The organism is Kribbella rubisoli, assembly GCF_004217145.1.
Classification (GTDB): Bacteria; Actinomycetota; Actinomycetes; order Propionibacteriales; family Kribbellaceae; genus Kribbella; species Kribbella rubisoli.
Window position 1 is genome coordinate 1580621 of the sequence record NZ_SHKR01000011.1, and the last position, 57671, is coordinate 1638291.

The window sequence follows — 57671 nt, forward strand, 5'->3', positions numbered from 1 at the left end:
CGGCCAGCAGGTCGAGCGGGACCTTGTTCGCCCGGGTCAGACCGCTGCCGTCGTAGATGCGGGCCTTGCTGACATCCAGACCGAGCTTGGTGAGCGTGGCGCGCACGCCCTTCACGCCACCGACGTACGAGCCGCCGTTGCGGGTCGCGATGCCGACCTGCCGCAGCAGCACCTCGGCGCCGTCGTTGTCGCTGTGCTGGTTGATGTACTCGACGATCTGCCCGAGTGTCGGCGACTTCACCAGCGCCAGCGGGGCGACCTTGGCCTGGGCTGTCGCAGCCTTGACGGTCGGGGCCACAGTGATCCCGTAAGTGGCCAGCAGCTTCCCGAACGACGTGGCCGCGGCCTGGGCCGGCAAGGGTGCCCGCTTCGCCATCCCGGGCGAGAGGCGGCCCTCGTTCACCCAGAGGGCCGTCGTCGGCGCGGCGATCCCCTCTGGGACGTAGTTGGCTTCCCAGTTCGCATTGACCGCCGGACCGGTGAACAGCGAGGCGTCGTACCCGAGGGTGACCCTGGTGACGCCCTGCGCCTTCAAAGCCTTCGCAGTACTTGCTGCGAGCGTTTGGAGGGTTGCGCGAGCCGGGTAGTCCGACGCCTGCTTCACAGCGAGCAGCGGGTCACCGCCGCCGACCAGAACGATCGAGCCCTTGCCGGCGCTTACGACCTTGGTGGTGAACGTGTGGTCCGGCCCGAGCGTCGCCAGCGCCGAGACCGTGGTCAGGAGCTTCAGAGTCGAGGCAGGTGTGTACGGCGTCGCCGCACCGACCGAGAACAGCGGCTTGCCGCGCGATGCGTCGTACACGTAGACACCGTGGTGCGGGCCGAGCGACGGGTCCTTGAGAACCGCAGCGAGCGCCTTGCCGACACCGGCCGCCGTCGGTGCGACGCCCTCGGTGGTCAGGGGTGCCAGGACGGGCGGTGCCTGCTGGGTGGTCCGGACTGATCCGGGTACGGCGTCTGCGCTACTCACCAGGCCGGCGCACATGCTCGCGCACAGCGCCGTGGTGAGCAGCGTGACGAATGCCGCACGGGCAGGTCGTGCCACCTGGCTGCTCCTGTCATTCGGTCGGTCGGAACCGTGACAGTATCTGCCGTATGGAGTTCGACGTCTTCATCGAGATCCCCAAGGGCACTCGCAACAAGTACGAGCTGGACCACAAGACCGGTCGGCTCCGGCTGGACCGGACACTGTTCACGGCCACCCAGTATCCGTCCGACTACGGGTTCATCGAGGACACCCTCGGTCAGGACGGCGACCCGCTGGACGCGCTGGTCCTGCTGACCGAGCCGACCTTTCCCGGCTGCCTGATCAAGGCCAGGGCGATCGGCATGTTCCGGATGACCGACGAGAAGGGCCCGGACGACAAGGTGCTCTGCGTCCCGGCCGGTGACCCGCGCCAGGAACACCTGCGCGACATCCACCACGTGCCGGAGTTCGACCGGCTCGAGATCCAGCACTTCTTCGAGGTCTACAAGGACCTCGAGCCCGGCAAGTCCGTCGAAGGCGCCACCTGGGTCGGCCGCTCCGACGCCGAGGCCGAGATCACCGCCTCCTTCCAGCGCCTGAAGACCGAAGGCCACTAGCCCGCGCACCCCCGTCCGTCTCAGGGGTCAACCCCTCAGGTGGTCGCTTGCCCCCTCGGATGCCTGGGGGGCAACCGGCAACCTCGGGGGTTGACCCCTGAGACGGACGAGGCGGGTGGGGGTCAGTCGGCGGACAGGCGGCGGAGGAGGGCGAGGAGGGTTTTGCGCTCGGAGGCCGTGAGGGGCTCCAGCAGGTCTTTCTCGGCGGCGTAGATGAGTTGGTCCATCGCGTCCAGCTGCTTCTCGCCGGCCGGGGTGATGGCGACGATCTTGCGGCGCCGGTCGGCCGGGTCGACCCGGCGCGCCAGCAGCTGCAGCTCCTCGAGCTCGTCGAGCAGCGTGACCAGATCGCTGCGGTCGAAGCCGATGCGGTCGGCAAGCGTCGCCTGAGCGGCCTCGCCGTCGTCGGCCAGGCTCGCGAGGACGTGATAGTGCTGCGTCCGGACACCGGCCTGCGTCATGTGCTCCCGGACCAGTCGCTGGGCGTGCTGGCTCGACCGCCCCAGCGCCCACAGCACCTGGTCGGCCAACCGATGCGTCGGCGCCTTCTTCACCCCCCAACTCTATTGGCATCGTTCACTCCTGGCGTTATCGTGGGTATCTCCCATTATTTATGGCTCCCACGATATGGAGATCCCACCATGCGCGCAGTGCGCTTCCACCGCCACGGCGGACCCGACGTCCTCCAGCTCGAGGAGGTCGCCGTACCCGAACCCACCGCCGGTCAGGTCCTGATCGAGGCCGAAGCGATCGGTGCGAACGCCATCGACGCCGTACTCCGTCGCGGCGGCTCACCCTGGGACCGCCCACTCCCCGGCGCCCTGACCGGAGACGTCGTCGGCCGCATCGTCAAGCTCGGCCCGGACACCCCGCCCGGCGTCGCCGTCGGTCAGCGCGTCTCGGCGCTCACCGTGGATGCCTTCGCCGACTACGCCGTCGCCGACGCCGCCTTCCTCGCCTCGATCCCCGACGAAGCCGACGCGGCCGAAGCCTCGATGATGTCGCTGACCGCCCCGCTCGCCCTTCGCGTACTCGAGTCGGGTCACATCCCGGCCGGCGGCACGGTTCTGATCCAGTCCGCCGCCGGCACGATCGGCCACCTCGCCACCCAGTTGGCCCGCTTCTACGACCCGAAGACGATCATCGGTACGGCGTCCAGCGCGAAGAAGCTCGACTTCATCCGCGAACTCGGCGCCGAGCCTGTCGATATCAGCAACCCCGACTGGCCGGACAAGGTTCGCGCCCTCGCCCCGGCCGGCGTCGACGCCGTCCTCGACGCGGTCGGCGGCACGGTCTTCGACCAGGGCCTCGAACTGGTGAAGCCGCTCGGCCGGATGGTCTCGTACGGCGCCATCACGACCGAGGTCCCGGCCGTCCCGGTGCTCGGACTCCAGCTCCGGATCCTCACGGGCGTCTCGCTGTACGGCTGGCAGCAGGCCCGCCCCGACGAGGCCCGCGCCGACATCGCCGAGGTCGTCCGCCGCTGGCAGTCCGGCGACCTCCGCCCGATCGTGCACGCCACCCACCCGCTGACCGACGTCGCCCGCATCCACGAGACCCTCGACGCCCGCGAGAACCTCGGCCGCCTCGTCGCCGTCCCGTGAGAAGCATCGACCGATAATGTTGTCGGGTGGAGCTTCGGCAGATGCGGTACTTCGTCGGCGTCGCCGAGGAACTCCATTTCGGCAAGGCCGCCGAGCGTCTCTACATCTCCACACCGACCCTGAGCCAGCAGATCAAGCAGCTCGAACGCGAGGTCGGCACCACGCTGCTGATCCGGCACAGCCGCGGCGTCGAGCTCACCCCGGCCGGCCGGGTGTTCCTGGCCCGCGCCCGCGAAACCATCCAGGCGGCCGGCCTGGCGCTGAAGGACACGCGCCGGGCCGCCGGCCTGGACGAACCGGTCCTGCGGCTCGGCCTGCTGAACGGCATCCCGGGCTGGCTCCCCGCCGCCCTCGAACAGCTCGCCACCGAACGCTTCCCGAACAGCACGGTCACCCTCGAGGCCGGCACGACCACCGATCAGCTCCGGATGCTGACCGCCGGCGAGATCGATCTCGGCCTGGTCCGTACGCCGCTGACGTTGCCTCCAGCAATTACTTCCGAACACCTGGCCGCCGAGGAGCTCGGCGTACTGCTGACCGCGACCCACCCGCTCGCCGTACGCCCGGCGCTCACGCTCGATGACCTCACCGGCCTTGAGCTGATCTGGATCCCACGAGCCGCCGCCCCGGAGTTCTACGACGAGACGATCCGCCGGCTCGGTCCCGGCGTACGGCTCAGCGATATCAGCATGAGTCACTCGCAGCTCCGCTCGGCGCTGCTCGTCCGCAGGTCCGCGATCAGCCTCGGATCCCGCCGGGCCGCGACCCCGGACGTCGTCTGGCGACCCATCGAAGGCCGCCCGCTGATCGCCCGGTACGCCGCGGTCTGGCGCACCGATTCACGCAACCCGGTACTCCAGGCAATGATCGTTAGCCCCGGCCTAACGATCGTTAGCCAGCACGTCGTGGTCGACTGACGCGTCCGGTGGTTGGCTCGAAACGTCAACCACCGAAGGAGTCTCAGTGCAGGAACACGTAGTGATCGTCGGCGGCAGCTCCGGCATGGGCCGCGCTCTCGCCGCCGAGCTCGTTGCCCAAGGCAGCGAAGTCACCATTGCCGGCCGCTCACCCGGCAAGCTCGACGCGGTACGCCGGGAGCTCGGCGTACACACCGTTGCCATGGACCTCGGAATCGAGCGGGACATCGAACGGCTCTTCGCCACCACCGGCAAGGTGAACCACATCGTCACCACCGCCGCGGACGTCGGCGGGGCTTACCAGCCGATCAGCGAGTACGACGTGGACGCGGCCCGGGCCGCGGTCGATTCCAAGCTGCTCGGACCGTTGCTGCTCGCCAAGCACGGCGCGTCAGTGCTCGAACCCGGCGGCTCGATCGTGTTCACCTCGGGTATCGCGGCGTACCGTCCCGGGCCGCGGGCATCGTTGCTCGCGGCACTCAATGGCGCGCTGGCGTCACTGGCCGCGGCGCTCGCGGTCGAGCTCGCGCCGATCCGGGTCAACGTGGTGTCCCCCGGCTGGGTCGCCACCCCGATCTGGCACGACGTCGCCGGCGACGCGGCGCCTGCCACCTTGGCCGCGATGGCGGACCGCCTCCCGGTCGGCCGCATCGGCCGGACCCAGGACATCGCGGCCGCCATCATCGCCCTGCTGCGCAATGGTTTCATCACCGGCACCGTTCTACACGCCGACGGCGGACACCGGCTGGTCTAGGGAGATACAGGTCAGGGACGGCCGAAGAAGTTCGGCGGGATCCAGTAGTACACGCTGTCGATCTGCACCGGCTTCCCGGTTCGCGGCGCGTGGATCATCTGCCCGTTGCCGAGGTACATGGCGACGTGGTGGATGGTCCCCGGGTCGCTCGGGTTCGTCGCCCAGAAGATCAGGTCGCCCGGGCGCAGCTCGTCCTCGTCGATGTGCTGGATCTGCTCGTACTGCGCAACGCTGTAGTGCGGGAGCTGGACACCCGCCCGCTCCCAGGCGCCCTGGGTCAGACCCGAGCAGTCCCACCGCGACGGACCGGTCGCGCCCCACAGGTACATGTCGCCGAGCTGCCTCAGCGCGAACTTGATCGCGTCCCGCGCGCTGCCGCCCGAGCTGTGCCCGCCGCCGTTGCCGCCACCGTTGCCGCCACCGTTGTCGTCGTCGTTACGCCCCGGCGAGGACGGCTTGTGCTTCGGCGGCTTCTTGCCGTGGTTCTTCTTCGCCTCTTCCCGCGCTTCCTTCTCCTCGCGGGCCCGCTCGGCCGCCTCCGCGCGGCGTTCCGCGGCCTCGCGGGCTGCGATCCGGCGCTTCAGTTCGGCGGCCTTCTTCGCGGCGAGAGCGGCGGCTCGTTGTCGCGCAAGCTCCTCGAGCCCCCGCTGCCGCTGGGCAGCAACCTGCACCGAGGTGTTCTGCAGTACGGCGAGCTGCGCGATCGACTTCGTGCGCTGCACCCCGATCGCAGTCACGGCGGCAGATTGAGCAGCCTCCGCGTCCTCGGCTGCCTTCTTCGCGGCGGCCGCCTCGTCGGTCGCCTTCTTCACCTTCACGACCGCCTGGTCGGCCTGCACCTTGAACAGGTTGGTCATCACCTGGGTCGCCGAGAACCGCAGGTACGAACCCTGCATCGCGGCCGACACCGAGCGGGCCGCGCCGGCAGAGTCGAGCAGGTCCTGCGGACCGTTCGCGGTGAACAGCGGCGCGATCTTCGCGACGTCGCCGCCACCCTGGTACGACGCGGCGGCGAACCGGCCGATCTGCGCCCGCTGGGTGGCGAGCGTCTTCTCCGCCTCGGTCGCCCTGGCCGCGGCGGCAGCCGCATCGGCCTTGGCCTGCTGCAGCCGGTAGACGGCGCCGTTGTACGCCTCGTCGGCGATGCCGGACTGGATGCCGAGCTGCTCGAGCCGCGCGTTCGCCGCCGCCAACTGGCGCTCGATCGTCGCGACCTGGCCGGCCTTCGAGGCTGCGGCCTGCTTGGCCCGCTCGACCGCGGCTTTGGACGGGATCACCGGGGGCTTCGGCTTGGCAGCCTCGGCCGGGAGCGTAGGCATTGCCATCGAGCCGGCCAAGCAGATCGCGAGCACCCCGGACAGCAGGGCCTTACCTGCCCGACCGGTCTTCCCAGTGCTCCCGACCCGCCCGCCGGACGTGGCCCTGAGGGGCGTCCGCATCGGGATCGTTCCTTCCGCCGGTCACGAACCCCTTCCCCAGGGTTCGTGAACTTTTGGTCCTCCTGGACCACATACGTGACACTAGTTGCCTACAGCCCCATTGGGAACAGCTTTCACACAAGTAACTTTGTTTCACCCGTGTGTCGACTTGACAAACTACAAGCTTGTAATTCCGCGAAGTCCCAGGTCGGCGCACGAAAACGCCCTCCGGCGGAGCCGGAGGGCGTTCAGGTGACGCGTCAGGGGTTCAGCGGAGGGCGAACGAGGCGACCACCGGGAGGTGGTCCGAAGCCGGCGTCACAGGTACGTCGGCCTTCACCGCGCGCAGGCCCGCGCTGTGCAACTGGAAGTCGATCCGCTTGGTCGGGTTGCCCGCCTCGATCGTGTAGCCGGGGCCGACACCGACCTCGGTCCACGTGTCGTCGTACACGGCAGTCAGGGTCTTGATCTCCGGCGCCTCGGGCGTCGCATTCAGGTCGCCGACGAGCAGCGTCGGGGTCTTCGACTTGCCGAGCAGCTCAACCACCTTCTGCGCCTGCTCCAGCCGTTCGGCGTTGTTGTTGCTGGTCAGGTGCGTGTTCGCGAACCGTAGGTCGGCCCCACGAACCTTGATCTTCGCCACCGCGAGACCGCGCTGCTCTCCGGTCGGATACAGCGGCAGCAGCGTGTTCTTGAAGTCCTTGATCGGGTACTTCGACAGGATCGCGGTCCCGTACTGGCGGCGCGGCTCGCCCGGGTTCACCGGCGGGAGGTCGAGGTTGGCGGCGTACGCGTAGTGCATCTTGAGCCGCTGGGCGAACCAGGCCGGCTGGTCGACCCAGTTGCTCCGCACGTCCCAGTGCTTGTCGACCTCCTGGAGCCCGATCACGTCGGCCCCGGACTTCTCGATCAGTACGGCGATCCGCTCGAGATCGAGCACACCGTCGATCCCCGCACCGTGATGGATGTTGTACGTCATCACCGTCAGCGGCCGCTCCGGCCGCCCGGCATCCGGCTTCGCAGCGGCAACGGTCGGCACCGCAATCAGGAACCCCACCAGGACCGTTAGCAATTTACGCATGCACCCATCCTTCCGGAAAACCGGCGACACCCGCACAACGAGCGAGTGTCGCCGGTCTGAACGCGAGGGGGCTCAGACGCCCTCTTAGTGCATCAAGCGGCCGACCGCACCCTTCGCGCCGGAGGCCCAGCAGCCGGCCTGGGAGCCGTGGCCGGCGCATTCGACGCTGTCGAAGCTGCCGTCGTAGAACTGCTTCCAGCTGCGCCCGCCGTCGAAGCTCACGTCGCTCCCGGACGGCCCGACCGCGACGACGGTCGACGGCGACCACGGCACGAAGTGGGAACCGCTGCGGTACCCCTTCGGCGCCTTGTCCGCGGGCACGAGCTTCCAGGTGCGGCCACCGTCGTACGTGATCGAGGCCGCCTTCACCGCCTCGTCCGGCTTCTCGAAGTCACCGCCGACCGCGACGCCGAACAGCGGGTTGCGGAAGGCGAGGCTGAAGATGCCGGCCGCCGTACCGCTGGCCATCGGCGAGTCCGAGACCCGCCAGTGCCGGCCGCCGTCGTTCGTCCGGAACACTCGCGGCCGATCGCCGCCGCCGGTCGCGAACCACGCGGTCCGGCCGGGTCCCGCGACCAGGCAAGTCCCGCTTGCCGCGAAGGCGAACTCGCCGGGCAGCGCGGCCGGCATACCCGCGTTCGACTGCACCTTCCACGACTTCCCGCCGTCCGACGTCGCCGCGATCCGGAACTTCCCGTCGACCGGGTCGCTCATCGCCAGCCCGTGCTTGTCGTCGTTGAAGGCAAAGCAGTCGTAGAACGCGTTCTCGTCGGTGTTCCGGAACGTCTCGGTCCAGGTCTTGCCGCCGTCGGCGGTGCGATAGACCCGGGAGTCCTCGCCGACCCCGATCGACAACGCGACCGCACGCTTCGCGTCGAACGCCTCGACGTCGCGGAACTGCAGCGCCTCAGCACCCTTCGGGCTGACGTTCTGCCAGTGCCGCCCGCCGTCGACGGTCCGCAGTACCGTCCCCTCGGTCCCACCCACCCAGGCGACGTCCTTGCTGACCGCCGCAAGCCCGCGGAACTGCGCCGTACTTCCGGTCGGCGTCAGCTCCCAGCGGTACGACGGCCCGCCGTGCGCCTGGGCGGGGATGACCTGGGACGACATCAACAACAAACCTCCTGCCGCGAGAGCGGCCACACGCAGGATTCTCATGCGCCGCAATCTAACCGCAGGTCATGTCAGCTTGAAGGACTGCGACGCACTCGAGTTGCAGGTGAGTTGGACCAGTTGGGTGCTGTCGGCGGTGGAGCCGTTCGGAACCGTGAGGCATTTGCTGCTGAAGCGGCTGACGAAGTGGAAGTAGCCGCTGCCTTCGGAGACGGCCTGCCATTGCTGGTTGTTCCCGTTGCTGTACGTCCACAACTGGAGGCCGGCGTTGTCGGCGGCGGACACGCCGGTCACGTCGATCACCTTGGTTGCGTCGTTGTGGTTGTTGACCCGCGTGAATCCGCCGGACGTCGGCTGGAACTGGAACTGCTGCGCCTGCGTGCCGTTGCAGGTGTACTGCTGGATCACGGTCCCGTTGGCGACTCCGGCCGCGCGGGCATCGACGCACTTTCCGTTGCCCTTGTTGGCGAGCTGGTACCACGCGGTCGGCGACGGCTGGTCGACCGGCGGCGTCGTACCGCCACCACCGAGCCACTTCAGCGCATCCATCATGAACTGGTTCTGCGCCGGGCTGTCGAACGTCGACGAAAGCCGGGTGTTGGTCTCGTAGTTCATCGCGTTGTGGCCGAAGTTCGCGTAGATCAGCTTGTAGTTCTTGTTGGTCCAGATAATCGGGTAGTAGCCCGAGGTCCAGATGTTGCCCTGCTGGTTGCCGACCGGGAAGCTCGACGGGTCGATCGACGCGAGGACCTGGATGTCGGGGTTGTTCCGCAGGTCGTTCTGCCAGCTGTACCACTCGCTCACCGAGGAGCGGAACGTCGCTCCCGTGTTCACCAGCGACGGGTGCGAGCGGTTCTCGGTCCGCAGCGTGACCGCGCTCGGTCCCCAGGTGTTCGACTCGAACCGGCCGGTGCCGAGCAGCGTGTTGTTGAACCACGGCCAGCCGCCGCTCGCGTCGTTGTACGCAGACACATGGAAGCCGAAGAATGCGCCGCCGTGGTCCATGTAGTTCTTGAACCCGTTGCGCTGCGCATCGGAGTGCGGCGAGTCGTCCAGGAACATGACGACCTGGTACTGCGACGCGCTCAGGTTGTTGAGCTGGTCCCAGTTGGTGGTCGCGGTGTACGAGAACCCGTTCTGCGCACCGAACTGCGGGAAGCGCTGATTCGCTTCCTTCTCGAAGTCGATGTGCGCGGCGTCGTAGGTGCCGCTGTAGAACGCGAGCACGCTGAAGGTCGCCTCGACCTTGGCGACCGCGGTGGAGGTGAGCCCGCTGATCAGCACGACCAGTGCGAGCAGGAGGGCGGGCAGGCGAAATCGATCGGAAAGCATGGGGGCGGACCTTTCCGTCAGAACTTTATGAAATTTCAGAGCTTAAATTAACTCCCGATCAAAGCCCTGTCCAGAGTTCATCGCCTGACTGCCCAGAACACTCAGCAACTGCAGCTTCTCCGCGGACTCGCTACCGGGCTCCGCGGTGAACACGATCAGCGTCTGCTGCCCGTCCCGGTTGTCGATCAGCTCGCAGTACAGCTCGAGGTCGCCGACCACCGGATGCTTGAACCGCTTGGTCTGGCTGTGCGCCACGACCACCTCGTGCGCATCCCAGATCTCGACGAACTCCGGGCTCAGCTTCTGCAGCGCCTTCACGAGCGAGGCGGAGTAAGACTTCGGGCCGTCGATGGTCGCGGTCGTGCGCAGCATCGAGACGAGCAGCTTGCTGTGCGTGGTCAGCTCGGGCTCGGCGTACAGCGTCCGGGTCTCCGGGTGCACGAACCAGCGATAGACCTCGCTGCGCTCCATGCCCTGGAAGTTGGTCAGCTCGCCGGCGAAGGCGACGTGCGCCGGCGTCTGCGCGAGGACCTCGCCGCAGCGGTTGAGCAGCATCGCCGGGGTGTCGTGCAAGCGGTCGAGGATCCGCAGCATGCCGGGGTCCACGTGGCACGCCCGCGTCGTGCGCGGCGGCGTACCGTGGCCGGCCAGCAGGAACAGGTGGTCGCGCTCCTCGAGCGTCAGCCGGAGCGCCCGGGCGATCGCGCCGAGCATGTCGACCGACGGCTGCGGGCCGCGTCCGCCCTCGAGCCGGCTGTAGTAGTCGGCCGACATCGACGCCAGCGCGGCGACCTCCTCGCGTCGCAGGCCGGGGGTACGGCGCCTGCGCCCGCGGGGCATGCCCACATCTTCGGGTTGCAGGGCCTCCCGGCGTTTGCGCAGGAAGTCGGACAGGTCGGCGTACTCCATGACTCCAGTGTCCACGCTGCTCAGGCGTTATCCACTGCTTGCGGAGCAGTGGCTGAGCGCGGCCTGGTTGCCATCGGCATCCGGCGGCAGGCTGGAGACATGAAAACCACAGGGAACACGATCTTCATGACCGGCGGTACGTCGGGTATCGGCCTCGAGCTCGCCCGCCGGTTCCGCGATCTCGGCAACACCGTGATCATCAGCGGCCGCCGCCAGGAGCTGCTCGACACGATCGCCGCCGAGGACGGGATCGAGGGTATCTACCTCGACGTCGCCGACCCGGCCTCGATCACGGCCGCCTTCGAGAAGGTGACCGGCTCCCACGACGTCAACGTGCTCGTCACGATGGCCGGCATCATGCAGATCGAGGACCTTCGCGACCCCGGACACCTCCCGACCGCGGAGCAGACGATCGAGATCAACCTGCTCGGCACGATCCGCACGATCGCCACGTTCACGCCGTACCTGCTGCAGCAGACCGATCCGGTGATCCTGACCGTCTCGTCCGGTCTCGCCTCGGTGCCGTTGACGGTCACGCCGACATACAGCGCCACAAAGGCCGCGATCCACAGCTACACCCAAAGCCTGCGCATCCAGCTCGCCGACACCGGCATCCAGGTCATCGAGATCGTCCCGCCCGCCGTCCAGACCACCCTGATGAACCAGGAGAACGACGACCACGCGATGCCCCTGGACGACTACATCAACGAGACGATGACCCTCCTCCAGCAGCACCCCGACGCCGACGAAATCCTCGTCAACCGAGTCCACTTCCTCCGCCACGCCGAACGCGAAAACCGGTACGCCTCCGTCGTCGCAGCCCTCAACCGCCCGCACTAGCCCCCGCGCCGCGGCGGCTGTTTCAGGGGTTAACCCCCGAGCTGGTCGGTTGACACCCCGCCAACAGCAAGGACAACCGACAATCTCAGGGGTCAACCCCTCAAACGCGCCGACCTGAATGCCGTCATTGCTGGTCCAACACGGCTTCCAACCGTTCGACCTTGGCGGTGAGTTGGCCGGTGTAGCCGGGGCGGATGTCGGCTTTGAGGACGAGGCTTACGCGGGGTGAGACGGCGGCGACCGCGTCGACGGCCTGTTTCACGACGGTCATCACCTCGTCCCACTCGCCTTCGATGTTGGTGAACATCGCGTTGGTTTCGTTGGGAAGACCGGAGGCGCGGACGACGCGGATGGCCTCGGCCACCGCCTCGCTCACACCCCCGGTCTCGTCACCGGCCGATGGGCTGATGCTGAATGCGACGATCATGCATCCAGTTTGTCAGGCTCCTCAGCTGCGCGGCGCTCGGCTCCGGATGTGGTCAGTAGCGCCTTCTCCTTGATGAACAGGACGGCGACCAGCGCGAGGATTGCGAACGGCACGGACATCATGAACAGGTCGGCCGTTGCGTCGCCGTACGCGTTCTCGACGACCGTCCGGACCTGCTCCGGCAGGTCCTTGATGTTCGGTACTGCGCTGCCGCCGCCGGACGACGTACCGCCCGGGTTCAGTGTCTCGGTGACCTTGTTCGCCAGGATCGCGCCCAGCACGCTGACGCCGATCGTGCCGCCCATGCTGCGGAAGAAGCTCACCGCCGACGTGGCGGCGCCCAACTCCCGAGCCGGTACGTCGTTCTGCGCCGCCAGCACCAGGTTCTGCATGACCAGACCGATGCCGACACCGAGCACCAGCATGAACCCCCACAGCATGTACTTCGACGTCCGAGCGTCGATCGTGCCGAACAGCGCCAGCCCGATCGGCAGCAGCACACTGCCGATGACCAGGTAGATCTTCCACCGGCCGTACTTCGTGATCAGCCCACCGGCGATCGTTGACGCGACCATCATGCCGATGATCAGCGGCAGGCTCATCAGACCGGCCCTGGTCGGCGAGTAGCCCTGCGCGATCTGGAAGTACTGCGCGAGGAACACCGAGCCGCCGAACATCGACACACCGACCAGCGCGCTGGCGATGATCGACAGCGTCACAGTGCGGTTGCGGAACAGGTCCATCGGGATGATCGGCTCGGGGTGCCGGCGCTCGACCAGCACCGCGGCCACCAGCACGACCAGCGCCGCACCGACCAGTCCGAAGCTCCAGCCGGAGACCCAGTCGAACTTGTTGCCGGCGAACGAGGACCAGACCAGCAACGTGCTCACGCCGCCCATGATCAGGACCGCGCCCCACCAGTCGATCTTCACCTGCCGTCGTACGGTCGGCAGCTTCAACGTGCGCTGCAGCAGGAAGATCGCCGCGAGCACGAACGGGACCCCGACGAGGAAGCAGGCCCGCCAGCCGAGCGGCGAGTCGACCAGGAAGCCGCCGAGCAACGGGCCGCCGACGGTCGCCGACGCGAAGATCGCACCGAAGATGCCGGAGTACCGGCCGAGTTCACGCGGCGGGATGATCGCCGCCATCACGATCTGCACGAGCGCGGTCAGACCGCCACCGCCAAGACCCTGCAGGACCCGGCTGCCGAGCAGTACTTCGATGTTCGGCGCGAAGCCCGCGACCAGCGACCCGACCACGAAGAAGCTCAGCGACAACTGGACCAGCAGCTTGTTGTTGTAGAGGTCGGCCAGCTTGCCCCACAACGGCACGGTCGCCGTCATCGTCAGCAGCTCGAGCGTGACGACCCAGGTGTACGACGATTGGCTCGCGCCCAGGTCGTGGATGATTCGCGGCAGCGCGGTCGACACGATGGTGCCCGCCAGGATGGCCACGAACAGCCCCATCATCAGCCCGGACATCGCCTGCACGGTCTGCCGCGGGGTGAGCGCAACGGGGGCGGTAGCCTCACCCGCCGCCGAATCCGGCGTAGGTGAAGACGTCGTCGTCATGAAGAGCCTCTCTCGTTGTCGGGCCCGAAGGCGGTATCGATGCCTTGGGCAAGTAGTTGGAAGCCTTCGCGGACGAGCTCGAGGACCGGGCGGCCGGGCGCGGCCTTGTGCAGCTCCATCGCCACCCGGCAGGCGGCGCCGGCTGCGCTGACGATCAGCGCCGGGCGGGTGGAGCCGGCCGGTTCGCCCATCCGTTCGGCGAGGGCGGCGGTGAGCTGCCGCTCGTCGTCGAGGCTCGACAGCATCAGCTGGTACAGCAGGGTCGGGGAGCTCATGATCAGCTCACCCCGGCGGGACAGTTCGCCGTCGCTCTCCAGGTCGCGCAGGACGTCCTGGACGGCGTACCACATCGTGGTCAGCGGCGATTCCCCGGCGGGCGCGGTCCGCATCCGGTCCAGCGCCCGCTCGAGGTGCTCGGGATTGCGCCCGATGATCGCGTGCTCCTTGTGCGGGAAGTAGTTGAAGAAGGTCCGCACCGAGACATCGGCCGCCTCGGCGATCTCCTCGACCGTGACGTGATCCGGCCCCTTCTCCAACGCCAGCCGCAGCGCGGCGTCGGCCAACGCCGCCCGCGTCTGCAGCTTCTTGCGCTCCCGCAACCCACCCTCAGCCCCCACGTCATCGAGGGTAAGAAAAACTTGCAGTCAGTGCAAACTATTAACCCTGCAACTTTGCAGGGCTGCAGGTATCAGCTCTGGCGGCGGACGAACTGCGGTAGCTGCAGGATGTTGTGCGGGTACGGGAGCGGACGGTCCGCGGCTTCGGTCAGGCGGTCCATCTGCTCGTCGGTGAGGGCCCAGCCGGTCGCACCGAGGTTGTCGGCGAGCTGCTCCGGAGTGCGCGCGCCGATGATCGGTGCGGTCAGACCGGGCCGTTGCACGACCCAGCGCAGCGCAACCTGAGCCGGAGTACGGCGTACTTCGTCTGCCACCGCGCGCACCGCGTCGAGGATGCGCCAGGTGCGGTCGTTGTCGTGGGCATCCCAGTCGGCCTGGCTGCTGCGGCTGCCCGCGGGCAGCCCGCCGGCGTCCTTGCTGTACTTCCCGGACAGCCAGCCGCCGGCCAACGGGCTCCACGCGATCACGCCGGCGCCTTCGGCGAGGCAGACCGGGATCAGGTCGAGCTCGGCGTCGCGGTCGAGGAGGTTGTAGAGCGGCTGCAGGCAGACGTACGGCTCCCAGCCGTGCCCGCGGGACAGGTCGATCGCCTTCTGCAACTGCCAGCCGGTCAGGTTGCTCGCCCCGATGAAGCGGACCTTGCCGCTGGTCACGAGGGCGTCGAGCGTGCTCAGCGTCTCCTCGAGCGGCGTCGCGTCGTCGAAGACATGGATCTGGTACAGGTCGATGAAGTCGGTCTGCAGCCTCCTCAGACTGTCCTCGACTCCCGCCAGGATGTGCTTCCGCCCGGCGCCGCGAACGGGGAGTCCGGGCCCGGCCTCGCCGTACACCTTGGTGGCGATCACCAGATCGTCGCGGTTCTGATTCTTCAGCCAGCTGCCGATGATCTCCTCGGAGGAACCGGCGGAGTACGTGTCGGCGGTGTCGATCATCGTGCCGCCGGTGGCGACGTACTCATCCAGGATCCGGTGGGCGGTGGGTTCGTCCGTCTCGCTGCCGAAGGTCATCGTGCCTAGGCACAGCTCGGTGACCTGGAGGCCGGTCCGGCCGAGAAAGCGCTTGTCCATGCGCCTCAACGTATCCGCAACCTCGGGATCCATGCCGGTACTTTTTTGCGGTAGTCCGCGTACTGCTGCCCGTAGCGCTCCTGCAGGACCGGCTCCTCGTAGCTCTTCACGAAGGTGGCCATCACGGCCCACGCGATCACGCCATAGCCGAGGACTCGCCAGTCGAGGAAGAGGAGAGCCTGGCCGAGGATCGCGGTGACCACACCGACGTACATCGGGTTGCGGACGAAGCGGTAGTCGCCGCCGACCACGAGCTCCTCCGTCGGCGCGACCGGTGCCGGCGTACCGCGGCCTTCCCGGACGAAGCGGACGAAGGCTCGCAGCACGACGAACGCGCCCGCCGCGACGATCACGAAGGCGGGCCAGAACCTCGGCGCGGCCCAGCCACTGATCCACCACGGCAGCACGCCGCCGACCACACACGGCGCCGCGAAGAAGAACACCGTGCTGCCAAGGATGGCTTTGACCATCGGGAATCCCTTATAATTAATAGGAAGCCTCCGACACGGTTCCCGTGTGCGGAGGCTTTTTCGTATGACGACTTTTCTCTACAAAGCCGCTGGCGAAATCCGCGGTGACGACATCCTGCCCCTCAACGACCTGCGCGTGCACTACCCCGACCTGTACGAACGCCATTTCGCGAAGTACGCCGATCGCCCGCACCGCGTGAACGCCCCGGTCTATCCGCTCGACTGCACCTGGGCCGACGTCGTCTTCCTGTCACCGGTCCACCCGGCCCCGATCTTCGAAGCCATGCACGAGTCCGGCCGGATCGGCCCCGTCGTGCTCAAGTACTGGACGCTCGACGCCGACCTCCTCGACCCGGCCAGGACGTGCATCCTGCTCAAACGCCACGACCCCGAGCAGCGCCCGCAACCGCCCGAGGACTTCATCCCGTACTCCGCCGACGCCGCCGCCGCGCTCGCCACCCCGTCCGAGAAGGCCCTCCACCGCCTCCGCAACCTCAACGCGACCGAGCCGCTGTATCCCTGGGCCGACATCCCGCACATCCTCCACCGCGGCCCGATCCCCAAGCGTCTGTTCCGTACCAGCATCGGAACCGCCGTGGTGAGTTGATCGCCGAACAGAGTTCGAGTCTGGTAAGAAATTGACCTAGGGTCGACACACCCGATTCCAAGGAGGCCTCCCGTGTACAAGGTCAGCCGCACCGGCCGTCGCGCGCTCAGTGCCGGCGCCGCGGTTGCCACCGCCACCCTGCTGGTCGCAGGGTGCTCAGGCAACGCGTCCCAGGGCTCCGGGTCGGCCGGCTCCGACTCCACGCTGGTCTTCGGCATCACCGCGGATCCGACGCAGATGGTCCCGTGGACCAGCACCTCCGAGCAGTCGATCCAGGTGCTCTCGCAGGTCTACTCGACCTTGCTGGACACCGACGCGGACCACAATCCGATCGCCGGCCTGGCGGAGCTCCCGAAGATCTCCGCCGACGGCATGACGTACACCTTCGCCCTGAAGAAGGGCCTGAAGTTCACCAACGGCTCCGCGCTCGACGCCACCGACGTGAAGTACACCTTCGACAAGATCATGGACCCAGATTCCAAGGCCAGCTCGAGGTCGTACTTCGCCTCGGTCGCCGGCGTCCAGGCGCCGGACCCGAACACCGTCGTGGTCAAGCTGAAGAAGCCCGACGCGTCGTTCCCCGTCGGGCTGACCGGCGTGAACACCGGGATCGTTCCGTCGGACGTCGCGGTCGACAGCCTGGAGACGAAGCCGGTCGGCTCCGGCCCCTACCAGTTCGTTTCGCGGACGCCGAACGAGTCGATCACCCTGCAACGCAACCCGGACTTCTCCGAGGGCAAGCCCGGCGCGGCCAAGCTGGAGTTCCGCATCATCCCCGACGACCAGTCGATGGTCTCGGCGCTGAAGACCGGATCGATCGACGTGGCGGTCTTCGACAACCCCGTGACGGCCAAGACCGCGACGTCGGACAAGGTCAAGGTCGACACCGTCTCCTCACTGCAGTACCACGTGTTGCAGCTCCGGGCGGCCGCTCCGGTGCTGACCAACGTCAACGCCCGGCTGGCGATCCAGTGCGCGATCGCCCGCAAGGAGGTGGTCGACTCGGCCGCGCTCGGTGCGGGCGACATCACCGGCCCGATCACCTCTCCCGAGTTCAAGTCCGACCCGGATGCCCAGCCGTGCGCGACGCAGGATCTCGCGAAGGCGAAGGACTACCTGGCCAAGGCGGGCAAGCCCGGCGGCTTCGCGCTGAACCTGATCACCTCGCAGGGCCTGTACTCGACCGCGGTGAACGAGGCCCAGAACGTCCAGGCCCAGCTCGGCAAGGTCGGCATCAAGGTCAACGTGCAGACCCTGGACTCGAACACCTACGTGCAGAAGTGGCTCGCGGGTGACTTCGAGGCGGCCATCGCGCAGAACGGCGGCAGCGCCGACCCGAACACCATGTACGCCCGGTACTTCACGTCCACCGGCAGCTACAACAAGGTGGCCGGCTACAGCTCGCCGGAGCTCGACAAGCTGTTCGCCGAAGGCATCGCCACCACCGACACCGCCAAGCGGCAGGCGATCTACAAGCAGCTGTCCGACCAGCTCGTGAACAACGCGGCCTGGGTCTGGCTGTTCACGCCGAAGGAATTCATCGCGGTCAACACCAAGGTCAAGAACTTCGAGGCGCGCAGCGACGCGAGCCTGTCGACGCTCTGGAAAGCCTCGCTGTCCTGATGATGTACCTCCGTCACCCCATTACCCGGCGGGTCGGTGAGGCCGTCCTGACGCTGGTGGGTGTGTCCGTCCTGACGTTCGTACTCCTGCGCGTTGTCCCGGGCAACCAGATCACCGCGTCGTACGGAACAGCCGCCGGTGAGCTGTCGCCGGAGCAGGTCCGGTCCCTCGAGGCGTACTACGGCCTCGACAAGTCGCTGCCGGTCCAGTACTTCGACTGGCTTCGCGGAGTCCTGACCGGAAACCTCGGCGTTTCCACCACCTCGCACGTCAGCGTGGCGCAGCTGACCGGGCAGGCGTTGCCGAACACCATCGAGCTGGCCGTACTGTCGATCCTGGTCGGTCTTCTCCTAGGTGTGCCGCTGGGTGTGCTCGCCGCGAGCCGTCCGGGCAAGTCCCGGGACAACCTCACGCAGTTGAGCAGTCTGCTGGCGTTGTCCGTTCCGTCGTTCCTGCTGGCCACCGTCCTGGCCAGCTGGCTGGCCAACAACTTCGGCTGGTACCCCAACGGCGAGGGGTTCCGCACACTCGTCCAGGACCCCGGCCTGAATCTGCAGCAGATGATCCTGCCCGTCCTCGTACTCGGAATCAGCATCGCTCCGCCCGTCCTGCAGACCACGCGGACCGCGATCCTGGCCATCCGCGCCGAGGACTACGTCCGGACGGCCCGCGCCAAGGGCGTGCCCGAGCGACGACTGCAGACCAGGCACATCCTGCGCAACGCCTTGATCCCGGTGGTGACGATGACCGGCCTGCAGTTCGGCTTCCTGCTGGGCGGCGCCCTGGTGGCCGAGCAGATCTTCGCGATCCCGGGGATCGGCCGGCAGGTCCTGCTCGGCCTCACCCAGAAGGAGTACGCCGTCGTACAGAGCACCGTGCTGATCATCGCCACGATGTTCGTGCTGGTGAACCTGCTCACCGACCTCGTCTACCGCGTCGTCGACCCGAAGGCGCGGGTCCGATGAGCGCAGCGACCGAGCTGAACAACGTTCCGGACGTCCCGATCGACGCGACGCGGCGTAAGCGCGCGTGGCTGGCGGCCTTCCGGACCCCGGCCGGCATCATCGGCGTGATCCTGATGCTGCTCGTTCTCGTCGTCGCACTGCTGTCGCTGTTCGGCCTCACGCCGTACGACCCTGCGCACCAGAACGTCGCGGACTCGCTCAAGGCTCCCGGCTCGGGCCACCTGTTCGGCACCGACCAGTTCGGCCGGGACATCTTCTCGCGGGTCTCGTCCGGACTGGCGAACTCGTTGCGGATAGCAATCGTCTCGGTAGCCGCGGCCGCCATCGCGGGGACCGTGCTCGGCGTTCTCGGCGGCTACTACCAAGGAGTCGTCGACCGAATCGTCGGCGTCGTCACCAACGTGCTCTTCGCGTTCCCGTCGCTGCTGCTGGCGCTCGCCCTGGCCGCGACGCTGAAGCGCAACTGGTTGACGGTCAGCATCTCGATCGCCATCGTCTACCTGCCGATCTTCGCCCGTGTCGCGCGCGGGCCCGTGCTGACACTGCGCACCGCCGACTATGTGCTGGCCTCGACCGCGATCGGCCGCAGCCGGTTCTCGACGTTGTTCGAGCACGTCCTCCCCAACATGCGCGGCATCCTGGTCGTTCAGATCACCCTGTCGCTGTCCTGGGCGATCCTGACCGAGGCCTCGCTGAGCTTCCTCGGCTTCGGTACGCCGCCCCCGGCCGCGTCGCTGGGTGGCATGGTGTACGACGCCCAGACGTTGTCGAGCGTCGCGCCGTGGATGCTGCTGTTCCCGGGCATCGCGCTGATCGTGGCAGTCATCGGTCTCAACCTTCTCGGTGACAGCCTCCGCGCCGCCCTCGACCCCAGGACCGGGAGCCGTCGATGACCACGCTCGCCGACGTCGTCGACCGGCTGCTCGGACTCGGCGACGAGCGCCACCGACCGGCGAGCGCCATCGCCGGAGTCGGGATCGGCCCGAACGCTCAGGTCGAGGCCGCCGGCTGGGCGGTACTTCCGGGCGCCGGCACCGTCGGTGTCCCGATGACCCGCTCGTTGGCCCTGGACCTTGCCTCGGTCACGAAGGTTGCCTCGACGACCACGCTCGCCATGTGTCTGGTCGCCGAAGGCCTGCTGGACCTGGAGGCGCCGGCCCAGCGGTACCTGCCGCACTTCGTCGGCGATGCCACCGTCGAACAGTTGCTGACGCACACAGCCGGACTCCAACCGTGGTGGCCGCTGTACTGCGAACCCGGCGACCGCGACACCGCCCTGCGACGTGCGCAGACAATCCCCCTCGCCGCCGCGCCGGGCACCACCTGGACGTACTCCGACCTCGGACTGATCCTGGGCGGACTCATCATCGAAGGCATCACCACGCTGACCCTGGCTGAAGCCTTCCAGAAGTTGATCGCCGAGCCGCTCTCGCTCAGCGCCTCCTACGGCCCGATCCCCGCTGAACAAGCCGCCACCAGCGCGGACAGCGACGCCTACGAGTTCCAGATGATCGCGACCGGCCGGCCGTACGCGGTTCCGTTCACCACCGCGGACTTCGACGGTTGGCGCCGACAGAGCCTTCGCGGTGAGGTCAACGACGGCAACGCCGCCCATGCGCTGGGTGGCGTCGCCGGTCACGCCGGTCTCTTCAGTACGGTCGACGATCTCCTGCGTCTGGGTGCCGCTCTGCAGAGTGGAGAGCTGTTCGGTCGTGAAGTGCTGGAGCGATTCGCACGACCGACGACTGTTCAGCCTGATCAGGCGGTCGGATTCCGCCGGACTACTCAAGGACCGTTAACGCTGCTCCACCACGGCGGATTCACCGGCACGTACTTCGCCCTCGGCCTCGAGCGGCCCGTAGTGATCGCCGGTGGTGCGATGCGTCTGTACGGCACCCTCGGACCGCTGGGGTCACCAGTCCCGACGGACCGCCTGGTCGCCGGCGCCGAGATCAGCGCCTGCCTGCTGGACGGCGCCGTACAGCTGATGGAGGAACGATGACGACCAGCCCCGCACCGGCTCGCGAGCTGGTTCTGAAGGTCCGCGATCTGTCCGTCACCTTCTCCACCTCGCGCGGCGAGGTGGAGGCCGTCCGCAACGTCAGCCTCGACGTCGCCGCAGGCGAGACTCTCGCGATCGTCGGGGAGTCCGGCTCCGGCAAGTCCACCCTGGTCGCCTGCGTGAATCGGCTGCTGGCCGACAACGGCCGGATCTCCGGCGGCACGATCATGCTCGACGACCTGGACCTCACCGCGGCGAGCGAGAAGCGTATGACCGCCATCCGCGGCAACCGCATCGGTCTGGTCCCCCAGGACCCGATGACGAACCTGAACCCGGTGATGAAGATCGGGGCCCAGATCGTCGAGGCACTCGAAGTACACGGCTTGGCCAAAGGACAGGCCGCGCGGACGGAGGCCGTCCGGCTCCTCGGCGAGGCAGGTATCAGCGATGCCGAGGCACGCTTCCACCAGTATCCGCACGAGTTCTCCGGCGGCATGCGCCAGCGGGTGCTGATCGCGATGGCGCTGGCCTGCCGGCCCGAGGTACTGCTGGCCGATGAGCCGACCTCTGCGCTCGACGTCACCGTGCAGCGCCTCGTCCTGGACCAGATGGGGCAGCTCGCCTCCGAGCTCGGCGCCGCCGTACTGCTGATCACGCACGACCTCGCGCTGGCCGCGGAGCGCGCCGATCGGGTCGCGGTCATGTATCGCGGCGAGATCGTCGAGACCGGTCCGGCCGCCGAACTCATCGCGGATCCGCAGCACGAGTACACCCGCCGGTTGCTGGCCGCGGCGCCTGGCATGGCCGGTGCGAAGGTGGCGTCCGTACGCCCGGCGGCCGAGAACCTGTTGGAGATGACCGGCGCAATCAAGCGGTACCGCATCCGTGGCCGCCGCGATCCGTTCCTGGCCGTGGACAACGTCGACCTGGTCATTCCACGCGGACAGACGGTTGCGATCGTCGGCGAGTCGGGCTCCGGCAAGTCGACGACTGCCCGTCTGGCGCTGCGACTCGAGGACGCCGACGGCGGCTCCGTTCGCTACCGCGGGACCGACATCTCCACTCTGCGGGGCAAGGAGCTGATGGCGTTCCGGCGCTCCGTCCAACCCGTGTTCCAGAACCCGTACGGCTCGCTGGACCCGCGGTACACCATCGGGCAGGTCGTGGCAGAACCCTTGCGGGTGCACAAGATCGGCGACGCCGCGACCCGCCGGAAAGCAGTGACCGAGCTGCTGGACCAGGTTGCCCTGCCGGCCTCGTTCGCCGACCGCTACCCGCACGAACTGTCAGGCGGTCAACGGCAACGCGTCGCGATCGCTCGCGCTCTCGCGCTGAACCCGGAGCTCGTGGTCATGGACGAGGCTGTCAGCGCACTGGATGTACTCGTTCAAGAACAGATCCTCGACCTGATGGTCTCGCTGCAGGAGGAGCTGGGGCTCTCGTACCTGTTCATCAGCCACGACCTGGCCGTCGTACGACTCGTGGCCCACCAGGTCTATGTGATGAACGCAGGACAGATCGTCGAATCCGGCGACCCGGACACGATCTTCCGGTCACCGCGCGAGGAGTACACCAAACAACTGATCGCCGCCATCCCCGGCCATACCCTGACAGCGGCTTAGCCGGCCAGGTACCGCCGTACGTCGTCAGCGACCTGCGCGCGACTGTCCAGCTCGTACTTGCGCAGAATCGTGCTGAGGTGGGACTTCACCGTGTTCGGACTGACCCCGAGCTCGGTCGCGAGCTGGTCGTTGTCGTACCCCTCGACCAGCAGTATCGCGACGCCTTGCTGCGCGCGGGTGAGGCTGATGAAGCGACGCTCCGGGCCTTCGTCGACGTCGAGCATCATCTCGATCAGCTCGGACTGCGTGCGCTCGGCGGTCCGGATCAGCCCGGCCAACCGTTCCTCGACGGCCGCATCCATCTCACCGGCGTCCATCGCGTCGGCCGCCATCATGCGCAGCAAGGCGATCTGGTTCGACAGGTACTCCATGACATGGTCGGAGGTGAGCACATTCGGGGTGTCCTCGCCGGCGGGGAGGAGGCGCAGCGCCTGGCGATCCTCGTCCTCGCGGGCGACCACCCGCGCGACCGTCTCGGCGAGCCATTCGAACGCCCGTACTGCGTTGTCGTCGTAGCTGTCCGGCTGGTAGCTCTGCATCGAGATCATCCCGAGCAGCTGACCGTTCTGGCGGAACAGCGGCACGGTGACCGCATCGGCCGACTGCTTACTGGTGTCACCGCAAGGTACGCCGGCGTTCAGCACCATGCCGTTGTCGTACGCGAAGCGATAGGTCTGCTGATGCTTGAGCAGCCACGCCGTCTGACCGTTCGGGCCATAGGTGTGCGTCGCCGGATCGTCGAACTTGCCGCTGTCGTACCCGTACGGGTAGCGCACGCGGTTCGAGCCTTGCAGGAAGCCGATATAGAAGGTGTCGACCCGGGCGAGCTTGCACGCCACGGCGCGGACATAGTCGTACAACCCGTGATGGTCGCTGCGATTCAGCGCCTCGATCTTGTGGTACGCCTCGCGCAGGATGATCGCCGTCTCGGCGTCGATCCGCAGTACCCCCTCAGATTTTCCGATCGGCATGTTCTCCCCCTCCAGCCAGCCGGAATCACCAGTATCCTCCAGCCACCTCAGCCAAGGACGCGGATCGCGTCGGCGCGGGCGTAACCTGCCCGTCTCGTTCGGTCACGCGGCTGAAACATGCGCTTCTTACGTTGAGAGCCCACATCAGCCGCGGCGAGGCGGTGAGCCGATGTACGAGCACGTCGACCCGTTCATCGGGACCGGCGCCACTGAACTGCCGACGCCGCAGGGCCTGGCAGCAACCTGGTGGTGGCCAAAACCCCAGGTCGGCAACACGCACCCGGGCGCCATGCATCCCTTCGGGATGGTGTCGGCCTGCCCGTACTCCGGGGCCTACCCGACCGGATACGGGCTGTACGACTTCAACACCGAGGGCGTGCCCGAGCTGTTGTACGACCGCCCGGTCGCGTCCGGCTTCACCCATTTCCAGCAGTCCGGCACCGGCGCGATCCGCAAGTACTACAACTACTTCCGGGTCACGCCGATGCTCGGCCCGCTCGACGACCTAGGCACCACCTGGGACCTGTTGGACGAGGTCGCCGAGCCCGGCTACTACGCGGCGACGCTGAGCTCGGGGGTGCGCTGCGAGGTGACGGTCGGCCCCAAGTCGGCGGTCCACCGGTACACCTTCCCGGCGGATGACGCCGCCCGGATCGTCATCGACGCCTCGACCGGCGGCCTGGCCATCCCGCACAGCCGGACCGTGCCGCTGAAGGCGCACCTGGCGATGCTGGAGCCCGGCGTGGCTCAGGGAGAGATCCACGTCGAGGGGGTGCCACTCGCCGTACACCTGGAGGTTGACGCCCCAGGCTGGCGGCAGCTGCTGTGGTACGACCGGCGCCTGATGCCTGGCGGTACCCGCCTCGACTTCGACTACATCCGCCCGACCACGCTGCGGCCGTTCGGGCTGATGTTCATGGGCCCCTCGCGGGCCGAGCAGACCGTCGAAGTGCGGCTGGGGTTCTCCTTGCGCGGATGCGAGAAGGCCCGCGAAAACCTGCACGCGGACGTCGGCGGCACCCAGGTCACGTTCGACGGGCGGCGCGACCACACGGCAGCCGCCTGGCGCGACCACCTCGGCAAGGTTGAGATCAAGGCCGAGTCCGACGACCAGGCAACGGTTTTCGGTACGGCGCTCTACCACTCGCTGGTCAAGCCGTGCTTCGCTCCGGACGAGAGCCCGTCGTGGACGACCGAAGGGCCCTACGCGTTCGACATCTGCACTATGTGGGACATCTACCGCACACAGCTGCCGTTGATGACCACGTTGTTCCCGCAGCGTTCGGTCGCGCTGGCCGGCGCGATGCTGTCGATCTGCGAGCAGGAGGGCAACCTGCCGATCGGCTATCGGATGGCCAAGGGCGCCGACCGGTTCTCGCGGCAGGGCAGCGCGCTCGCGCACACCTTCCTAGCCGACCTGTGCCAGCTGGATCTGCCCGGTATCGACTGGGACTGGGCCATGGTGCACCTGGAGATGGACCTACGCCGAACGTACGGCGAGGACTACCTCGTGCACGGTGTGGCGCATCCGATCAGCCACACCCTCGACCTGGCGTACGCGTACCACTGCACCGCGGCGATCGCCCACAAGGTACGCGACCGGCCGCTGGCAAAGCAGATGCGCGATCTCGCCCGAGGCTGGCAGGCGGCGTACGACCGGGACACCGGCTTGCTGCAGGACTCGACGTTCTACGAGGGCGGCCGGTGGAACTACTCCTTCAGGCTGCTGCACGACATGCGCGCCCGGATCGCGCTCGCCGGCGGCGACAAGGCGTTCGTGGGGCTGCTCGACCGGTTCTTCGGGTACGACGCCGCACCGGTCACCCAGCCGGGAGTGGCACCGAGCGTGGCCGAGATGAACGCCGGGTACGGCCTGTGCCGGTTCGAGGGGTTGAACAACGAACCTGACTACGAGGCACCGTGGTCCTACCACTACGCCGGCCGGCCGGACCGGACCGCCGAGGTGGTGCACGCCGCGGTCGCCAACCAGTTCGGCACCGGCCGTGGCGGGCTGCCGGGTAACGACGACTCCGGCGGGCTGTCCGCGTGGTACGTGTGGGCGACGCTCGGGCTGTTCCCGGTGGCTGGGCAGAACCTCTTCCTGGTGAGCGCGCCGGCCGTGTCGGAGTCCACAACCGTGCTGCCCGAGGGCGAGCTGTCGATCACCACCTCCGGATTCGAGCCGGTCGAGGCAGGCGGCCCGGTCTCCTACGTCCAATCCGTCGCGGTGGACGGCAAGACACTCGAACGCCCCTGGATCTCCGGCCGCGAGCTGCGGCACATCCGCAACCTGCACATCGAGCTCGGCCCTCAGCCCTCCGGCTGGGGCAGCCGGATCAGACCACCGTCCACATCCGACCCACTGCACACCACTGGAGGTGAGGCATGACCATCGCCGACGACACTTTCGTCCCATCCACACCCAGCCGCCGGCTGGTCATCGTCGTCCGCGCCGACCCGGTGATCTGCGGGCATTCCGGTGAGGCCCGATGCCTCGCGGAGGTGGCGCTCACCCGCGGGTTCGACGACGTACGGATCGTGACCTGGCCGCAGGATGCGCTGGAGGCGGCCGGGCTGCCGCTGAAGCCACTCGATCGCGTGCTGCCGTACAGCCCGGGCATCACAGTGGAGCGGCCCTCGCCGGTTGGCGACTACCGGGTTCCGGACGGGCGCTATCTGTCCGGGCTGATCGGGCGGCTGATCGAGCTGTTCGGCGACGGGGTGCCGACGGTGGCCATGTCGCTGTACCTGAGCCCGCACACGATCGCCGTACAGGAGGCTGTCCAGGTGGCGCGCAGGATCGGGCCGGCACAGGTCGTGACAGTGGCTGAGGCGGTCGGCTCCGACATCACCAACGTGGTGCGCGAGTGCGTGGCCACCGGCAGGTTCGGGGCGGCCGCGCACATCCTGTCGGTCTACCTGGCGGCCGATCACTGCGTGGCGGTGTCGGAGTACACCAAGGACCTGATCGTGGCCTCGGCGGCGACCCTCGACGACATGCACGGTACGACGTTCGCGCAGCAGTGCCGTGAGCGGATCGCGATCTCCTACCCGGCCGTCGATTCCTGGACCTACCTGTCGCTCACCGATGACGGGATCGCCGAGGCTCTCACGCGACGCGGTCTTTCGCGGGACGGGTACGTGCTGTTCCTGTCCCGGATCGCCTCGGCGAAGGGAGTCGACGACCTCATCGACGCGTACGCGGGTTCGCGGTCGGCCGAGCGGGTGCCGCTGGTCCTCGCCGGACGCGGGCCGCACGAAGCTGCGGTGGTGGCGCGGATCGCAGCGGCCGGCCTGGGCGGGCGGGTGCGGGTGCTTACCGACGTGGACGACGCGGAGAAGCCGGCGCTGATGGCCGGGAGCGCGGCGTTCGTGCTACCGACCCGCGAGCAGCCGGAGTTCGTGGAGACGTTCGGGATCGCGCTGGTCGAGAAGGCCCTCGCCGGCGGCGGGCCGATCATCACCTGCGCGACCGGCGGCGTACCCGAGGCTGTCGGTGATACGGCTCTGCTGGTGCCGCAGCATGACCCGGACACGCTGCGAGCCGTGCTCGACGAGGTCGTGTGCGACTGGACTCGCGAGCAGCGGGCGGGAGCCGAGCGGCGCGCACGAGCGTACGCGTTGCAGTTCGACCGGGTTGCGGTGTTCGACCGCCTCTTCGCCCGCGCCGAGGCGCCCGCCGTCGCCTGAACCCGGGCTGGGTGATCTCGTTCACTCCTGTGGATATACATAGCATTCCTATGTATATTTGTCAGTGTGATTGCTACGGATCTGACTCGGCTCGGCGAGGATGTCGTCGTCGCGTCGTCACGGTTGAACCGGATGGCGACCCGCGACGTGAACACGCTGCCGCACGCAGCGATGCGCGTGCTCGGGCGGCTCGACGAGCTCGGACAGGCCCGGATCAGTGAGCTGGCCAAGGCCGACCGGTGCTCCCAGCCGACGATGTCCAACCTCGTCCAGCGCCTGGAAGAGCAGGGTTCGGTCCGCCGCGCGGCGGACCCGGCCGACTCCCGCGCCAGCCTGATCAGCCTCACCGACGCCGGCCTCGCCGAACTGAACAGCGCCCGGCGGCAAGCCGGCGTCGCCCTGGCCTCCCGGCTTCATCAACTCTCCGCGACGGACCTCACCACGCTGCAGGCCGCGGTCGCCGTCATCCACAAACTCCTCACCCTCGAACCTCTGGAGGACACGCCCCGGTGAGCAACTCATCGTTTCTCAAGCAGCCCAAGTCCGTCTGGGCGGTCGCGTTCGCCTGCGTGATCGCCTTCATGGGCATCGGCCTGGTGGACCCGATCCTCAAGCCGATCGCCGAGCAGTTGCACGCGAGCCCGTCCCAGGTCTCGCTGCTGTTCACCAGCTACATGGCAGTCATCGGTGTCGCGATGCTGATCACCGGCGCGGTCTCCAGCCGGATCGGCGCCAAGCGCACCCTGCTCATCGGCCTGGCGATCATCGTCGTCTTCAGCGCACTGGCCGGCGCGTCCAACAGCATCGGCATGATCGTCGCGTTCCGCGCCGGCTGGGGTCTCGGTAACGCGCTCTTCATCGCGACCGCCCTCGCCACGATCGTGAACTCGGCCGCCGGCTCGGTCGCCGAGGCGATCATCCTCTACGAGGCCGCCCTCGGCGTCGGTATCGCGGCCGGCCCGCTCGTCGGCGGTGAGCTCGGCACGATCTCGTGGCGCGGCCCGTTCTTCGGCGTCGCCGTCCTGATGACGATCGCGCTCGCCGCGACCGCGTTCCTGCTGCCCGCCTCGCCGCCCGAAGCCCGCCGTACGTCGATCGTCGAGCCGCTGAAGGCACTGCGGCACCGGTCCCTGGCGACGGTGGCGATCACCGCGCTGCTGTACAACTTCGGCTTCTTCACGCTGCTCGCGTTCACCCCGTTCCCGCTGGCGATGTCGGCGCGGCAGATCGGGCTGATCTTCTTCGGCTGGGGCCTGTGTCTCGCGTTCACGTCGGTGTTCGTGGCGCCGCGGTTGCAGCGCCGGTTCGGCACGCTGCCGGTTGCGATGACTGTGCTGCTGCTCTTCAGCGCGGACCTCGCGGTCATGGGTCTCTTCGCTCACCACAAGGCGGTGCTGGCGATCGGCGTGGTCGTGGCCGGTCTGTTCCTGGGCATCAACAACACGCTGATCACCGAGGCCGTGATGTCGGCCGCCCCGGTCGAGCGCGGAACGGCGTCCGCGGCGTACTCGTTCGTCCGTTTCTCCGGCGGTGCGGTCGCGCCGTGGCTGGCCGGGAAGCTCGGCGAGGAGTTCAACATCCAGCTGCCGTTCTACGTCGGCGCCTTCGCCGTGCTGCTCGCGGTCGGCGTGCTGGCCACCGGCTGGAAGCCGCTGGCCCACCTCCGCGTCCCCACCAACCACTCCGAGGTCGAAGCCGAGGCGCTCACCGTAGCCGACGCCTGATTGGTCTGCCCGACCCGCCGGAGATCGATTTCTCCGGCGGGTCTTCGCGTTTAGGGTCGATAGGTATGTGGCCCATCCTGCGCACGTACAGCGGACGTAACCTCCGCCGGATCGCCCTGCCGCTCGGCGGCATCGGGACCGGGACGGTCAGCCTCGGCGGTCGCGGCAACCTCCGCGACTGGGAGATCGTGAACCGACCGGCGAAGGGATTCCGGCCGGGTACAGCGTTCTTCGCCGTCCGTACCGAGTCGCCGGACGGCGCGGTTACCGCTCGCGCGGTCGAGGGTCCGCTGGATCTGAGTGAATACGAAGGGGCACATGGGAGCGGCGCGCAGAATCATGGTCTGCCTCGGTTCCGGGAGGCGTCCTTCGCGACCACCTATCCCTTTGCGCGGCTCGAGCTTCGTGACGACGACGTACCAGTGGATGTTGCGCTGGAGTCCTTCAATCCTTTGATTCCTACCGACGTCGAGGCGAGCTCGTGGCCGGTGGCGGTGCTGCGCTTCGTCGTCACGAACCGAAGCTCCTCGTCGTTGAAGGTGTCGCTGGCCGGTGCGCTGGAGAACTTCATCGGCCGGGACGGGGCGAGTGATGTTGCTGCAGGCAACTACAACACGGCTGCAGACGGGGAATCTGCGCGCGGCGTGCTGCTGCGCAGTCGTGGAGTGGATCCTGGCGCGGAGCAGTTCGGGTCGATCGCGCTCGCCGTACTGGACGGGTTCGATGTGACTCGTCGTACGGGATGGGCCGATCGCACCTGGGGCGACAGTCTGCTGGAGTTCTGGGACGACTTCACCGCGGACGGGCGCCTCGACGAACGTGTCAGCGAGTCGGCGACTCCGGTCGCTTCGGTCGCGGACCGTCGTACGATCGCCGCCGGGGCTACTTCCCGCTTCACCTTCGTTCTCGCGTGGCACTTTCCGAACCGGCGCGCCTGGGAGAAGCCGGACATCGTCGGCAACTACTACACGACGCTGCACGACGATGCCTGGACCGCCCTGTGCCAGTTCGCACCTCAGCTGGACGAGTTGGAGCGTGAGACTGTTGCCTTCGTCAATGACTTCGTGTCGAGTGTTCTGCCGGTGGAGGTCCAAGAGGCGGCGCTGTTCAACCTGAGCACGTTGCGCACGCAGACGGTCTTCCGTACGCCGGACGGGCGGTTCTTCGGCTGGGAAGGCTGCTCGGACCATGTCGGCAGTTGTTTCGGGAACTGCACGCATGTGTGGAACTACGAGCAGGCGACACCGTTCCTCTTCGGCGAGATCGCCCGGTCGTTGCGTGAGGTCGAGTTCGCGCACGCGACCGACGACGCCGGGTTGATGAGCTTCCGCGTGGGTCTGCCGTTGTCGTCGAGCGCCCGTGACTGGAGAGTCGCGGCCGCGGACGGTCAGCTCGGCTGTTTGGTGAAGCTGTATCGCGACTGGCGGCTCAGTGGTGACGACGAGCTGCTGCGCTCGTTGTGGCCTGCTGCGCGGCGGGCGCTCGAGTTCTGCTGGATCCCCGGCGGGTGGGACGCGGACCGCGACGGGGTGATGGAGGGCTGCCAGCACAACACGATGGACGTCGAGTACTACGGGCCGAATCCGCAGATGCAGTCGTGGTACCTGGCAGCGCTCCGCGCCTGTGAGGAGATGGCGACGTACCTCGGTGATGAGCTGGCCGTCGAGTGCCGGAAGCTGTTCGAGCATGGCAGTGCGTGGATGGACGAGCATCTGTTCAACGGCGAGTACTACCGGCACGAGATCCGCCCGCCGGCGTCCGCGGATGATGTGGCTCGCGGGCTGCGCGAGACGATGGGCGCCGCTGATCCGACGCATCCCGTGCTGCAGTTGGGCGACGGGTGTCTTGTCGACCAGTTGGTCGGGCAGCACCTCGCTCGACTGACTCAACTGGGGCCGCTGCTCGACGACGACCACGTTCGTACGACGCTGCGCAGCATCTTGAGGCACAACGGGCTCGATGGGTTCGCGGGGCATTTCAACCACATGCGCAGCTACGTCCTCGGCGACGACGAGTCCGCCGTACTGATGTGCAGCTACCCGCGCGGGAACCGCCCCGAGCGCCCGTTCCCGTACTTCACCGAGGTCATGACGGGCTTCGAACACATCCTCGCCGTCGGTCTGATCACCGAAGGCATGGTCGACGAGGGTCTACAAGTCGTTGCCAACATCCGCCACCGCTACGACGGCGAACGGCGTAACCCGTTCGACGAGGCTGAATGCGGCCACCACTACGCCCGAGCCATGGCGAGCTGGGGCGCAGTCGTAGCCCTGACCGGCTTCACCTACAACGCCCAAACCGGCACCATGCGCTTCGCCCCTCGGCTCCCCGACACGCACCACATCTTCTGGTCCACCGGCAACGCCTACGGCACCTTCAACACCACCACCCGCAAACTCACCACCCGCCGAGGCCAAGCCCACATCACCGCGCTCTACCTACACGACAAGCAAATCCCACTCCAGACCACCTGACCCACCGCCCAGCCGCCCCGCCAGCCGCCCCGCCAGCCGCCCCGCCAGCCGCTGGACCATACCAAACCGTATGGTATGGTTTTGGGGTGGTTACACGGATTGAGTGGTTGGATGCGGGGCTTGAGTTGTTGGCGACCGAGGGGGCGCCGGCGATCACGATCGAGCGGTTGACCGACCAGCTCGGGGTGACGAAGGGGTCGTATTACCACCACTTCGGAAGTGCCGGCGGTTTCAAGGCAGCGCTGATGGAGTACTTCGAGGCGCAGTACACGACCCGGCTGATCGACACCATCGACGCGGAGAACGCGAAGCCGCGGGCGAAGTTGGAGCATCTGTTGCGCCTGGTGCTGGCTGATCCGGATAGTGCGGCATTGGAGATCGCCGTGCGGGCGTGGGCTTTGCAGGACCCCGACGTGCGGGCGGCGCAGGAGCGGGTGGACGAGGCGCGCACCGCGTACCTGAAGGAGCTATGTCGTGGCCTAGGCGCAGACGTCGATCCGGACCGGTTCGCGCAGTTGCTGTATCTGATTCTGATCGGGGCCGAGCAAGTGTTGCCGCCGGTCGACCGAACCGATCTGCGTGAGATCTACAACCTCACTCTCCGACTGATCGATTAGAGGGAGCGAACGATGCCGACGACCCTGCATGAGCTCGACGACCTGATCCCGGTCATGGACGAGATCGACGTGAAGACAGCGAGCGGCGACGTGACGCTGCGGCAGTTCGTCGCGGGTGCGCTCAGCCACAGTCCGTTGTGGGTCAAGGGATTGTTCGCCATCCGGATCGCGGTCGCGACCGTACTGCGCCTCGAGACAGCAACCGTGCCGGATTCGCGCAAGCTGCGCCCGGAGACGGTGAGCTTCACCCCGGGCGAGAAGGACGCGTTCTTCACCGTCATGCGCGGCGAAGAGGATCACTACCTACTACTGAAGATTTCCGACAACCACCTGATCGGCTACCTCGCGTTCATCACGGACAACGAGCGGCCGGCCAAGTTCCAGGTAGTCACCCTCGTGCAGTTCCTGCGACCGGCCGGCCGGTTCTACTACAACCTGATCCGCCCGTTCCACCACGTCGTCCTGCTCAGCATGTGCCGAGCCGGCGAGACGTCGCACGCCAAGCGGTGAGCGCGGCCGCCGACCCGACCACGACCAGCGCCGACGCGAAGATCAGCCCGAGCAGCCGCCACGGAATCGCCAACGCAGCAAGGCCGTAAGGCCCCGCCGCGATCCCGGCCAGCGCGGCCGCGGCCACCACAGCACCAAGCAGTACGCCGACCACCACAACGGTCGCGGACTCCAGGACGGCGATCGCAACGACCTGCCCACGCGTCAACCCGGCCATCCGCCCCAGCGTGAACTCGCGCCGCCGATCAGCCGTCGACATCACGACCGCATTGACCACCGCGACGGCCGTGAAGATCCCCGCCAACCCCATCAACGCAGCAAACAAACCCGAGTTGCTCCGCTGTTGCACCTCACCACGAGCCTCTGCCCACTCCTCAACCGTCTGGCCGTCCATCGTCGTACCAGGCGCGAGCTTGACCAACGTCTCGGTCCGCCCACCGGCGGGCAGCAGGCTCCGCGGGATGAAGAAGTTCTCGCTGACATCAAGCGTCTCCGGCATGATCGCCACCACCTTCACAGCGATCTTTCTGTTGCCAAGAGCAACCTTGAGAACCGAACCGAGCTTGTAACCCTCCACCGCCATCCCCGGCCCGATCGCGATCGTCCGCCCGATCAGCCGGTCCAGCGAACCCTTCCGCGGCCGCAGCTTGTGCGTCTGCTGGTACGCCGGCGCATCGATCCCGATCGCCTCGGAGTACACAGTGTTCTTCCCCCGAGTGACAACGATCGGTACGGCGGTCTGCGCCGACGCCGCCACGATCCCCGGCCCCGGCGCGACCGCATGATCGACGACGACATCCGCTGTGATCAACCGCTCCTGCTCCACCCCGACCGCCTTCGCCAGCGAGCCGAACGTCCCCCACAGCCCGACCACCAGTCCGACAAGCACGATCAGCGGCGCCGCGGTCGCCGCACTGCGCCGTACTGCGTGCAACACACCGGCCCGCGCGAGATCCGCGATCAAGTTGCCGCGGACAACGATCGCGGGAACGCGGCCGACGAGCGGTACGACGACCGGACTCAACTGGCTCAGTGCGACGGACCCGCTGATCATCACGACCAGTCCGATCATCAACCCCGCAACGAGATCCCGCGCCGCCTGCGCCGCGATCACCAGCATCACCGTGCCGAACGCGGCCGACAACCCCCAGAACCATCGCCAGCCCGTCATCACCCGCCGTGCAGCCGATCCGTCCACGATCGCCTCGAGCGCGTTGATCCGCGACGCCCGCCAGGCCGCCGCGAGTACGCCGGCCAGCGCCGTACTGACCCCGACGATCATCGCCGCCCACATCGCCCCCTGATCCCACGGCGCCTCGAACCAGCTCGGCAGCATCCCCAGCTGCACGAGTAACCACGACTGAGCCCAGGCAGCCAGCACTCCGAGGGGCAGACCGACCACGCTGCCCACCAGCCCGAGCAGTCCGGCCTCGGTGATCACCATCAAACACAGGTAGCCCCGCTGCGCCCCGACGAGCCGCAGCAGCCCGAACTCCCGCCGCCGCTGCACAGTCATGAAGCCGAACGTCGTACTGACAATGAACACGCTCAGAAACACAGCCAGCATCACCGACATCCCCAGCAACGTCGCGGCGCCGACATACCCCTCCCGCACCTGAGCCCGCTGGTACGCCGACAGCCCTGCCGGCAGTACGGGCCGATCCGTCGCAGCCAGCATCTGCAGCCCCGACTGCACCAGCCCGACCCCTAGCGCGACCGCGACCACCGCACCGGCGAACAACTGCCACCTGGTCCGCAGCGCTCCGACAGACAACCTCAGCATGCGCCCAGCCAACCCGCTGCGACCGCACCAGCGCTCTGGCCCCAGCACCCGACCACAGGTAGCCCGTGCGCTACCTCAGCACCTGCACCAGCGCAGCGACGTCCTGCTGGTCAATCTCACGCGCACCTATCAGTGCCTGCATCAGGAGCCCGTCCAGGGCAGCGACCAGCAACCGTGCCTTCTGCGGATCCGCAGTGAATGCGCGGGCGATCTCCGTCAACGGCTCCAGCCACGCCCCAGCCGTTTCGCGGAGCTCGGGCCGGCGCGCGGCGTACAGATAGAGCTCGTAGAGCGCGAGCGTCCGGCCACGCCGCCGTACGACGCTGTGCTCGATCAGCCGCGCCAGCTCGTCGGCCGGGCGGGCGCCGAGCTCGCTGCCTCGCCCGTGCAGTTCGACCGCGAGATCCTCGGCGGCTGAGCGGAGCGCGGCGACGAGGAGATCGTCCAGCGTCGGGAAGTGGTACGTGATCGAGGCGACCGAGACATCGGCCGCGGCAGCCACCGCGCGATGGCTCACACCTGCGACTCCGTCGCGTTCAATGACGGTCAGAGTCGCGCGCAGCAGCTCGCTCCGCCGCTGCTCACCGCGCAGCCGACGACCGTCCGCAACCCTTCTGACCTGCACAAACAGCAAACTATCAGGACGTCTGTACGGATTGTTTTTGGTGCCCGGAATCGCGAGATCGACCGGTTTTCCCGTCTTAGGCTCGGATTTCGTGGCCAACGATTTGAGTACTGCGATGCGGCGCGCGTTGAAGCGTGCGGATGACGGCAAGACCCTCGACCCGGCGGAGGTGGAGGTGCTGCTCGGCGCGAGCGGCGACGCGCTGACCGCCCTGATGGCGACCGCGGCCCGCGTCCGCGACCAGGGCCTGGCCGATGCCGGCCGGGCGGGCATTGTCACCTACTCGAAGAAGGTCTTCATCCCGCTGACCCGGCTCTGTCGGGACCGCTGCCACTACTGCACGTTCGCGACGACGCCGGGTCGGGTGCACGCGCCGTACCTCTCGCCGGACGAGGTCCTGGAGATCGCGCGGCAAGGCGCGGCGCTGGGCTGCAAGGAGGCGCTGTTCACGCTGGGCGATGCACCCGAGGAGCGGTGGGACGCAGCGAAGCAGTGGCTGGAGGAGGCCGGGTACGACAGCACGCTCGACTACGTACGCGCGATGGCGATCCGGGTCCTCGAGGAGACGGGTCTGCTGCCCCACCTGAACCCGGGCGTGATGTCGTGGCAGGACCTGCAGCGGTTGAAGCCGGTCGCGCCGAGCATGGGGATGATGCTCGAGACCACCTCGCGCCGGCTGTTCGAGGAGAAGGGCCAGCCGCACTTCGGGTCGCCGGACAAGGATCCAGCGATTCGGCTGCGCGTGCTGGAGGATGCCGGGCGGTCGAACGTGCCGTTCACGACCGGGCTGCTGATCGGGATCGGCGAGACGTTGCCGGAGCGAGCGGACTCGATCTTCGCGCTGCGCAAGGTTGCACGGCAGTACAACGGGATCCAGGAGGTCATCATCCAGGGGTTCCGGGTGAAGCCGGACACGGCGATGCGCAACGACGCCGACGTACCGCTGGACGAGTGGCTGGCCGCGATCGCGGCGACCCGGATCGTGCTCGGGCCGCGGGTACGGGTACAGGCGCCGCCGAACCTCGTCGACCTCGCCGAATGCCGTGCGCTGCTTGACGCCGGCGTGGACGACTTCGGTGGAGTGTCGCCGCTGACGCCCGACCACGTGAACCCGGAGCGCCCATGGCCCCAGATCGACGACCTCGCGAAGGTGACGGCGGACGCGGGGTTCGTACTGCGGGAGCGGCTGACGGCGCACCCGGAGTACCTGCGTGAACCCTGGCTCGACCCGCGGCTGATCTCGCACGTCGAGGCGCTGGTCGATCCGGCTTCCGGGTTGGCTCGTGAAGACGCCAAGCCCGTCGGCCTGCCGTGGCAGGAGCCGGACGGCGGCTGGGACAGCGTCGGGCGCACCGACCTCCACACCGCGATCGACACCGAGGGCCGTCGCACCGAAACCCGCTCGGACTTCGACGCCGCTTACGGCGACTGGGACGTACTCCGAGAGCAGGTCGCGGGCAGGTCGGCTCCTGAACGCATCCAAGGAGACGTGAAGGAAGCCCTGGCTGCCGCCGAACGCGACCCGGCAGGGCTGTCCGACGCCCAGGCGCTCACGCTGATGACCGTGACCGGGCCGGCGCTCGACGAGTTGGCAGCGATCGCCGACAACTTGCGTAAGGCAACGGTCGGCGACGACGTCACCTACGTCGTCAACCGGAACATCAACTTCACCAACGTGTGCTACACCGGCTGCCGGTTCTGCGCGTTCGCCCAGCGCCGGACCGACGCCGACGCTTACTCGCTGTCGATGGACGAGGTCGGTCAGCGCGCCGAGGAAGCCTGGGTCATCGGCGCGACCGAGGTCTGCATGCAGGGCGGTATCCACCCCGACCTCCCCGGCACGGCGTACGCCGACCTGGTCCGCGCGGTCAAGGATCGGGTACCGGAAATGCACGTCCACGCCTACTCCCCGATGGAGATCGTGAACGGCTCGGTTCGCACCGGCTTGTCGATCGAAGAGTTCCTGATCTCGGTGAAGGAGGCGGGCCTGGACAGCATCCCCGGCACCGCGGCCGAGATCCTCGACGACGACGTCCGCTGGATCCTCACCAAGGGAAAGTTGCCCACGGCAAGCTGGATCGAGGTGATCAGCACCGCGCACAAGGTCGGTCTGCCGTCGAGCTCGACGATGATGTACGGCCACGTGGACGCGCCGCACCACTGGGTCCAGCACCTGCGCACGATCGCCGCCGTACAGGACCAGACGGGCGGCTTCACCGAGTTCGTCCTGCTGCCGTTCATCCACCAGAACTCGCCGATCTACCTCGCGGGAGTCGCGCGCCCGGGTCCGACGTACGACGAGAACCGGGCGGTGCACGCGATGGCGCGGATCATGCTGCACGGGCGGATCGACAACATCCAGTGCTCGTGGGTGAAGCTCGGCGTCGACGGTTGTGTCGCAGTACTCAACGGCGGCGTCAACGACATCGGCGGCACGCTCATGGAGGAGACCATCAGCCGGATGGCCGGCTCCAAGCACGGCAGCCGCAAGTCGATCGCCGAACTCACCGCGATGGCGACCGCTGCCGGACGACCGGCCCGGCAGCGCACCACGACGTACGGCGACGTACCGGCCCGCCCGTCTCTGGAACTCGCCTGATCACGTCACCGGGTCGAGGTCGACGGCGCGCGTACGGCGTTTGGCCCCGACCCGGTGACCGATGGTGACGAGCAGGAATCCGACGGCATAGATCCCCGCGGTGACGCCGAGATAGCCGAGCGGCAGCGTCTCCGGGTCGGCCGGGAAGGCCTGGTGGCTGTCGCCGACCCACGCCCTCAGCAGGTAGAGCGTCTGGAACGTGAAGCAGTAGGCGAAGATCGCGATGTACGCGACGTACGCGGACAGGCGGTTCCGCAGGAAGAATCCGAGCGGGAACGCGAACAGGATGGTGGCTGCGGCAATCATTGGAAACCTCTCCTCGAGTAGCTGACTCCCCCACAGTCGCGTTCTTGGGCGGCCTACCGCATCGGTGCTGTCGCCGGATCCCGGCCGGGGCCAGCCGCTAAGTGCTGGCACTGGTGCGCGAGCGGCGGTCCGCGGTCATCATGTGGATGTGCCCCGGCGTCGGCGTTCGGTCGTTGCCGCGACGGTCCTGTTCGTCGCGGCCGCCGTCGTACGCGCGATGCTTGCCTACGGCCCGCCCTCGATCGGGGAGCCGGCCGATTGGCCGGTCACGACCGCTCTGCTGCTACCAGCGCTGCTGCTTGGTTGGCTGGTGGTCGTCCGGGCTCCGGCTGGTCCGATCGGACCGGCGCTGGCGCTGACCGCCGCCGTACCCGCCCTCGTCTTCACCGCCGAGGACTGGGGTACGACGGCCCATACCTCGAGCCCATGGCCGGCGGCATCCGCTGTCGACAAGGTCGCGGTCGGTGCCTGGCCGTGGTTGTTCCTGGGGTTCGTCACGCTTGTCCTGCTGTTCCCGGACGGCCTGCTGCCCGGTCGGCACTGGCGCTGGATCTGGGCGGCAATGCCAGTCTCGGCCGTGCTGGTGAACTTCGTCGTCTCCCGCGAAGATGCCGCGCGGACCGACACCACGCCGGCGCGCGCCGCCCTGATCGTCATCGCCTTCGCGGCATTCCTGGCTACCTTGCTCGCGGCCGCGTCCAGTCTGGTCGTGCGGTACCGGCGCGGCGACCAGCTCACCCGGCAACGGCTGCGCTGGCTGATGGCCGCGGCCGTCGCCGTACCGATCCTGCTCGGCCTCAGCTGGTTGGCATCCGCGCTGGGCGCTCCCGGCACCTTGGCGTACACCTGGTTCCTGATCGCCATGCTCGTCCTGATCCCGGGCGCGATCACCGTCGCGATCCTGCGGCACGACCTGTTCGACATCGATCGGCTGCTGGGCGCGACCGTCAGCTGGCTCGTCACGAGCCTGATCTCCGCGGGCGTGTTCGCGGCGGTGGTCCTCGCGGCCGGCGGGTTCTTCCCCGACCGGGTCGGCGTCACGACCGCCGCCTTTGTGACCGCGCTGGTTCTCCTTCCTGTCTACCACTGGATCCATCGCACCGTCGGCCGGTTGGTCGACCCGGATCGCACGGTCGCGCTGGCCCGGATCCGCGACTTCGTACGGCGAGTGCGCGACGGCGAGGCTGAGCCGGAACAGATCGAGGCCGTACTGCGCTCGGCCCTCGACGACCCCGGCTTGCAGGTCCTGCTACGACGACCCGGATCGGAACTCGAACCGCCCGCCGGCGCGATCCCATTGCAGACGGGCGATTCTGTGGTCGGCGCGCTGGTCCTCGGTACGACGTCCGCGCGGCGCGTCCGGCGCGCCCGGGAAGCAGTCGTCGAAGCGCGACTGCCGATCGAGGTGAGTCGACTGCAGCTCGAGCTCCGCGAGGCGCTGACCGAGGTTCGGCACAGCCGGTCCCGCTTGATGGACGAGGTGAACGCCGAGCGGCATCGCCTCGAGCGCGACTTGCATGACGGCGCTCAGCAGCGGTTGATCGCGATCGGGATGCGGCTGCGGTCCGTGCAGTACCAGCTCGATCCCGGCGTACCGGCGTACCGCGAGCTCGATGAAGTCGTGGAGACGTTGGAGGAGACCGTCGCGGAGCTGCGGCGGATCGCGCACGGGGTCCGGCCGAGCCGGCTCGACGACGGTCTCGCGGTGGCGCTGCGGCATCTGGTCGCGGACAGTACGCTGCCCGTCGATCTCGTCGTACCCGAGCTGGACGTCGGCGAGAGCGCCGCGACGACGGTCTACTTCACTGTCGGTGAGGCGATCGCGAACGCGCTGAAGCACGCGCGCGCGACCCGGATCTCGATCTCGGTCGGACTGAACGATCAGGTACTGCGCGCGGTCGTGCGCGACGACGGCGTGGGCGGAGCCAAGGAAGGGTTCGGGTTGACGTCCTTGCGCGACCGGGTCGCCTCGGCCGGCGGGGAGTTCACGGTCGTGAGCCCGCCCGGGGCCGGTACCTCGATCACGGTGGAGATCCCATGCGCATCGTGATCGGCGAGGATTCCGCCTTGTTTCGTGAGGGTTTGAGCCGCCTGCTGACCGAGAACGGCCACGAGATCGTCGGTACGGCGGTCGCGGCGGACGAACTGGTCGAGGTGGTACGCGATGTTGATCCCGATCTGAGCATCATCGACGTACGGATGCCGCCGACGATGACGGACGACGGCGCGCGGGCGGCCGTGATCCTGCGGGCGGAGTCGCCGGCGCGGCCGATCCTGATGCTGTCGCAGCACATCGAGACGCGACAGGTGGTCGGGCTGGTCGGCACCGGCGGGTTCGGGTACCTGCTGAAGGATCGGGTACTGCGCGTCGGGGACTTCCTCGACGCGATGCGCCGGGTGGTGGACGGCGGCTCCGCGCTCGACCCGGCGATCGTCGCGGCGCTCGTGACACCGACGCGCATCGACGATCCGGTTGCCGCGCTGTCGGCGCGAGAGCGTGAGGTGCTGGCGCTGGTGGCTGAAGGGCGCTCGAACAGTGCGATCGCCGCGCACCTGGTGCTCGCCGAGCGAACGGTCGAGAGCCACATGCGCAGCATCTTCCAGAAGCTCCGCATCGACGAGGCGCCGGACACCCACCGGCGCGTGCTCGCCGTCCTCACCCAGCTGCGTCAGTGAGCGTCTTGACGAGTGGTTAGTTGTTGCAGAAGGCAACATCTGTACGGAAAGTGAGGAAAGTTTTACTGAGCGTTGCCTACTTCAAAGGCAATGCAAATGTTTGAACCGGATGATTCCCGGTAGTAGCGGCCCCATGACAACGTTCTCTTGTCGGCGGCGGACGGGTCGCCGGCAACGGGTCCAGGTGGTTGCCCGACGAGCTCCCGTCCGCGACCGGACTGCACCTCCCCTGCCGGCCTCGGAATGAGCTTCGGGCCCACCCTCCTTCGGGCCACTTGCCCTCTCGGGGCAACAGCAGGACGCCGGCCGTGCCGGTCGGGCGTTGGTCGCCAGTGAGGTGGCGACCAACGTCCGGCACGGTCGGCGTTTCTATGTGGAGACTTCCTCGCCGTACTGGTGCTGCTGGGGACCAGTACAGCGGGGAGGTTCCCTTTCCGGGGTCTGCTGGTTAGTAGGGGAAGGTGTCGTCGCGCCGGGTCGGGTCCAGGTCCCACAGGGAGAACTCGACCACCTTGTGCGACTCCTCGCCGCCGCCCGGGATCAGCCCGAACGACTCGTACTCCTTCGATCCGAGTCCGTCCAGGTAGCAGAGCAGCTCGAACGCGGACTGCGCGTCCTCGATGTCGTCGATCACTTCGTCGTTCTGCGCCTCGTCCGCGCGGCTCCGCACGTACTGCACGAAGGCCTCGGGGTCGGTCACCACGTAGTCGTAGCGCGCCTGGTAGCTGAGCCGGACACCGTCCTCCGGCAGCAGCGGCTCCCCGAGCTCCTCGAGATCGTCCAGGCCACCGCCCTCGACGATCTCCCGGTAGTCCGCCGGGTCGTCGAAATCGTCCGGCCCCAGCGGCAGGTCGTCCAGCTCGTCGGGGTCGTACGAGTCGATCCCGAGGAAGATGTCGCCCCAGCCGCGTTCATGGACCGCGTCCGCGAGCGCCCGGGCCTGGACCCGGACGTTCTCGATCGCGCTGGTGGCCCGCAGGTCGTGCAGGTCCAGAGCGTCAGCTTGCTCAAGCAGTACCCGGGCGAGTTCGCGGGCGGCTTCGGCAGCCGACGCGGGTTCGATCGACTCACTCATGCTGTGACGGTACAACCATCGGCACCTCCACTGCCGAGCCCGGTACTCCGAACGCGTCAACCAGCTCCACCGCAGCTGGCCGGACGGTGGCGCACAACTCGTTGACCAGCGCGGTGATCGCCTTCGACCGACCCGCCGAAAGCCGGCCGTGCTCGAGGTACCACGCGCGCTCCGCCTCGATCGTCGCCAGCGCATGCAGGTCGTACAGATGCTGCAGCCGCTGCTTGATCTCCTCCGGCGCATGCTGCACCGCCGACTGGAACGCCTCCAGGACGACCCGGTCGACATGCGCCCGCCCGGCCGCGATCACGTGGTCCTGGCACCGGTTGAACACCTCGAACGGCTCGTCGCCCGCATCGATCCCGGCCTTCAACCGCCGCGCGACGCCGGACAACATGTGCTGCTCGCGGAACCGCAGCAACCCCGAGTGGTACGCGTCGTCCCGCAAGCCGGCGTCCGGATCCGCCGCATCATTCCGATTCGGTACGACGTCCCGCAGCCGCTCGATCACCGGTCGCAGCGCAGCCTTCTCGACCGCGATCTCCACCGCCTGCGCCGCGATGAACCGGGCCGTGCCGAGCGGGTCGAGCTTGCCGAACGACTCCCGGTAGTCCGTCAGCAGACCCTTGGCCACCAGCTGCAGGAGGACGGTGTTGTCGCCCTCGAACGTCGTGAACACATCGGTGTCCGCCTTCAACGTGGCCAACCGGTTCTCCGCCAGGTAACCGGCGCCGCCGCACGCCTCGCGGCACATCTGGATCGTCTCGGTCGCGTGCCACGTCCCGAGCGCCTTCGTGCCGGCCGCCTGCGCCTCCAACGCCCGCCGGTCGTGCTCGTCGCGATCGTCGTTGAACACCCGCGCGAACTCCTCGACCAGCTCGGCCTGCGCGAAATGCAACGCATACGTCCGCGCGAGCAGCGGCAATAGTCGTCGCTGATGCATCCGGTAGTCGAGGAGCACCGTTTCCTCGGCATTACCCGGTGCGCCGAACTGACGCCGCTGATCGCCGTACCTGATCGCGATTGTCAGCGCGACCTTGCTCGCGTTGATCGCCGCGCCGCCGACGGACACGCGTCCTTGCACCAGGGTCCCGAGCATCGTGAAGAACCGTCGGTCCGGGTTCTCGATCCCGCTCGTGTAGTTGCCGTCGGCATCGACCTGGGCGTAGCGATCCAGCAGTGCCTCCCGCGGCACCCGGACCTGGTCGAAGACGATGCGCCCGTTGTCGACGCCGTTCAGCCCGAGCTTGGGCCCGCAGTCCGACAGCGTCACGCCCGGCAGCGGCGTACCGTCCTCGGCCCGGATCGGCACCAGCAAGCAGTGCACGCCGTGACGCTCGCCACCCACTATGAGCTGCGCGAACACCGCCGCCATCCGCCCGTGCCGCGCCGCGTTACCTATGTAGTCCTTCCGCGCCTCCTGTGTCGGTGTGTGTACGACGAACTCTCCCGTTGCTTCGTCGTACGTCGCTGTCGTGCCGAGGGCCTGCACATTCGACCCGTGACCGGTCTCGGTCATCGCGAAGCAGCCGAGCAGCCGCCCAGTGACCGCGTCCGCCAGATACCGCTCGTGGTGCTTCTCCGTCCCGAGATGCAGGATCGCGCCGGCGAACAGCCCGAACTGCACCCCCGCCTTCACCATCAGCGAAAGGTCACCGAAGGCAAGCGTCTCGAACCCCGCGATGAACCCGCCCAGATCCCCCTCCCCTCCGTACTCCTTCGGATACCCACGCGCCGGCAACCCGTCCGCCGCCGACTCCATCAACAGCTCGAGCACCTTGTCCCGATACTCATCCCGCGGCAACCGCACCGCCAGATCCGCCAACTCCCCGTGCCCGGCCAACCTGGCCCGCACCACGTCCCGCGCCGCCTTGTGCGGCCCGTCCAAGTAGTCCCGCATCCCCGATGTGCTCATGTCCTTAACTTATGCGGATTGCCGGCCGCGATCCGTCATCGGTTCGTAACTGTGGAAAACCTGGTATCGATCCGCACGTGCGGCGGTATGCTGTCTACCGTGCCGAACTTGCGGGTGAGTGAGGCAGCCGCACTTCTGGGGGTCAGCGACGACACGGTTCGGCGCTGGATCGATCAGGGGCGGTTGCCGTCGAAGCAGGAGAACGGCCGGATGGCCGTTGACGGGCAAGCGCTCGCCGCTTTCGCCCAGGAGCTGGCCGACTCCCCGGAGCCCGGCCGTACCACCGCCGCCTCGGCGCGCAACAGGATGCGGGGGATCGTCACCCGCGTGCTGAAGGACGGCGTGATGGCCCAGGTAGAGATGCAGGCCGGGCCGTTCCGCATCGTGTCGCTGATGAGTCGTGAGGCCGCGGACGAGCTCGGGCTGGAGCCCGGTGTGGTGGCCGTCGCGTCGATCAAGTCCACCCATGTCGTCGTCGAAATACCGGAGGCCTGATGTTCCGCCGTACCGCGCTGGCCGCCCTCGCCACAGTCGCCGCGCTCACCATGGCCGGCTGCGGCGACGACAGCCCGGCCGCGTCGTCCTCGCCTTCGAGCAGCTCGAGCAGCTCCAGCAGCACGCCCGCCGTGTCCGGCACGATCGCCGTGTTCGCGGCCGCCTCGCTGACCGGGACGTTCACCCAGCTGGGCAAGGACTTCGAGGCCGCGAACCCCGGCACGAAGGTGACCTTCAACTTCGCCGGCAGCTCCGCGCTCGCCAAGCAGATCAACGAGGGTGCGCCCGCGGACGTGTTCGCCTCGGCCGCGCCGAAGAACATGGACGACGTGAAGGACAAGGGCACGCCGACGAACTTCGTCAGCAACACCCTCGAGATCGCCGTACCGAAGGGGAACCCGGGCAAGATCACCGGCCTCAAGGACTTCGCCGACAAGAGCAAGAAGATCGCGCTCTGTGCCGTGCAGGTTCCGTGTGGCGCAGCGGCCGACAAGGTGTTCAAGGCAACGGGGATCACCCCGCAGCCGGACAGCCTCGAGCAGGACGTCAAGGCCGCGCTGACCAAGGTCGGTCTCGGTGAGGTCGACGCCGCGCTGGTCTACAAGACCGACGTACTGTCCGCCAAGGACAAGGTCGAGGGCATCGAGTTCCCTGAAGCGAGCAAGGCCGTGAACGAGTACCCGATCGCCACGCTGACCAAGGCTCCGAACGCTGCCGGCGCGCAAGCGTTCGTCGACTACGTTCTGTCCGACAAGGGCAAGGCAGTCCTGAGCACAGCCGGCTTCTCCGCACCGTGAGTCGTCGTGGCAGGAGTACGAGCGGGCGACTGCCCCTCGTGCTCCTGCTGCCTGCTCTCATCGGACTGGCGTTCCTGCTCGTCCCTCTGATTGGCCTGCTCGCCAAAGCGCCTTGGTCGACGTTGCCGGCGAAGCTGCACAGTGCTGACGTTTGGCAGGCGCTGAGGCTGTCTCTGGTGTGCGCCACGTCCGCTACTGCGTTGTGTCTGGTGCTGGGCGTTCCGTTGGCGTGGTTGCTGGCTCGTGGCGGTCTGCCGGGACGCAGCTTGATCCGTGCGTTCGTGACGGTGCCTCTGGTGCTGCCGCCGGTGGTTGGCGGGGTAGCGCTGCTGCTGGTGCTCGGGCGACGCGGCCTGGTCGGTCAGTACCTCGACTCGTGGTTCGGGATCTCCTTGCCGTTCACAACTGCCGGCGTGATCGTGGCGGAGGCGTTCGTGGCCATGCCGTTCCTGGTGATCTCCGTGGAGGGTGCACTGCGTGCAGCGGACCCGCGGTACGAGGAGGCAGCCGCAACACTCGGTGCGGGCCGCTGGACGACGTTCCGGCGTGTAACCCTGCCGTCTATCGCGCCAGGGATCGTTGCAGGGACTGTGCTGTGCTGGGCGCGCGCACTGGGCGAGTTCGGCGCCACCATCACCTTTGCCGGCAACTTCCCTGGCCGTACGACGACTATGCCGCTGGCTGTCTACTTGGCATTGGAGACTGACCCGGATGTGGCCGTCGTACTGAGTCTGGTGCTGCTGTTGGTCTCCGTCGTCGTACTGGCGTCTCTGCGCGAGCGCTGGATCAGCGGGCTGCAATGACCCTGTACGCCGACCTCCAGGTGACGCGTGGTTCGTTCGCGCTATCCGTGGACCTGACTGTCGAGCCGGGCGAGGTAGTCGCACTCCTTGGCCCTAACGGCGCCGGCAAGACCACCGCGCTCCGTGCGATCGCCGGACTGCTCGCGCTGGACGGCGGGCGCATCGCACTGGACACCTCTGTGTGGGACGAGCCGCCCCGCATTTTCCGTACGCCAGACAGGCGACCGATCGGCGTGGTCTTCCAGGACTACCTCCTCTTCAACCACCTCAGCTGTCTGGAGAACGTTGCCTTCGGCCTCCGAGCCCGCGGCGTCGAGAAGCAGACCGCCCGCGCAGAAGCTGCCCGTTGGCTGGAGACCGTTGGGCTGTCGGAGTACGCCCGTACGCGGCCCCGCGCTCTGTCCGGCGGCCAAGCCCAACGCGTGGCCCTGGCTCGCGCTCTAGCCACCGATCCCGAACTTCTACTCCTCGACGAACCGCTGGCAGCCCTGGACGCCAGCACCACCCTCCACGTCCGAGCCGAACTCGGCCAACACCTGCGTCGCTTCGAGGGCCGCACCCTGCTGGTCACCCACGACCCGCTCGACGCCATGGTCCTGGCCGACCGCCTGGTCATCATCGAAAACGGCCAGGTAGTCCAAGAAGGCAAACCCACCGAGGTAGCCCACCGCCCCCGCACCAACTACGTAGCCCAACTAGTAGGCCTGAACCTCTACCGAGGCACCGCCGCCGGCACCACCGTCACCCTCGCCGACAACGCCACCATCACCCTCGCCGAACCAGCCACCGGCCCTGTCCACGTTGCTTTCCCACCGACTGCCGTCAGCCTCTACACCACCGCGCCTTCAGGCAGCCCCCGCAACACCTGGCCGGCAGTAGTAACCGGCATAGAACAACACGCCCACACCGTCCGAGTCCGCCTCAACGCCTCCCCCACCGGCCCAGCCGACCTCCTGGCCGACATAACCCCCGCAGCCGTAGCCGACCTCCACCTAACCCCCGGCCAAACCCTCCAAACCACCCTCAAAGCCACCGAGGTCCACACGTACCCGGTGTAAGTAGCCGCCTACCCCCTGCGGAGCGTGCGTGGGAAGGAGGATGCACGAGGTAGGAGGCGTGGGGTTACGGGTTGTGATGGGGTTGTCGCGGATTGACATGTTGTTACGGGGAGATTCGCGCTCAGGTTGCGCAGTACGGTAACGAAGAGTGTTTAGTTACTCACTCGTAGTGTGTGGGTTCTTCACATGAGAGTGATGACATCGTGCACTACGCCGAGCCCTCTGGTGGCGCCCAAGATGTGGCGGGGCACCACGAAAGGGGGGTCGGACAGTCATGCATGAGAGTTACGAGTTCTACTGCCTTGCGGATCGGCGGTTCTACGAGACGCCGGCCAATCGCGGTGCTCAGCATCCGGATTTCACCATCGCCGGGCGGGCGGTGCCGGAGGGGTGGCGGCATGTGCCGGGTGAGCAGTGGATGCATTACGCGCCAGGCAATCTCCGGCTGCCCGCGCAGGGGTGGAAGATCCATGTGTCGGCGCGGTTGCAGGATGTGGAGCGGACGCTCGAGGCGGTGTGGGAGTACTGCGTCCCGCGCGGCATCGCGTTCAAGTTCCTGCGCAACGAAGCCGTCCTGGTGATGGTCAACTCGAAGGCTGCTCCCCGCGGGTCGAGCGGCAAGCTGGTCACGATCTACCCGACCGACGACGCGCAGCTGGAGCTCATCCTCAAGGAGCTCGACGAGATCCTGGCCGGTGTCGAAGGCCCCTATATCCTGAGCGATCTGCGCTACGCACAAGGTCCGCTCTTCGTCCGGTACGGCGCCTTCGTCAGCCGGCACTGCCTCTCGACGACCGGCGAACGCGTTCTCGCCATCGAAGATGCCCAGGGCAACCTTGTCCCGGACCACCGTGGCCCGACCTTCGTCACGCCGCCGTGGATCACGCTGCCGGACTTCCTGCAGCCGCACCTCGACGCGCGCAACGCGGTCACCACGAACGACCTCGCGTACACGGTCGACGGCGTCATCCAGTTCTCCAACGGCGGCGGCGTGTACGTCGGCCACCACAACGAGACCGGCGACCGCGTCGTGCTGAAGGAAGGCCGTCCGTACGCCGGGCTCGACATGGCCGGCCGGGACGCGGTCGCGCGGATCGCCCACGAGCGCGACATCCTCGAACAGCTCGACGGCCTCGACGCCGTGCCGACGCTGCACGACTACCTCCAACTGGGCGAGCATCACTTCCTCGTGCAGGAGCACATCGACTCGGTGTCGCTGCAACGCGAGCTGGTACGCCGCTATCCACTGACTCACCCGGATGCGACCGAGGCGGACAAGGCGGAGTACGCCGAATGGGCGACCGCGATGATCGCCAAGGTCGGCGAGGCTGTGGGGCAACTGCACGAGCGCGGCGTCGTGTTCTGTGACCTGCACCCGGACAACCTGCTGCTCGACGCGGACGGCAAGCTCACACTGATCGACTTCGAGGTCGCGACCAAGGCCGAGGACCAGGCCCGCTCGACGCTCGCCCACCCCGGGTATGCCGCTCCGCAGGACCGGCAAGGCGTCGACGTCGACCGGTACGCGCTCGCCTGCATCGCGCTCGGCGTTTATGCGCCGCAGGCAACCATCTTGCTCAATCTCCACCCGGGCAAGGCATTCCAGCTCGCAGACATGATCGCCAACACCTTCCCAGTGCCGCGTGCCACGCTCGACGAGGCCGTCATGACGATCGTCGGCCCGGGCAAGACGCACGACCCGGCGATGGTCGACCTGGCGCTGCCGGGCGAGGCCGAGTGGACCGAGGTACGCGACGCGCTCACCAAGGCCATCGTCGCCAGCGCGACACCGGAACGCACAGACCGGCTGTTCCCCGGCGACATCGCGCAGTTCCGCGACGGCGGCGGCATCGACCTCGCGACCGGTGCAGCCGGCGTGCTCTACGCGCTGAGCCAGACCGGCGCGCGATTCCCGCAGTACGACGAATGGCTGCGCAAGCGGGCCGTCGACACCGAGACCGGACCAGGCCTGTACGACGGCCTCCACGGCGTCGCACATGTCCTCGAGGAGCTCGGCTACCGGCAGGACGCGCTCGACCTGGTCGATCGCACGCTCGCCGACGACTGGAGCTCCCGCGAGCTCGGTCTGCACTCCGGCCTCGCCGGCATCGGTCTGAATCTCCTGTACTTCGACACCGAGCCGACGCTCCGCGCGAGGGCTGTCCGCGTGCTCGACCTCGTCGCCGATCGGCTGCAGGTCGACGTTCCGGAGATCAGCGGCGGCCAGCACGCGCGCGCCGGGCTGATGTACGGATCGTCCGGGCCGGCGCTGCTGTTCCTCAACGCGTTCGAGCAGCTCGGCGACACCGGTCTGCTCGACCTGGCCGAGATCGCGATCCGGCAGGACCTCAAGCGGACCGTGCTCACCGACGACGGGATGCGCCAGGTCAACCAAGGCTGGCGCACCCTGCCGTACCTCGAAGAAGGCTCGGCCGGCGTAGCACTGGTCCTCGAGCGGTACCTGCGTCATCGGCCGTCCGAAGAGCTCGCACTGACGCTCAACGAGCTGAAGCGAGTCACACACTGCGACTACTACGTCCAGCCCGGCCTGTTCATGGGTCGCGCCGGCCTGCTCCTCACCGCCGCGGCACTCGGCGAGGACCAGGCGACGGTCGACGACCTCGTGCACGGTCTCGGCTGGCACGCGATGCCGTTCGAAGGCGGTCTCGCGTACCCGGGCAACCAGCTGCTCCGTCTCTCGATGGACCTGGCGACCGGATCGGCCGGCGTACTGCTGGCCCTGGGTGCGGCGCTGCACGGTGCGCCGGTCGCCCTCCCGTTCCTCGGACCTCCCCAGTGGTCCGAGTCCATGTCCCGACGATCTATACCGAAGGAGGTGTAAACACATGGCACTTCTCGACCTTCAGGGTCTGGAGACCCCGGGCTACGGCCACGGCGGCCACCACCACGGCGGCTCCACGCTGACCGTGCTGGGCTGCGCTTCGCAGACCCCGAGCAACCTGAGCCTGCTGCTCTGCCACTGATACGGCACCTGTATTGCCAGGTAGTGAGGCCCTGGGTGGGCGGCAATCCCACCCAGGGCCGACCTGCATTCAGGGTCGGATCGGGACCGCCGGTGACCGACTCGCCTCGGTCGCCGGGCGGCTTCTTGTAGCTCAGCGAACTGGTGCTCGTTGTGTTGGTGGGGGACGGAAGAAGAGAGTGAGGTGATCGATTCCGTGCAGTCTTATCCATGCGCCGAGCGCTCGTCGCTCGTGGAGCAGGTGCACGGTCGTAGCGTCGCGGACCCGTACCGCTGGCTCGAGGATTCCTCGACCGCGGAGACCAAGCAGTGGTCAACGGCTCAGGACGACCTGTGGCTGACGTACGCCGGCACGCTGAGCAGCCGGTTCCGCTGGAAGAACAGGGTGCGACAACTGTCCGACGTCGGCAGCGTGTCCACACCCGTCTGGCGAGGCGGCCGTTGCTTCACGCTGCGACGCGAGCCAGGCCAGCAGCCAGTACTCTTCGTCGACGAGACACCGCTGATCGATCCGAAGCGGCTCGACCCGACCGGACTGACCACGCTCGACGCCTGGCAGCCCTCACCGGATGGCACCAAGCTCGCGTACCAGCTCTCCCGTGGCGGCGACGAGCGCTCGACTCTGAACATCCTCGACATCACGACGGGCGAGCTCATCGACGGCCCGCTCGACGGCTGTCGCTACTCCCCCGTCGCCTGGCTCCCCGACGGCAGCGCGTTCTACTACGTGCGCTTCTGTCAGGTGCGACGCCATCACCTGGACGACCCCGACGACATCACGATCCTCGACCGCGAGGCGTCGTACGGGCTCGAGCTCAGTGCCGACGGCCGCTGGCTGACGATCTGCACGACGAACGACCTGTGGTTCGCGGACCTGACAAAGGACGAGCCGCCGGCGCACGTCCCGCAAGACACCACGACGATCATGTCGGTCGGCCCCGACCACCGCTTGTACGTCGTCACGGCCGGCGGGATCCACATCGGCGACCCGGCCAGGCCGGCTGTCTGGCGCGATTACATCCAGCTGGATGCACCGCTGACCGGCCTCGCGATCCTCGACGAAGTCGTCCTCACAAGCACAACCAGCAGCATCACAATCCACGAGCGCGAGACGGGCCGCCGGCAAGGCACCATCGACCTCCCCGGCTTCGGATCGGTCGGCTCCCTGAGCAGCGACGGCAATCGGGCCTGGTTCACCTACACGGACAGCGTCACGCCGCCGACGGTCTACTGCTACGACGCGAGCACCGGCCGGACGACAGGGTCCACCAGCAGTCGGGATGCACAAACGCAGCGGCCGAGCTACACAGCGCCCGACGGCACCGAGCTCGAACTGCACGTGATCGGCAAGCCAGGTGGACCGACGATCCTCTACGGGTACGGCGGCTTCGGCCAGGCGCTCACCCCGACGTACTCCGCGTTCGCGCTCGCCTGGGTCGAAGCCGGCGGCGCGTTCGTGACCGCGACCATTCGCGGCGACGCCGCACACCGCGACGCGACGAAGCAGCAGGCGATCGACGACTTCATCGCAGCCGCCGAGTACCTGATCGCCGAAGGCTGGACCACAGCCGACGAGCTCGCTATCTGCGGTGAGTCCAACGGCGGCCTACTCGTCGCCGCCGCCGTGACCCAACGGCCCGAGCTCTTCACAGCAGCCGTCGCCTCAGCCCCACTCACGGACATGCTCCGCTACGAGCTCTCAGGTCTCGGCGAACGCTGGACGGCGGAGTACGGCTCGGCCAAGAACCCCGACGACTTCGAGACGCTGGCGAGCTACTCGCCGTACCACAAGGTCAAGAACGGCGTGAAGTATCCGGCCGTGCTGCTGACGGCCTTCGGCAACGACACCCGCGTGGATCCCTTGCACGCAAGGAAGATGTGCGCGGCGCTCCAGCACGCAACCGCAAGCCAACGGCCGGTGCTGCTCAGATTCGAGCCCGACGCAGGTCACACCACTGGCGGGATCAACCTGGCCGCCGACATGCTGGCCTTCCTCGCCACCGAGGCAGGCCTGGACCGATGATCACCTTCAAAGAGGTGGCGAAACGCGGTCGCGGCTGGCTGCAGCTGATCGGTCTCAACGCGCTCATCGGCAGCGGCGTGACGCTCGCACTGCCGACCATCCTCGGTCGTTCCGTTGACGCGATCGTGGCCGGCCACGGCTACACCCGCTGGCTGATCGCGGCGGCCGCGCTGATCGGCCTGGGCATCGCGGCGAGCATCGTCGACGCGTTCGCCGGCGCAGCCTGTGTCGCCGAAACCACCGCCTGGCTGCGTCATCGCCTGGTCCGCCACGTCGTCCGCGGCGGCCCCGCCGGCACGCGCGACTTCGAGACCGGCGACCTGGTCACCCGGGTCTCGGCCAACGCGACCGACGCCGCCCAGGCCGGACCGGCCGCGGTCACAGCCATCGCCGCGATCGCGCCCCCGCTCGGCAGCCTCGTCCTCCTGGCGGTCATCGATCCATGGCTCGCCGCCGCCTTCTTCGGCGGCGTCATGCTCGTGATCTCCGTCCTGTGGACGTTCGCCAAGCGCACCGCCGACGTCAGCCTCAACTACCAGGAGACGCAGGGCCGCATCGCCGCCCTGCTGTCCGAGTCACTCACCGGCATCCGCACGATCACGGCCGCCGGTACGACGGAACGCGAGGAGAGCCGCATCCTCGGCCTCCTCCCCGAGCTCCACCGCAACGGCGTCGTCACCTGGCGGATTCTCGCCCGCTCCGGCGCCCAGGCAGCAGTCGTCGGCCCGCTGGTCCTCGTCGCCGTACTCGCGGTCGGCGGACTGCAGCTCGTCGCCGGCCACATCACCGCGGGCGAGCTGTTCGCCGCCTCGCAGTACGCCGTCCTCGGCGCCGGCCTGGGCAACCTGACCGGCGTCCTCGGCGAACTCGCCCGCGCGAAGGCCGGCGTACGCAGGTCCGCCGAGGTGATCGCGATCGACACGATCCCCCACGGCACACTGACGGTCCCGGCCGGACCGGGGCAGCTCAGCTTCGACGGTGTCAGCGTGATCGCCGACGGGAATGTCCTGCTGGACAACGTGAATCTCGACCTTCCAGGCGGTCTCACCGTCGCGGTCGTCGGCCCGAGCGGTGCCGGCAAGTCCGTCCTCGCGGCGGTCGCGGCACGGTTGCGGGATCCGTCGACGGGACAGGTCTCGCTGGACGGCGTTCCGCTTCAGGCGATCAGCCGGCATGAGCTGCGTCGCGCGGTCGGCTGTGCGTTCGAGCGTCCGCAGTTGGTCGGCCGGACAGTGGGCGAGGCGATCGATCCGCACGCGGTCAGCCCGATCCGTGCGCTGGCCGCCGCCCGCGCCACCCACGCCCACGACTTCGTCAGCCGGCTGCCCAACGGGTACCTCACTTCGTTGCGCAAGGCACCGATGTCCGGCGGCGAACGCCAGCGGCTCGGCCTCGCCCGCGCCTGGTCCGCCAGCCGCCTCCTGGTCCTCGACGACGCCACGTCGAGCCTCGACACGGCCACCGAGCGCCAGATCACCCGCACCCTGACCGAGGACCGGCACCACCGCACCCGCCTCATCGTCACGCATCGCCCCGCGACCGCGGCGCGCGCCGACCTGGTCATCTGGCTCGACCACGGCCAGATCCGCGCCATCGCTCCACACGCCGATCTCTGGCACGACACTTCGTATCGAGCAGTCTTCGGATGAAGCGGGAGCTGTCGTACGGCGCAACCGCGCTGCGGACACGAGCCACGGTCAAGTTGATCGCGTGGTCGGTTCCGGAGATCCTGCCGACCGCGGTGTACGGGATCGCGGTAGCGCGGGCGACCGACAGCTTCCTCGCCGGACACGCAGGGCAAGGGATCGCGTGGCTCGCCGGGCTGGTCGTGACAGCCGGCCTGGGCGCCGCCGGGGCGCGACAGGTCTATGCACGGCTCGGCGACCTCGTCGAGCCCCTCCGCGACGATCTAGTACGACGGGTCGTGGGTGGCGCGCTGCGAACCGGAGACGACGGCGCCGTCGCGCGACTGAACCGGCAGGTGGAGATCGTCCGCGACACGTTCGCGGGCCTGGTCCTGGTACTGCGAAGTTTCGCGGTCACGCTGTTCGGCGTACTGACCGGACTGTTGTCGCTCGCTCCGCTCGTCGCGGCGTTCGTCGTACCGCCGTTCCTCGTCGGGTTCGCGTTGTCGCTTGCGGTGCTGGGGATGGCGGCGGATCGGGTCCGCGCGTCGTTGACGGCTGACGAGGACCTGGCAGCGTCGGCAGGCATGGTGTTCAGCGGCGTACGCGACGTCACCGCCGCCGGCACCGAGGAGTACGCCGAGTGGCTGGTCGGCCAGCCGATCGAGGCGCACGCGGCGGCGGAGCGGGCGCTGGCGAAGGTCGCGGCCCTGCGGACGCTGTGCTTCGCGGTCGGAGGGTGGCTGCCACTGCTGATCCTGCTCGCGACCGGGCCGTGGCTGGTCGACCGCGGTGTCAGCACAGGCACACTGCTCGGTGGACTCACCTACGTGCTGATCGGCTTGCAGCCTGCGCTGAACACGGTGATGAACGCACTCGGCGACAGCGGCCTGCGGTACGTGATCACGCTCGGCCGGATCCTCGACGCCTCCAGTCCCGCGGGGCAGCCGCGGCCGGTCGACGAACTCAAGGGCTATCAGGTCCGGCTCCAAAGCCTCACGTTCGCCTATGGCCCGAAGGCCGAGCCCGTGCTCGACAAGCTCGAGCTGACCATTCCCGAAGGCGAGCACCTCGCGGTGGTCGGACCGAGCGGAATCGGCAAGTCGACGCTGGCCGGTCTGGTCTGCGGCATGCTCACCCCGACAAACGGCCGCCTGCTGCTCGGTGGCGCACCACCGACCGAGGTGACCACCGACGAGCTCGCGAAAACCAGGGTGCTGATCCCGCAGGAGGCCTATGTCTTCAGCGGGAGCGTGCACGACAATCTCACCTATTTGTTGCCCGATGCAACGACAGAGCAGGTCAGGCAGGCGGTCGAAGCGGTCGGCGCCACGCAGCTGATCGAGCGACTAGAAGAAATCAAGCCCGCCGAACTGTCCGCCGGAGAGAAGCAACTGATCGCACTGGTCAGGGCTTATCTCTCACCCGCACCGCTGGTCGTGCTCGACGAGGCGACCTGCTTCCTCGACCCGGAGGCCGAGCGCCAAGCCGAAGAGGCGTTTGCCAAGCGCAACGGGACGCTGATCGTCATCGCCCACCGGATCAGCTCCGCCCTTCGCGCGCGCCGCATCCTCGTCCTCGACGGCAACAAGGCCGCGATCGGCACGCACGCCAGCCTGATGCGCACGTCGCGGCTCTACCGCGACCTGCACGGCAGCTGGACGCCCAGCAATCCGAGAGCGTCTCAGATCCAGCCCGCGTCCTGAGCCTTCCGGATCGCCTCGATCCGGCTCCGAGAACCGGTCTTGGCGAGGATCCGGGACAGATAGTTCCGCACGGTCCCAGCGCTCAAGCTGAGCGTGCGCGCGACCTCCTGCGCGGTCGCTCCCGTGGTGACCTGACGCAGTACTTCGCACTCGCGATCGGTGAGCGGGTTGTCGCCAGCCTTCAAAGCAGCCACAGCGAGGCGTACGTCGACCACCGGCAGGCCCTTCGCTACATCGCGCACAGCCTGCACCAGCTGATCGGCCGTCGCGTCAGTCGCGATCAGCCCGATCCGCGGCGCCTGCTTCACCAGCGCCAGGCTGGTGGCCGCAATCGCCTCGTGGTCGATCAGCACCAGTACGCCGCGGCCGGCGAGCTTGCGGCAGAGCTCCTCGATCCGGATCCGGCCGGGCAGCTGTGGATCGAGCAGGAAGACGTCCGGGCGCCGCCCGGCCACCTGGAGGACGTCCTCCGAGCGGTCCAGCTCGGCCACCACGTCCAGGTCGTTCTCTCTTGCCAGCACCGCGGCCAGTGCACCGCGCACCAACGTGCCGCGATGGCCGAGAGCCACTCGGATCACGCCTACTGCCCCCATCACATCCGTCGCCTCATCCGCCGGCCCCCCGCCGCCCCAGCGGTAAAACAGCTGCCGGACGGCGGTGCCCGTGCTTCGATCAACGAGTGAACTCGCCCGATGGCACGCACGAATCAACGGTTTGTCCCGGCTGCCGCGCCGTACTTCCATCGTCGGAGTGGCCCGGCGCCCCGAAGTACAACGCCTCGGCGGAGTGCGCGGAGGTCGCCGGTGAGCTGCTCGGGTTCGAGGTCGAGAACGCGGCACGGCTCGGATACCTGCACCAGCTCCGGATCGACGCGTACGGCGGACAGCACGTGAACCCGGACGCCCCGCGCATCGGCCCGGTGTTCGCGCTGAACGGCCTCTACATGTTCCTCGAGCGCGGCTCGGGCAACCTCGACGTACGCACGGCGCACGGCATCATGGCGAACTCGTACGACGACTGGCCGCGGCTCGTCCCGCCGGATCGGATCGGCGAGCTCACGGCGTACGACGTCCTCATGTCCGGCGGGGTCGACGAGGTTGAGTCGGCCCTGCTCAAGTGGGCTCGCCAGGTCTGGGAGTCGTGGCCCGGCGACGTCCGGGCAACGATCCGGGAATTGACCGTGGAACTGGTCCCGGAACGCTATTTCAAGCGGTGATAAACCGATCGGTTCCACGCTCAGGCCGATCGGCGTGTCGGCCCGGAAACCGTTCTGTTGTTGGGGTTTCGGTACGTCAAAGGGCGGAAAAAGTTCGGGGCAGATCCGAATCTGCACTTGCGTTTCGGAGGAACCTCACCGAGGATGACTCAGGTCGCGTCGTTACCGTGGCGTGATCATTCGGACGCTGTCCTGTGACCTGCTGTGGGATGTGTCCGGATTGCCCCTCCCCCTGCACGAGGGCCTGGTGTGCCCCACCATGCCCGAGCTCACAAGGAGCGCTTTCTGATGTCCAAGGCCCGACATGCGCGCGCCCGGCGAAGTACTCGCCGGGTGGCTCGAACCCTCTCCATCGCCGGTCTGGGAGCCGGTATCACCGCCGCCGGAGCCGGTGCGGCGTTCGCGACCGATTACCACGTCAAAGCCGGCGACACCCTCTCGGAGATCGCCCAGGCCAACGGTGCCGACTGGCACGAGCTGGCCCGGATCAACAACCTGAAGGACCCGAACCTCATCCTGATCGGGCAGACCCTGACCCTGGACGGCGCGAAGAAGGCCACTCCCGCGTCGAAGGTGGTCAAGAAGTCCGAGACCCGGCCGCACACCGACAAGAAGGCCACGACCAAGAAGGCCGACCGCGACGTCCGCTCGAGCCGGTCCGAGGACCGCCCGAAGGCGAGCAGCGGCAAGGCGAACCTGAGCGGCGCCTGGGCCAAGGTCGCCAACTGCGAGTCCAGCGGAAACCCGCGCGCCGTGAATGCCGCCGGCTACTACGGATTGTTCCAGTTCGACCTGCAGACCTGGCGCAGCGTCGGCGGCTCCGGCAACCCGGCGAAGGCCTCCGCGGCCGAGCAGCTGATGCGTGCGAAGAAGCTCTACGCACGCAGCGGCGCCTCCCCGTGGCCCGTCTGCGGCAAGTACCTCCGCTGACCCGGCAGCCCGGGCGGGTCGGTGGTAGACCGTCCTCCCGCCACCTGCCCGGCACCCCCTGGACCGCTTCCCGCTCATCGTGGCGGGTAGGCGCAAACTCATCCGTGATCGCGATGAGCGGGAAGCACCAGAGACTCAGCTGCGGGTGATGACCAGCATTTCGTTGGCGCCGAGCTGGAACTCGTAGGGGACCTTGCGGATCTCGGTGGTCACGCCCTCGAGTGACGCGAGCAGGTCCGGCAGCCACGGGATCGGGTCACCCGCACCCTGTTGCACCAGCGGGAAGATCCGGACCTCGGAGTTGCTGACCCGGATCAGCTCGCGCAGTGCGGCCTCATGCCACTCGCGGTCGTACTTGTCCGACCAGGTGAAGAGCAAGTGCGAGCAGAGCACCAGCTCGAAACGGCGATCACCGAAAGGCAGCTCCGGCAGGCCTGCTGCGACGTACCGCTCCGGCGCCGCCATCACGTCCTGCAGGAACCGATCGGCGGCCTCGATCCGGTACTGGTCCTTCCGCTCCGGCGATCCGTACCAGTGCCAGACGAAA

At 67.9% G+C, this 57671-nt stretch carries 52 protein-coding genes (2 of these 52 running past the window's edge); 32 read left to right on the forward strand and 20 right to left on the reverse strand.

The features are described from left to right. A protein-coding gene (dacB, locus tag EV645_RS10545) for a D-alanyl-D-alanine carboxypeptidase/D-alanyl-D-alanine endopeptidase (RefSeq protein WP_130442131.1) crosses the window boundary here: on the reverse strand, positions 1-1045 show its 5' portion. Its footprint begins 314 nt before the window's first position; 1045 of the gene's 1359 nt are visible here — the first part of the coding sequence; it begins with the start codon at positions 1043-1045; its stop codon lies off the left edge, out of view. Between the two features lie 50 nt (positions 1046-1095). On the opposite strand from dacB, the gene EV645_RS10550 reads away from it, so the two are divergent. Continuing rightward, positions 1096-1584 (forward strand): inorganic diphosphatase, encoded by a 489-nt coding sequence (locus tag EV645_RS10550; RefSeq protein WP_130442133.1) that lies wholly within the window; start codon positions 1096-1098, stop codon positions 1582-1584. A 122-nt stretch (positions 1585-1706) separates the two neighbouring features. Here EV645_RS10550 and EV645_RS10555 read toward each other — a convergent pair whose 3' ends face one another. Continuing rightward, positions 1707-2138, reverse strand: a complete 432-nt coding sequence (locus tag EV645_RS10555) for a MarR family winged helix-turn-helix transcriptional regulator (protein ID WP_130442135.1) — start codon at positions 2136-2138, stop codon at positions 1707-1709. Between the two features lie 87 nt (positions 2139-2225). On the opposite strand from EV645_RS10555, the gene EV645_RS10560 reads away from it, so the two are divergent. From EV645_RS10560 to EV645_RS10570, 3 genes are read left to right on the forward strand one after another with little or no spacing between them, the layout of a single operon-like run. Then, positions 2226-3188: a quinone oxidoreductase family protein gene (locus EV645_RS10560; protein WP_130442137.1), complete on the forward strand. Its 963-nt coding sequence runs from the start codon at positions 2226-2228 to the stop codon at positions 3186-3188. Between the two features lie 26 nt (positions 3189-3214). Beyond that, positions 3215-4105 carry a LysR family transcriptional regulator gene (locus EV645_RS10565; protein ID WP_130442139.1) on the forward strand — a complete coding sequence of 297 codons (891 nt, stop codon included), beginning with the start codon at positions 3215-3217 and terminating at the stop codon, positions 4103-4105. A gap of 46 nt (positions 4106-4151) precedes the next feature. Then, entirely contained in the window at positions 4152-4859 is a 708-nt protein-coding gene (locus EV645_RS10570; RefSeq protein WP_198681539.1) for an SDR family oxidoreductase, read from the forward strand. 11 nt (positions 4860-4870) lie between these two features. Here EV645_RS10570 and EV645_RS10575 read toward each other — a convergent pair whose 3' ends face one another. From EV645_RS10575 to EV645_RS10595, 5 genes are all read right to left on the reverse strand, one after another. After that, positions 4871-6298, reverse strand: coding sequence for a C40 family peptidase (locus tag EV645_RS10575; RefSeq protein ID WP_130442141.1), 1428 nt, complete (start codon positions 6296-6298; stop codon positions 4871-4873). Positions 6299-6545: 247 nt separating this feature from the next. Next, positions 6546-7358, reverse strand: a complete 813-nt coding sequence (locus EV645_RS10580; RefSeq protein ID WP_130442143.1) for an endonuclease/exonuclease/phosphatase family protein — start codon at positions 7356-7358, stop codon at positions 6546-6548. Positions 7359-7442: 84 nt separating this feature from the next. After that, complete coding sequence (locus EV645_RS10585; RefSeq protein WP_130442145.1) at positions 7443-8516, reverse strand: WD40/YVTN/BNR-like repeat-containing protein; 1074 nt, start codon at positions 8514-8516, stop codon at positions 7443-7445. 21 nt (positions 8517-8537) lie between these two features. Then, positions 8538-9803: a ThuA domain-containing protein gene (locus tag EV645_RS10590; protein ID WP_130442147.1), complete on the reverse strand. Its 1266-nt coding sequence runs from the start codon at positions 9801-9803 to the stop codon at positions 8538-8540. A 42-nt stretch (positions 9804-9845) separates the two neighbouring features. Next, on the reverse strand, positions 9846-10712 hold the full coding sequence (locus EV645_RS10595; protein WP_130442149.1) for a helix-turn-helix transcriptional regulator: 867 nt from the start codon (positions 10710-10712) through the stop codon (positions 9846-9848). Between the two features lie 99 nt (positions 10713-10811). Here EV645_RS10595 and EV645_RS10600 point away from each other — a divergent pair, with 99 nt between their 5' ends. Next, positions 10812-11552: an SDR family oxidoreductase gene (locus tag EV645_RS10600; protein WP_130442151.1), complete on the forward strand. Its 741-nt coding sequence runs from the start codon at positions 10812-10814 to the stop codon at positions 11550-11552. 124 nt (positions 11553-11676) lie between these two features. On the opposite strand, the gene EV645_RS10605 is transcribed toward EV645_RS10600, so the two are convergent. The 5 genes from EV645_RS10605 to EV645_RS10625 form a co-directional block, all read right to left on the reverse strand. Further along, on the reverse strand, positions 11677-11979 hold the full coding sequence (locus tag EV645_RS10605; RefSeq protein ID WP_130442153.1) for a thiamine-binding protein: 303 nt from the start codon (positions 11977-11979) through the stop codon (positions 11677-11679). Then, positions 11976-13550, reverse strand: coding sequence for an MDR family MFS transporter (locus EV645_RS10610; protein WP_130442155.1), 1575 nt, complete (start codon positions 13548-13550; stop codon positions 11976-11978). Before EV645_RS10610 ends, EV645_RS10605 begins: the two co-directional genes overlap by 4 nt. Next, positions 13547-14167 (reverse strand): TetR family transcriptional regulator, encoded by a 621-nt coding sequence (locus tag EV645_RS10615; protein ID WP_130442157.1) that lies wholly within the window; start codon positions 14165-14167, stop codon positions 13547-13549. The genes EV645_RS10610 and EV645_RS10615 overlap by 4 nt, the downstream gene beginning before the upstream one ends. 71 nt (positions 14168-14238) lie before the next feature. Then, positions 14239-15234 carry an aldo/keto reductase gene (locus tag EV645_RS10620; protein ID WP_130442159.1) on the reverse strand — a complete coding sequence of 332 codons (996 nt, stop codon included), beginning with the start codon at positions 15232-15234 and terminating at the stop codon, positions 14239-14241. Between the two features lie 5 nt (positions 15235-15239). Further along, a complete protein-coding gene (locus EV645_RS10625) occupies positions 15240-15704 on the reverse strand; it encodes a methyltransferase family protein (RefSeq protein WP_130442161.1) in 465 nt (154 codons plus the stop codon). Between the two features lie 64 nt (positions 15705-15768). Between EV645_RS10625 and EV645_RS10630 the strand changes: the two genes are divergently transcribed. The 6 genes from EV645_RS10630 to EV645_RS10655 all read left to right on the forward strand — a co-directional run bounded on the left by EV645_RS10630 (position 15769) and on the right by EV645_RS10655 (position 22523). Further along, a complete protein-coding gene (locus EV645_RS10630; RefSeq protein ID WP_130442163.1) occupies positions 15769-16311 on the forward strand; it encodes a hypothetical protein in 543 nt (180 codons plus the stop codon). A 72-nt stretch (positions 16312-16383) separates the two neighbouring features. Next, complete coding sequence (locus EV645_RS10635; protein ID WP_130442165.1) at positions 16384-17934, forward strand: ABC transporter substrate-binding protein; 1551 nt, start codon at positions 16384-16386, stop codon at positions 17932-17934. After that, positions 17934-18899 (forward strand): ABC transporter permease, encoded by a 966-nt coding sequence (locus EV645_RS10640; protein ID WP_130442167.1) that lies wholly within the window; start codon positions 17934-17936, stop codon positions 18897-18899. Before EV645_RS10635 ends, EV645_RS10640 begins: the two co-directional genes overlap by 1 nt. Beyond that, the gene (locus EV645_RS10645) at positions 18896-19792 is read left to right on the forward strand and encodes an ABC transporter permease (protein WP_130442169.1); all 897 of its coding nucleotides are present in this window, start codon (positions 18896-18898) and stop codon (positions 19790-19792) included. Before EV645_RS10640 ends, EV645_RS10645 begins: the two co-directional genes overlap by 4 nt. Then, the gene (locus EV645_RS10650; protein ID WP_130442171.1) at positions 19789-20901 is read left to right on the forward strand and encodes a serine hydrolase domain-containing protein; all 1113 of its coding nucleotides are present in this window, start codon (positions 19789-19791) and stop codon (positions 20899-20901) included. The genes EV645_RS10645 and EV645_RS10650 overlap by 4 nt, the downstream gene beginning before the upstream one ends. Then, complete coding sequence (locus EV645_RS10655; protein WP_130442173.1) at positions 20898-22523, forward strand: ABC transporter ATP-binding protein; 1626 nt, start codon at positions 20898-20900, stop codon at positions 22521-22523. Before EV645_RS10650 ends, EV645_RS10655 begins: the two co-directional genes overlap by 4 nt. Here EV645_RS10655 and EV645_RS10660 read toward each other — a convergent pair. Next, positions 22520-23494 (reverse strand): LuxR C-terminal-related transcriptional regulator, encoded by a 975-nt coding sequence (locus EV645_RS10660; RefSeq protein ID WP_130442175.1) that lies wholly within the window; start codon positions 23492-23494, stop codon positions 22520-22522. The two genes, EV645_RS10655 and EV645_RS10660, sit on opposite strands and share 4 nt — an antisense overlap. Before the next feature lie 169 nt (positions 23495-23663). Here EV645_RS10660 and EV645_RS10665 point away from each other — a divergent pair, with 169 nt between their 5' ends. The 7 genes from EV645_RS10665 to EV645_RS10695 all read left to right on the forward strand — a co-directional run bounded on the left by EV645_RS10665 (position 23664) and on the right by EV645_RS10695 (position 32509). After that, positions 23664-25883: a glycoside hydrolase domain-containing protein gene (locus EV645_RS10665; RefSeq protein ID WP_130442177.1), complete on the forward strand. Its 2220-nt coding sequence runs from the start codon at positions 23664-23666 to the stop codon at positions 25881-25883. After that, positions 25880-27184: a glycosyltransferase gene (locus EV645_RS10670; RefSeq protein WP_130442179.1), complete on the forward strand. Its 1305-nt coding sequence runs from the start codon at positions 25880-25882 to the stop codon at positions 27182-27184. The genes EV645_RS10665 and EV645_RS10670 overlap by 4 nt, the downstream gene beginning before the upstream one ends. 66 nt (positions 27185-27250) lie before the next feature. Further along, positions 27251-27697, forward strand: a complete 447-nt coding sequence (locus EV645_RS10675) for a MarR family winged helix-turn-helix transcriptional regulator (RefSeq protein WP_130442181.1) — start codon at positions 27251-27253, stop codon at positions 27695-27697. Then, on the forward strand, positions 27694-28908 hold the full coding sequence (locus tag EV645_RS10680; protein ID WP_242000318.1) for an MFS transporter: 1215 nt from the start codon (positions 27694-27696) through the stop codon (positions 28906-28908). The genes EV645_RS10675 and EV645_RS10680 overlap by 4 nt, the downstream gene beginning before the upstream one ends. A 65-nt stretch (positions 28909-28973) precedes the next feature. Continuing rightward, positions 28974-31382, forward strand: coding sequence for a GH116 family glycosyl-hydrolase (locus EV645_RS10685; RefSeq protein WP_130442183.1), 2409 nt, complete (start codon positions 28974-28976; stop codon positions 31380-31382). Between the two features lie 86 nt (positions 31383-31468). After that, positions 31469-31999 carry a TetR/AcrR family transcriptional regulator gene (locus EV645_RS10690; protein WP_130442185.1) on the forward strand — a complete coding sequence of 177 codons (531 nt, stop codon included), beginning with the start codon at positions 31469-31471 and terminating at the stop codon, positions 31997-31999. Positions 32000-32011: 12 nt separating this feature from the next. After that, a complete protein-coding gene (locus tag EV645_RS10695; RefSeq protein WP_130442187.1) occupies positions 32012-32509 on the forward strand; it encodes a DUF2867 domain-containing protein in 498 nt (165 codons plus the stop codon). On the opposite strand, the gene EV645_RS10700 is transcribed toward EV645_RS10695, so the two are convergent. Together EV645_RS10700 and EV645_RS10705 are read right to left on the reverse strand one after the other, a co-directional pair. Further along, complete coding sequence (locus EV645_RS10700; RefSeq protein WP_130442189.1) at positions 32466-34292, reverse strand: ABC transporter permease; 1827 nt, start codon at positions 34290-34292, stop codon at positions 32466-32468. The two genes, EV645_RS10695 and EV645_RS10700, sit on opposite strands and share 44 nt — an antisense overlap. Before the next feature lie 70 nt (positions 34293-34362). Further along, a complete protein-coding gene (locus EV645_RS10705; protein WP_242000319.1) occupies positions 34363-34917 on the reverse strand; it encodes a TetR/AcrR family transcriptional regulator in 555 nt (184 codons plus the stop codon). A gap of 115 nt (positions 34918-35032) precedes the next feature. Here EV645_RS10705 and EV645_RS10710 point away from each other — a divergent pair, with 115 nt between their 5' ends. Further along, positions 35033-37516 (forward strand): bifunctional FO biosynthesis protein CofGH, encoded by a 2484-nt coding sequence (locus EV645_RS10710; RefSeq protein ID WP_130443715.1) that lies wholly within the window; start codon positions 35033-35035, stop codon positions 37514-37516. On the opposite strand, the gene EV645_RS10715 is transcribed toward EV645_RS10710, so the two are convergent. After that, the gene (locus EV645_RS10715) at positions 37517-37822 is read right to left on the reverse strand and encodes a hypothetical protein (RefSeq protein WP_130442193.1); all 306 of its coding nucleotides are present in this window, start codon (positions 37820-37822) and stop codon (positions 37517-37519) included. A 148-nt stretch (positions 37823-37970) separates the two neighbouring features. Here EV645_RS10715 and EV645_RS10720 point away from each other — a divergent pair, with 148 nt between their 5' ends. Further along, positions 37971-39872, forward strand: a complete 1902-nt coding sequence (locus EV645_RS10720; protein WP_130442195.1) for a sensor histidine kinase — start codon at positions 37971-37973, stop codon at positions 39870-39872. Next, the gene (locus EV645_RS10725; RefSeq protein ID WP_130442197.1) at positions 39860-40498 is read left to right on the forward strand and encodes a response regulator transcription factor; all 639 of its coding nucleotides are present in this window, start codon (positions 39860-39862) and stop codon (positions 40496-40498) included. Before EV645_RS10720 ends, EV645_RS10725 begins: the two co-directional genes overlap by 13 nt. Positions 40499-40946: 448 nt before the next feature. Here the strand turns inward: EV645_RS10725 and EV645_RS10730 are convergent, their stop codons facing one another. Beyond that, positions 40947-41573, reverse strand: a complete 627-nt coding sequence (locus EV645_RS10730; RefSeq protein WP_130442199.1) for a hypothetical protein — start codon at positions 41571-41573, stop codon at positions 40947-40949. Beyond that, positions 41566-43488: an acyl-CoA dehydrogenase family protein gene (locus EV645_RS10735; protein ID WP_130442201.1), complete on the reverse strand. Its 1923-nt coding sequence runs from the start codon at positions 43486-43488 to the stop codon at positions 41566-41568. Before EV645_RS10735 ends, EV645_RS10730 begins: the two co-directional genes overlap by 8 nt. Positions 43489-43587: 99 nt before the next feature. Here EV645_RS10735 and EV645_RS10740 point away from each other — a divergent pair, with 99 nt between their 5' ends. From EV645_RS10740 to EV645_RS10780, 9 genes are all read left to right on the forward strand, one after another. Continuing rightward, complete coding sequence (locus EV645_RS10740) at positions 43588-43983, forward strand: TOBE domain-containing protein (RefSeq protein ID WP_130442203.1); 396 nt, start codon at positions 43588-43590, stop codon at positions 43981-43983. Continuing rightward, positions 43983-44780 (forward strand): molybdate ABC transporter substrate-binding protein, encoded by a 798-nt coding sequence (modA, locus tag EV645_RS10745; protein ID WP_130442205.1) that lies wholly within the window; start codon positions 43983-43985, stop codon positions 44778-44780. Before EV645_RS10740 ends, modA begins: the two co-directional genes overlap by 1 nt. Positions 44781-44818: 38 nt before the next feature. Next, positions 44819-45583 carry a molybdate ABC transporter permease subunit gene (gene modB, locus EV645_RS10750; RefSeq protein ID WP_338419134.1) on the forward strand — a complete coding sequence of 255 codons (765 nt, stop codon included), beginning with the start codon at positions 44819-44821 and terminating at the stop codon, positions 45581-45583. Beyond that, positions 45580-46641: a sulfate/molybdate ABC transporter ATP-binding protein gene (locus EV645_RS10755; protein ID WP_130442209.1), complete on the forward strand. Its 1062-nt coding sequence runs from the start codon at positions 45580-45582 to the stop codon at positions 46639-46641. Before modB ends, EV645_RS10755 begins: the two co-directional genes overlap by 4 nt. Positions 46642-46915: 274 nt before the next feature. Further along, positions 46916-49483, forward strand: a complete 2568-nt coding sequence (lanKC, locus tag EV645_RS10760) for a class III lanthionine synthetase LanKC (protein ID WP_130442211.1) — start codon at positions 46916-46918, stop codon at positions 49481-49483. Positions 49484-49487: 4 nt separating this feature from the next. After that, on the forward strand, positions 49488-49625 hold the full coding sequence (locus tag EV645_RS10765; protein ID WP_130387812.1) for a SapB/AmfS family lanthipeptide: 138 nt from the start codon (positions 49488-49490) through the stop codon (positions 49623-49625). A 183-nt stretch (positions 49626-49808) separates the two neighbouring features. Then, a complete protein-coding gene (locus EV645_RS10770; protein WP_198681540.1) occupies positions 49809-51647 on the forward strand; it encodes a prolyl oligopeptidase family serine peptidase in 1839 nt (612 codons plus the stop codon). After that, a complete protein-coding gene (locus tag EV645_RS10775; protein WP_130442213.1) occupies positions 51644-53296 on the forward strand; it encodes an ABC transporter ATP-binding protein in 1653 nt (550 codons plus the stop codon). Before EV645_RS10770 ends, EV645_RS10775 begins: the two co-directional genes overlap by 4 nt. After that, on the forward strand, positions 53293-54978 hold the full coding sequence (locus tag EV645_RS10780) for an ABC transporter ATP-binding protein (protein ID WP_130442215.1): 1686 nt from the start codon (positions 53293-53295) through the stop codon (positions 54976-54978). Before EV645_RS10775 ends, EV645_RS10780 begins: the two co-directional genes overlap by 4 nt. Here EV645_RS10780 and EV645_RS10785 read toward each other — a convergent pair. Next, positions 54957-55556 (reverse strand): response regulator transcription factor, encoded by a 600-nt coding sequence (locus EV645_RS10785; RefSeq protein WP_242000320.1) that lies wholly within the window; start codon positions 55554-55556, stop codon positions 54957-54959. The genes EV645_RS10780 and EV645_RS10785 overlap by 22 nt on opposite strands. Positions 55557-55657: 101 nt before the next feature. On the opposite strand from EV645_RS10785, the gene EV645_RS42635 reads away from it, so the two are divergent. Both EV645_RS42635 and EV645_RS10795 read left to right on the forward strand, forming a co-directional pair. After that, positions 55658-56194, forward strand: a complete 537-nt coding sequence (locus tag EV645_RS42635; protein WP_242000321.1) for a DUF5946 family protein — start codon at positions 55658-55660, stop codon at positions 56192-56194. Positions 56195-56482: 288 nt separating this feature from the next. After that, positions 56483-57124: a transglycosylase family protein gene (locus tag EV645_RS10795; RefSeq protein WP_130442219.1), complete on the forward strand. Its 642-nt coding sequence runs from the start codon at positions 56483-56485 to the stop codon at positions 57122-57124. A 135-nt stretch (positions 57125-57259) separates the two neighbouring features. Here the strand turns inward: EV645_RS10795 and EV645_RS10800 are convergent, their stop codons facing one another. Beyond that, positions 57260-57671: the 3' portion of a class I SAM-dependent methyltransferase gene (locus EV645_RS10800; RefSeq protein ID WP_130442221.1), read on the reverse strand. The gene runs 239 nt beyond the window's last position; the window shows 412 of its 651 coding nt (coding positions 240-651); the start codon falls outside the window, past its right edge — the gene reads right to left on this strand; it ends in the stop codon at positions 57260-57262.

Excerpts from the sequence above, each read along its gene's own strand:
- EV645_RS10550 (WP_130442133.1), top strand. The coding sequence starts at position 1,096 with ATGGAGTTCGACGTCTTCATCGAGATCCCCAAGGGCACTCGCAACAAG.
- EV645_RS10560 (WP_130442137.1), top strand. The coding sequence starts at position 2,226 with ATGCGCGCAGTGCGCTTCCACCGCCACGGCGGACCCGACGTCCTCCAG.
- EV645_RS10575 (WP_130442141.1), bottom strand. The coding sequence starts at position 6,298 with ATGCGGACGCCCCTCAGGGCCACGTCCGGCGGGCGGGTCGGGAGCACT.
- EV645_RS10580 (WP_130442143.1), bottom strand. The coding sequence starts at position 7,358 with ATGCGTAAATTGCTAACGGTCCTGGTGGGGTTCCTGATTGCGGTGCCG.
- EV645_RS10585 (WP_130442145.1), bottom strand. The coding sequence starts at position 8,516 with ATGAGAATCCTGCGTGTGGCCGCTCTCGCGGCAGGAGGTTTGTTGTTG.
- EV645_RS10590 (WP_130442147.1), bottom strand. The coding sequence starts at position 9,803 with ATGCTTTCCGATCGATTTCGCCTGCCCGCCCTCCTGCTCGCACTGGTC.
- EV645_RS10595 (WP_130442149.1), bottom strand. The coding sequence starts at position 10,712 with ATGGAGTACGCCGACCTGTCCGACTTCCTGCGCAAACGCCGGGAGGCC.
- EV645_RS10600 (WP_130442151.1), top strand. The coding sequence starts at position 10,812 with ATGAAAACCACAGGGAACACGATCTTCATGACCGGCGGTACGTCGGGT.
- EV645_RS10605 (WP_130442153.1), bottom strand. The coding sequence starts at position 11,979 with ATGATCGTCGCATTCAGCATCAGCCCATCGGCCGGTGACGAGACCGGG.
- EV645_RS10610 (WP_130442155.1), bottom strand. The coding sequence starts at position 13,550 with ATGACGACGACGTCTTCACCTACGCCGGATTCGGCGGCGGGTGAGGCT.
- EV645_RS10620 (WP_130442159.1), bottom strand. The coding sequence starts at position 15,234 with ATGGACAAGCGCTTTCTCGGCCGGACCGGCCTCCAGGTCACCGAGCTG.
- EV645_RS10625 (WP_130442161.1), bottom strand. The coding sequence starts at position 15,704 with ATGGTCAAAGCCATCCTTGGCAGCACGGTGTTCTTCTTCGCGGCGCCG.
- EV645_RS10630 (WP_130442163.1), top strand. The coding sequence starts at position 15,769 with ATGACGACTTTTCTCTACAAAGCCGCTGGCGAAATCCGCGGTGACGAC.
- EV645_RS10640 (WP_130442167.1), top strand. The coding sequence starts at position 17,934 with ATGATGTACCTCCGTCACCCCATTACCCGGCGGGTCGGTGAGGCCGTC.
- EV645_RS10645 (WP_130442169.1), top strand. The coding sequence starts at position 18,896 with ATGAGCGCAGCGACCGAGCTGAACAACGTTCCGGACGTCCCGATCGAC.
- EV645_RS10650 (WP_130442171.1), top strand. The coding sequence starts at position 19,789 with ATGACCACGCTCGCCGACGTCGTCGACCGGCTGCTCGGACTCGGCGAC.
- EV645_RS10655 (WP_130442173.1), top strand. The coding sequence starts at position 20,898 with ATGACGACCAGCCCCGCACCGGCTCGCGAGCTGGTTCTGAAGGTCCGC.
- EV645_RS10660 (WP_130442175.1), bottom strand. The coding sequence starts at position 23,494 with ATGCCGATCGGAAAATCTGAGGGGGTACTGCGGATCGACGCCGAGACG.
- EV645_RS10665 (WP_130442177.1), top strand. The coding sequence starts at position 23,664 with ATGTACGAGCACGTCGACCCGTTCATCGGGACCGGCGCCACTGAACTG.
- EV645_RS10670 (WP_130442179.1), top strand. The coding sequence starts at position 25,880 with ATGACCATCGCCGACGACACTTTCGTCCCATCCACACCCAGCCGCCGG.
- EV645_RS10685 (WP_130442183.1), top strand. The coding sequence starts at position 28,974 with ATGTGGCCCATCCTGCGCACGTACAGCGGACGTAACCTCCGCCGGATC.
- EV645_RS10695 (WP_130442187.1), top strand. The coding sequence starts at position 32,012 with ATGCCGACGACCCTGCATGAGCTCGACGACCTGATCCCGGTCATGGAC.
- EV645_RS10700 (WP_130442189.1), bottom strand. The coding sequence starts at position 34,292 with ATGCTGAGGTTGTCTGTCGGAGCGCTGCGGACCAGGTGGCAGTTGTTC.
- EV645_RS10710 (WP_130443715.1), top strand. The coding sequence starts at position 35,033 with ATGCGGCGCGCGTTGAAGCGTGCGGATGACGGCAAGACCCTCGACCCG.
- EV645_RS10715 (WP_130442193.1), bottom strand. The coding sequence starts at position 37,822 with ATGATTGCCGCAGCCACCATCCTGTTCGCGTTCCCGCTCGGATTCTTC.
- EV645_RS10725 (WP_130442197.1), top strand. The coding sequence starts at position 39,860 with ATGCGCATCGTGATCGGCGAGGATTCCGCCTTGTTTCGTGAGGGTTTG.
- EV645_RS10730 (WP_130442199.1), bottom strand. The coding sequence starts at position 41,573 with ATGAGTGAGTCGATCGAACCCGCGTCGGCTGCCGAAGCCGCCCGCGAA.
- EV645_RS10735 (WP_130442201.1), bottom strand. The coding sequence starts at position 43,488 with ATGAGCACATCGGGGATGCGGGACTACTTGGACGGGCCGCACAAGGCG.
- modA (WP_130442205.1), top strand. The coding sequence starts at position 43,983 with ATGTTCCGCCGTACCGCGCTGGCCGCCCTCGCCACAGTCGCCGCGCTC.
- EV645_RS10755 (WP_130442209.1), top strand. The coding sequence starts at position 45,580 with ATGACCCTGTACGCCGACCTCCAGGTGACGCGTGGTTCGTTCGCGCTA.
- lanKC (WP_130442211.1), top strand. The coding sequence starts at position 46,916 with ATGCATGAGAGTTACGAGTTCTACTGCCTTGCGGATCGGCGGTTCTAC.
- EV645_RS10765 (WP_130387812.1), top strand. The coding sequence starts at position 49,488 with ATGGCACTTCTCGACCTTCAGGGTCTGGAGACCCCGGGCTACGGCCAC.
- EV645_RS10775 (WP_130442213.1), top strand. The coding sequence starts at position 51,644 with ATGATCACCTTCAAAGAGGTGGCGAAACGCGGTCGCGGCTGGCTGCAG.
- EV645_RS10780 (WP_130442215.1), top strand. The coding sequence starts at position 53,293 with ATGAAGCGGGAGCTGTCGTACGGCGCAACCGCGCTGCGGACACGAGCC.
- EV645_RS10795 (WP_130442219.1), top strand. The coding sequence starts at position 56,483 with ATGTCCAAGGCCCGACATGCGCGCGCCCGGCGAAGTACTCGCCGGGTG.